Annotated in this window: 49 protein-coding genes and 2 pseudogenes; 25 read left to right on the top strand and 26 right to left on the bottom strand. The window is 68.4% G+C overall.

The annotated features are described in order from the left end of the window. Nucleotides 1–2,019 precede the first annotated feature (2,019 nt). From MKK84_RS20965 to MKK84_RS20930, 8 genes and pseudogenes are all read right to left on the bottom strand, one after another. Nucleotides 2,020–2,379, bottom strand: a pseudogene (locus tag MKK84_RS20965) (sugar transferase); the annotation flags it as partial. Between the two features lie 610 nt (nucleotides 2,380–2,989). Beyond that, on the bottom strand, nucleotides 2,990–4,486 hold the full coding sequence (locus MKK84_RS20960) for a diguanylate cyclase domain-containing protein (protein ID WP_243923155.1): 1,497 nt from the start codon (nucleotides 4,484–4,486) through the stop codon (nucleotides 2,990–2,992). Nucleotides 4,487–4,740: 254 nt separating this feature from the next. Next, a complete protein-coding gene (locus tag MKK84_RS20955) occupies nucleotides 4,741–4,923 on the bottom strand; it encodes a DUF3606 domain-containing protein (protein WP_003600567.1) in 183 nt (60 codons plus the stop codon). Between the two features lie 159 nt (nucleotides 4,924–5,082). Beyond that, the gene (locus MKK84_RS20950; RefSeq protein ID WP_243923147.1) at nucleotides 5,083–5,262 is read right to left on the bottom strand and encodes a hypothetical protein; all 180 of its coding nucleotides are present in this window, start codon (nucleotides 5,260–5,262) and stop codon (nucleotides 5,083–5,085) included. Beyond that, nucleotides 5,259–5,516, bottom strand: coding sequence for an amino acid transporter (locus tag MKK84_RS20945; RefSeq protein WP_243923145.1), 258 nt, complete (start codon nucleotides 5,514–5,516; stop codon nucleotides 5,259–5,261). The genes MKK84_RS20950 and MKK84_RS20945 overlap by 4 nt, the downstream gene beginning before the upstream one ends. A 258-nt stretch (nucleotides 5,517–5,774) precedes the next feature. Continuing rightward, on the bottom strand, nucleotides 5,775–6,026 hold the full coding sequence (locus MKK84_RS20940) for a hypothetical protein (protein WP_243923143.1): 252 nt from the start codon (nucleotides 6,024–6,026) through the stop codon (nucleotides 5,775–5,777). Between the two features lie 129 nt (nucleotides 6,027–6,155). Next, nucleotides 6,156–7,046, bottom strand: coding sequence for an ImmA/IrrE family metallo-endopeptidase (locus MKK84_RS20935; RefSeq protein ID WP_243923140.1), 891 nt, complete (start codon nucleotides 7,044–7,046; stop codon nucleotides 6,156–6,158). A gap of 196 nt (nucleotides 7,047–7,242) precedes the next feature. Beyond that, entirely contained in the window at nucleotides 7,243–7,509 is a 267-nt protein-coding gene (locus tag MKK84_RS20930; protein WP_243923163.1) for a hypothetical protein, read from the bottom strand. Nucleotides 7,510–8,699: 1,190 nt separating this feature from the next. Here MKK84_RS20930 and MKK84_RS20925 point away from each other — a divergent pair. Together MKK84_RS20925 and MKK84_RS20920 are read left to right on the top strand one after the other, a co-directional pair. Beyond that, the gene (locus MKK84_RS20925) at nucleotides 8,700–9,185 is read left to right on the top strand and encodes a hypothetical protein (protein WP_243923138.1); all 486 of its coding nucleotides are present in this window, start codon (nucleotides 8,700–8,702) and stop codon (nucleotides 9,183–9,185) included. A gap of 587 nt (nucleotides 9,186–9,772) precedes the next feature. Next, complete coding sequence (locus tag MKK84_RS20920; RefSeq protein ID WP_243923136.1) at nucleotides 9,773–10,201, top strand: response regulator; 429 nt, start codon at nucleotides 9,773–9,775, stop codon at nucleotides 10,199–10,201. A 258-nt stretch (nucleotides 10,202–10,459) separates the two neighbouring features. Here MKK84_RS20920 and MKK84_RS20915 read toward each other — a convergent pair whose 3' ends face one another. Continuing rightward, the gene (locus MKK84_RS20915; RefSeq protein WP_243923133.1) at nucleotides 10,460–11,071 is read right to left on the bottom strand and encodes a helix-turn-helix domain-containing protein; all 612 of its coding nucleotides are present in this window, start codon (nucleotides 11,069–11,071) and stop codon (nucleotides 10,460–10,462) included. Between the two features lie 172 nt (nucleotides 11,072–11,243). On the opposite strand from MKK84_RS20915, the gene MKK84_RS20910 reads away from it, so the two are divergent. The 4 genes from MKK84_RS20910 to MKK84_RS20895 all read left to right on the top strand — a co-directional run bounded on the left by MKK84_RS20910 (nucleotide 11,244) and on the right by MKK84_RS20895 (nucleotide 14,581). After that, nucleotides 11,244–12,572: an MFS transporter gene (locus tag MKK84_RS20910; protein WP_243923125.1), complete on the top strand. Its 1,329-nt coding sequence runs from the start codon at nucleotides 11,244–11,246 to the stop codon at nucleotides 12,570–12,572. A gap of 98 nt (nucleotides 12,573–12,670) precedes the next feature. After that, on the top strand, nucleotides 12,671–13,063 hold the full coding sequence (locus MKK84_RS20905; protein ID WP_243923123.1) for a Rid family detoxifying hydrolase: 393 nt from the start codon (nucleotides 12,671–12,673) through the stop codon (nucleotides 13,061–13,063). Next, on the top strand, nucleotides 13,060–13,629 hold the full coding sequence (locus tag MKK84_RS20900; RefSeq protein ID WP_243923121.1) for an MOSC domain-containing protein: 570 nt from the start codon (nucleotides 13,060–13,062) through the stop codon (nucleotides 13,627–13,629). Before MKK84_RS20905 ends, MKK84_RS20900 begins: the two co-directional genes overlap by 4 nt. 4 nt (nucleotides 13,630–13,633) lie before the next feature. Beyond that, nucleotides 13,634–14,581 carry a PDR/VanB family oxidoreductase gene (locus tag MKK84_RS20895; RefSeq protein ID WP_243923119.1) on the top strand — a complete coding sequence of 316 codons (948 nt, stop codon included), beginning with the start codon at nucleotides 13,634–13,636 and terminating at the stop codon, nucleotides 14,579–14,581. A 126-nt stretch (nucleotides 14,582–14,707) separates the two neighbouring features. On the opposite strand, the gene MKK84_RS20890 is transcribed toward MKK84_RS20895, so the two are convergent. Then, nucleotides 14,708–15,976 carry a hemolysin family protein gene (locus MKK84_RS20890; RefSeq protein ID WP_279599631.1) on the bottom strand — a complete coding sequence of 423 codons (1,269 nt, stop codon included), beginning with the start codon at nucleotides 15,974–15,976 and terminating at the stop codon, nucleotides 14,708–14,710. Nucleotides 15,977–16,565: 589 nt separating this feature from the next. Here MKK84_RS20890 and MKK84_RS20885 point away from each other — a divergent pair. From MKK84_RS20885 to MKK84_RS20865, 5 genes are all read left to right on the top strand, one after another. After that, nucleotides 16,566–17,297: a histidine phosphatase family protein gene (locus tag MKK84_RS20885; protein ID WP_243923116.1), complete on the top strand. Its 732-nt coding sequence runs from the start codon at nucleotides 16,566–16,568 to the stop codon at nucleotides 17,295–17,297. Continuing rightward, nucleotides 17,294–18,178, top strand: coding sequence for an NAD(P)H-hydrate dehydratase (locus tag MKK84_RS20880; protein WP_243923114.1), 885 nt, complete (start codon nucleotides 17,294–17,296; stop codon nucleotides 18,176–18,178). The genes MKK84_RS20885 and MKK84_RS20880 overlap by 4 nt, the downstream gene beginning before the upstream one ends. A gap of 206 nt (nucleotides 18,179–18,384) precedes the next feature. Continuing rightward, nucleotides 18,385–18,615 (top strand): hypothetical protein, encoded by a 231-nt coding sequence (locus MKK84_RS20875; RefSeq protein ID WP_243923113.1) that lies wholly within the window; start codon nucleotides 18,385–18,387, stop codon nucleotides 18,613–18,615. Continuing rightward, complete coding sequence (locus MKK84_RS20870) at nucleotides 18,609–18,827, top strand: hypothetical protein (RefSeq protein ID WP_243923111.1); 219 nt, start codon at nucleotides 18,609–18,611, stop codon at nucleotides 18,825–18,827. Before MKK84_RS20875 ends, MKK84_RS20870 begins: the two co-directional genes overlap by 7 nt. Next, nucleotides 18,824–19,510, top strand: a complete 687-nt coding sequence (locus MKK84_RS20865) for an SDR family NAD(P)-dependent oxidoreductase (protein ID WP_243923109.1) — start codon at nucleotides 18,824–18,826, stop codon at nucleotides 19,508–19,510. Before MKK84_RS20870 ends, MKK84_RS20865 begins: the two co-directional genes overlap by 4 nt. 57 nt (nucleotides 19,511–19,567) lie before the next feature. Here the strand turns inward: MKK84_RS20865 and MKK84_RS20860 are convergent, their stop codons facing one another. Together MKK84_RS20860 and MKK84_RS20855 are read right to left on the bottom strand one after the other, a co-directional pair. Further along, complete coding sequence (locus tag MKK84_RS20860; RefSeq protein ID WP_243923108.1) at nucleotides 19,568–20,206, bottom strand: class I SAM-dependent methyltransferase; 639 nt, start codon at nucleotides 20,204–20,206, stop codon at nucleotides 19,568–19,570. 225 nt (nucleotides 20,207–20,431) lie between these two features. Next, a complete protein-coding gene (locus MKK84_RS20855) occupies nucleotides 20,432–21,793 on the bottom strand; it encodes a TAXI family TRAP transporter solute-binding subunit (RefSeq protein WP_243923161.1) in 1,362 nt (453 codons plus the stop codon). Between the two features lie 389 nt (nucleotides 21,794–22,182). On the opposite strand from MKK84_RS20855, the gene MKK84_RS20850 reads away from it, so the two are divergent. From MKK84_RS20850 to MKK84_RS20835, 4 genes are all read left to right on the top strand, one after another. Next, the gene (locus MKK84_RS20850; RefSeq protein WP_243923106.1) at nucleotides 22,183–22,767 is read left to right on the top strand and encodes a hypothetical protein; all 585 of its coding nucleotides are present in this window, start codon (nucleotides 22,183–22,185) and stop codon (nucleotides 22,765–22,767) included. 256 nt (nucleotides 22,768–23,023) lie between these two features. Then, nucleotides 23,024–25,222, top strand: a complete 2,199-nt coding sequence (locus MKK84_RS20845; RefSeq protein WP_243923104.1) for a CHASE domain-containing protein — start codon at nucleotides 23,024–23,026, stop codon at nucleotides 25,220–25,222. 68 nt (nucleotides 25,223–25,290) lie between these two features. Continuing rightward, nucleotides 25,291–25,590 (top strand): hypothetical protein, encoded by a 300-nt coding sequence (locus tag MKK84_RS20840; protein ID WP_243923102.1) that lies wholly within the window; start codon nucleotides 25,291–25,293, stop codon nucleotides 25,588–25,590. Then, complete coding sequence (locus tag MKK84_RS20835; RefSeq protein WP_243923100.1) at nucleotides 25,565–25,927, top strand: transposase; 363 nt, start codon at nucleotides 25,565–25,567, stop codon at nucleotides 25,925–25,927. The genes MKK84_RS20840 and MKK84_RS20835 overlap by 26 nt, the downstream gene beginning before the upstream one ends. A gap of 40 nt (nucleotides 25,928–25,967) precedes the next feature. On the opposite strand, the gene MKK84_RS20830 is transcribed toward MKK84_RS20835, so the two are convergent. The 6 genes from MKK84_RS20830 to MKK84_RS20805 are packed head-to-tail and all read right to left on the bottom strand — an operon-like array spanning nucleotide 25,968 to nucleotide 32,313. Further along, a complete protein-coding gene (locus tag MKK84_RS20830; RefSeq protein ID WP_243923099.1) occupies nucleotides 25,968–26,930 on the bottom strand; it encodes an acetamidase/formamidase family protein in 963 nt (320 codons plus the stop codon). A gap of 18 nt (nucleotides 26,931–26,948) precedes the next feature. Then, nucleotides 26,949–27,662, bottom strand: coding sequence for an urea ABC transporter ATP-binding subunit UrtE (urtE, locus tag MKK84_RS20825; protein ID WP_243923097.1), 714 nt, complete (start codon nucleotides 27,660–27,662; stop codon nucleotides 26,949–26,951). Then, on the bottom strand, nucleotides 27,659–28,369 hold the full coding sequence (locus tag MKK84_RS20820; protein WP_243923095.1) for an ATP-binding cassette domain-containing protein: 711 nt from the start codon (nucleotides 28,367–28,369) through the stop codon (nucleotides 27,659–27,661). Before MKK84_RS20820 ends, urtE begins: the two co-directional genes overlap by 4 nt. After that, nucleotides 28,366–29,466 (bottom strand): urea ABC transporter permease subunit UrtC, encoded by a 1,101-nt coding sequence (gene urtC / locus MKK84_RS20815; RefSeq protein WP_243923093.1) that lies wholly within the window; start codon nucleotides 29,464–29,466, stop codon nucleotides 28,366–28,368. Before urtC ends, MKK84_RS20820 begins: the two co-directional genes overlap by 4 nt. Further along, a complete protein-coding gene (urtB, locus tag MKK84_RS20810; protein ID WP_243923091.1) occupies nucleotides 29,463–31,094 on the bottom strand; it encodes an urea ABC transporter permease subunit UrtB in 1,632 nt (543 codons plus the stop codon). Before urtB ends, urtC begins: the two co-directional genes overlap by 4 nt. After that, nucleotides 31,087–32,313, bottom strand: coding sequence for a transporter substrate-binding protein (locus MKK84_RS20805; RefSeq protein WP_243923089.1), 1,227 nt, complete (start codon nucleotides 32,311–32,313; stop codon nucleotides 31,087–31,089). Before MKK84_RS20805 ends, urtB begins: the two co-directional genes overlap by 8 nt. A gap of 632 nt (nucleotides 32,314–32,945) precedes the next feature. On the opposite strand from MKK84_RS20805, the gene MKK84_RS20800 reads away from it, so the two are divergent. The 6 genes from MKK84_RS20800 (at nucleotide 32,946) to MKK84_RS20775 (ending at nucleotide 39,750) form a co-directional block, all read left to right on the top strand. Beyond that, on the top strand, nucleotides 32,946–33,902 hold the full coding sequence (locus tag MKK84_RS20800; RefSeq protein ID WP_243923087.1) for a GlxA family transcriptional regulator: 957 nt from the start codon (nucleotides 32,946–32,948) through the stop codon (nucleotides 33,900–33,902). Between the two features lie 104 nt (nucleotides 33,903–34,006). After that, nucleotides 34,007–34,453: a (2Fe-2S)-binding protein gene (locus MKK84_RS20795; RefSeq protein WP_243923085.1), complete on the top strand. Its 447-nt coding sequence runs from the start codon at nucleotides 34,007–34,009 to the stop codon at nucleotides 34,451–34,453. 10 nt (nucleotides 34,454–34,463) lie between these two features. After that, nucleotides 34,464–36,686, top strand: coding sequence for a xanthine dehydrogenase family protein molybdopterin-binding subunit (locus MKK84_RS20790; protein ID WP_243923083.1), 2,223 nt, complete (start codon nucleotides 34,464–34,466; stop codon nucleotides 36,684–36,686). Nucleotides 36,687–36,699: 13 nt separating this feature from the next. Further along, a complete protein-coding gene (locus MKK84_RS20785; protein ID WP_243923081.1) occupies nucleotides 36,700–36,870 on the top strand; it encodes a hypothetical protein in 171 nt (56 codons plus the stop codon). Between the two features lie 41 nt (nucleotides 36,871–36,911). Next, a complete protein-coding gene (locus MKK84_RS20780; RefSeq protein ID WP_243923079.1) occupies nucleotides 36,912–37,967 on the top strand; it encodes an SLAC1 anion channel family protein in 1,056 nt (351 codons plus the stop codon). Nucleotides 37,968–38,445: 478 nt separating this feature from the next. Continuing rightward, a complete protein-coding gene (locus tag MKK84_RS20775) occupies nucleotides 38,446–39,750 on the top strand; it encodes a glycosyltransferase (RefSeq protein ID WP_243923077.1) in 1,305 nt (434 codons plus the stop codon). 331 nt (nucleotides 39,751–40,081) lie between these two features. Here MKK84_RS20775 and MKK84_RS20770 read toward each other — a convergent pair whose 3' ends face one another. From MKK84_RS20770 to MKK84_RS20760, 3 genes are all read right to left on the bottom strand, one after another. Next, complete coding sequence (locus MKK84_RS20770; RefSeq protein WP_243923076.1) at nucleotides 40,082–40,813, bottom strand: phytochelatin synthase family protein; 732 nt, start codon at nucleotides 40,811–40,813, stop codon at nucleotides 40,082–40,084. 39 nt (nucleotides 40,814–40,852) lie between these two features. Then, nucleotides 40,853–41,779, bottom strand: a complete 927-nt coding sequence (locus MKK84_RS20765; RefSeq protein WP_243923074.1) for an adenylate/guanylate cyclase domain-containing protein — start codon at nucleotides 41,777–41,779, stop codon at nucleotides 40,853–40,855. Between the two features lie 503 nt (nucleotides 41,780–42,282). Beyond that, nucleotides 42,283–43,521, bottom strand: a complete 1,239-nt coding sequence (locus MKK84_RS20760) for a cytochrome P450 (RefSeq protein ID WP_243923072.1) — start codon at nucleotides 43,519–43,521, stop codon at nucleotides 42,283–42,285. Nucleotides 43,522–43,640: 119 nt separating this feature from the next. Here MKK84_RS20760 and MKK84_RS20755 point away from each other — a divergent pair, with 119 nt between their 5' ends. Continuing rightward, nucleotides 43,641–43,985: a hypothetical protein gene (locus tag MKK84_RS20755; protein WP_243923070.1), complete on the top strand. Its 345-nt coding sequence runs from the start codon at nucleotides 43,641–43,643 to the stop codon at nucleotides 43,983–43,985. An 82-nt stretch (nucleotides 43,986–44,067) separates the two neighbouring features. On the opposite strand, the gene MKK84_RS20750 is transcribed toward MKK84_RS20755, so the two are convergent. From MKK84_RS20750 to MKK84_RS20740, 3 genes are read right to left on the bottom strand one after another with little or no spacing between them, the layout of a single operon-like run. Next, a complete protein-coding gene (locus tag MKK84_RS20750) occupies nucleotides 44,068–44,925 on the bottom strand; it encodes an alpha/beta fold hydrolase (RefSeq protein ID WP_243923068.1) in 858 nt (285 codons plus the stop codon). Continuing rightward, on the bottom strand, nucleotides 44,922–46,166 hold the full coding sequence (locus tag MKK84_RS20745; protein WP_243923066.1) for a Bcr/CflA family efflux MFS transporter: 1,245 nt from the start codon (nucleotides 46,164–46,166) through the stop codon (nucleotides 44,922–44,924). Before MKK84_RS20745 ends, MKK84_RS20750 begins: the two co-directional genes overlap by 4 nt. An 11-nt stretch (nucleotides 46,167–46,177) precedes the next feature. Next, the gene (locus MKK84_RS20740) at nucleotides 46,178–47,449 is read right to left on the bottom strand and encodes a glycosyltransferase (RefSeq protein WP_243923064.1); all 1,272 of its coding nucleotides are present in this window, start codon (nucleotides 47,447–47,449) and stop codon (nucleotides 46,178–46,180) included. Between the two features lie 818 nt (nucleotides 47,450–48,267). Here MKK84_RS20740 and MKK84_RS20735 point away from each other — a divergent pair. The 3 genes from MKK84_RS20735 to MKK84_RS20725 are packed head-to-tail and all read left to right on the top strand — an operon-like array spanning nucleotide 48,268 to nucleotide 52,528. Beyond that, nucleotides 48,268–49,029, top strand: coding sequence for a response regulator (locus MKK84_RS20735; RefSeq protein WP_243923062.1), 762 nt, complete (start codon nucleotides 48,268–48,270; stop codon nucleotides 49,027–49,029). Nucleotides 49,030–49,031: 2 nt separating this feature from the next. Further along, entirely contained in the window at nucleotides 49,032–50,042 is a 1,011-nt protein-coding gene (locus MKK84_RS20730; protein ID WP_243923060.1) for a cytochrome-c peroxidase, read from the top strand. Next, entirely contained in the window at nucleotides 50,039–52,528 is a 2,490-nt protein-coding gene (locus tag MKK84_RS20725; RefSeq protein ID WP_243923059.1) for a two-component system VirA-like sensor kinase, read from the top strand. The genes MKK84_RS20730 and MKK84_RS20725 overlap by 4 nt, the downstream gene beginning before the upstream one ends. Nucleotides 52,529–52,574: 46 nt before the next feature. On the opposite strand, the pseudogene MKK84_RS20720 reads toward MKK84_RS20725, so the two are convergent. Continuing rightward, nucleotides 52,575–52,931, bottom strand: a pseudogene (locus tag MKK84_RS20720) (IS3 family transposase); the annotation flags it as partial. A gap of 89 nt (nucleotides 52,932–53,020) precedes the next feature. Continuing rightward, the coding region (locus MKK84_RS35525) for an autotransporter domain-containing protein (protein ID WP_279599627.1) at nucleotides 53,021–56,023 on the bottom strand (3,003 nt) is incomplete at its 5' end.

Below are 56,023 nucleotides of genomic sequence, written 5' to 3'. Positions count from 1 at the left end.
CTTTGCGACCGTCTCCACGACCAACATCCCGCGCAAGCCTCCCGTTCGAGCCGGAAGGCATTGTGGATGACTTGTCCTGGGGGTCCCGTTTGGACGCCGATCACCCCGAGAACGGGGTCCTTATTCCACGCCTAATCACATGATATCCAATGCCGTCGATGGAGAGGCCGATGACCACCATACCGCGGCCGTTTCGATCGATATGGCGGGATCGGACATCAACGCTGACCGGGCTGCTGACCGTGTGGTTCAGCAGCCATCCCCCCGCGGTCACAGTGAGGCGCTTCGCCGAAAAGCGCTCGCGCGGGTCAGGTCGCGCCACATTGCCAAACTGGGCCAAGGCAGTGCATCGCCAGAAGTCGAAGGCCCGTTTGGGCTCCATGTGATGCGTCGTCTCGATGAGACTCGGAACGACTGCGACACTGGACACGTATCCGGCTCCCCCGTACCCGGCGAAACTCAGCGGGGATATAAGCGCGCTTATGATTCGAAATTTTCGGAACTGACAACGCCATACGGTCGATATGAATCACATTGTGAGCGGTCACCGGCGATGAATACCACCGCTGTCCATCCGATGCGGCGACCGGATCCCAACAACCTTTCGCGTGTCCCAATCAGCGAATGCATCACCTCCTCGCATGACTGGACGCGTGATCTCCGCGCTGGTGCGAGGCAGGCGAGACCGCCAGGCCTCGGAACGGTTTTGCGGACCAGACCTCAACGGGGGCCGGCAGGCTTACGGGTGAGCTGACCGTCGTTGCGCAGCACACGGTCCGGCGCTGGCGGCGGACGGGTGACAACAACGTCTCCGTCGCGGAAGGCCTCCTCGACGTTGCGGCGGCCCGCACGTCCTTGGGCACCTCCGGGCTGGGTGATGGCCGAGTCGCCCGACGGTGCAAGGACCGTCTGGGCCTGAGCAGGGACCGCGCTCATGATTAGGAGAGCTGCGGCCGCACCAGCGCGCGTGTTCATGTGAAGGGTCTCCAAACTCGTTGGGGCGGGATCTGCGGCTGCTACCCGGAGGTCGATGTGCCTGCTTGCAATCCTCGATTGGCGATCTGGATCCTGATTGTGGTGCACTTTCGCCGGGTGACCAGAGGGCTGTGGGTCATCGACGGGTTCAGGGCAGAGTGATTTCGACCGCGAACGCTGGTGTTCGCCAAAACGGACGCCGGCGCTGCGATACCACGACTTCTTATCGTCCGATCTCGGGTTCGGAGCGACCGAGGCGACCCCGCCGTCATGGCCGACGACTGCACCGTCCTGCCGTTGGCGCTCGGATGATCCGCCATATTCATCCTGCCGCTGCTGGAATCCGAGGGCCCGCCGCGGGCCATGACGCTCGACGAGTCCGTCCGCATCCCGGGATCTGGTGATCGTGATCGCGCCAGTGGCCGCCTTTGCCGAAATCATCCTCGACACGACGCTGCCAAGGCCGAGCGACCCGCCCGCTGGCCCAGATCGAGCGCGGCCCCCCCGCGGCTGGATTCTAAGAATTGAGATCAACCTCGAGCCCCGCCGGTCCGTGCAGGGCTTCGTCGTCCATTGCGTGACGACGCGGTTCAATCGTGCCAGGGCATCATTGGAGCGTGATGAACCATTTGCAGGAAAAGCGCCAAATCAGCGACCCACGCGATGGCGACGTACTGGGCGGTAGCTACATCCACGACACTGGAACCTTCAGCCCTGCGCACCGGGAGGGCGCAGTCGAACCTTGATGCTCTACGTTAGAACGAGACACCCCAGATTGTCATTCATTCCCCTGATCGCAGCCTGACGATTGAACCGGAATATAACGCATGCCGCTTCACAGGATCGGCCGTTTTCAGCGGGAAAATTCATATCCGGTTGGGGTGTCGTGTTCCAGTCTGTTCCGGCAACCTCATCAACGAGGCTCGGCGCGCGCCGATGATCGAGGACGTGGCGGCTGATGATGCGTCATCGGATCGGCAGGATGCACGCCATTGCGAATTGCCGGCGAGGCCCCGCCGCTAAGCCTTGCGATGACAACCCGGATCAATAGGCATTGGATCGGCTGGGCAGGCTGTGCGGCGCCGTCGCGATCAGGATCTTGAGATCCAGGGCGAAGCTGCGGTTCTCGACATACCAGAGGTCGAGCTCAATCCGGCGCTGCATATCGGCGATCTCAGGCGTGGCGCCGCGCGAACCGTTGATCTGAGCCCAGCCCGTGATGCCCGGCCGCACGGCAAACCGCTGCTGGTAGGTTGCGATGAGCGCGCCATAGTGGCTGTCGTGAGCGAGCGCGTGCGGACGTGGGCCAACGAGGCTCATCTCGCCGCGCAGCACGTTGAGAAGCTGCGGCAGTTCGTCGAGGCTGGTCTTACGCAGACTTGCGCCCAGCCCGGTCAATCGCGCATCGCCGCGCTGGGCCTACCGCACGACAATGCCGTCCTCGTGTCTAACACAGCGTATCCCGGTTTGGGATCTCGCAACACACAACGAGCAAATCCACGCTGGGCAAAGCCTGGACAGCTTTACTAGTACAAATATACTTATTCGGAAGAATAATTGCTCGACTAACAACGTCGGGTTTAGCTTATCAGCGCACAGCTGACCATAAACAAAAAGATATGACGCGAGATGGGCTCATCGGATGAACCGGCGGGATCGCATCGCGAAAGTAAGGGCGCCGAGGCCCGCCTATTGCGAGCGATCACTGAGGCCCTCAAAAGGCCTGTAAGCCTGTTTACGGATCAAATATCTCCACCAATTCACTTTGACGAAACTGCTGTATTATTATACATCTTCCAAACTCTTGAACATTTATCCGATCGCAGATTGCTCATTGCATTCGCGCGGTCGCAGAGTTCAAAGCCGTAGACAGTCAACCGAAGTAAGTGTCTCTCTATAAAAATGTGTCAATACTATAAATCTTACATAGAATATCGATCGTATAAATCCATGTTCGACAGAACTATATACGCCAAAATCTGATCTTGAAGTGAAAGATCAGCTTAAGCGACGTTTAATATTGCTGTGCCCAGGGGCCAACCCGATAGCCGACACCCCGCGAACGCGTTGTCGGCCGATCCGCCTCAGCCGAGTGGCTTCGCGCGGTTCCCTTCTGCGCACGCTTTGCGGCGTAGAGCGCCGCATCAGCGTGGTGCAGAAGCACGTCGCGTATGTGTCCGGCCTCTCGGGACCACGCGAGGCCGATCGTTCCTGTCACGCGCGCGATCTGACCCTGCCCCTCCACGACCATCTCAAGGTCGTGCAACAGGCTCTGCACCATCGCATTCAAGCGCGCGCCGTCGCACCCGACCGAAGCCAGGACCGCGAACTCGTCGCCACCCAGCCGCGCCGGAAAGCACCCGGCGTAGCGGGGTGCGCGCAACCGCTCGGCAACGCGAACCAGAACGTCGTCGCCGGCCGCATGCCCGAGGCGATCGTTCACGTCCTTGAAGCCATCGAGGTCGATCAGGAGGACAGCGACGTCGATGTCGGAAGTCCGCGCCTCATGCAGCCGCGCGTCGAGAACCCGGTTGAACTCGGCTCGATTCGCGAGTTGTGTCAGGTCATCGGTGCAAGCCTGATGGCGAAGACGCTCCTCCAAGCCGTGCCGTTCGGTGATGTCCTGGATCAAGCCGATGAGAGCGACGGGCTTACCCTTGGCCAATTCGATGTCGCAGGAGCACCGCACCCGCCGGGCATTGCCCTGAGCTGTGACGAAGTCGGCGTCCATCTCGAAGGGCTCGCCAGTGTCCAGCACGCGTTCGACTGCCGCACGGAAGCGAGCGCGATCCGCATCGGGAAAGAAGTTCATGATCTCGCCAACCGGCACACCGGCGCTGATGAGCAGTTCATGAATGACGAACACGCCGTCCGACCAAGAGGTTGTCTGCGTTTCGATATCGTAGTGGTATGAGCCCATGTTGGCCATGCGCTCGGCCTGCTTGAACTGGCGGCGCTCACGCTCCAAACCCTCGACGGCCAGACGGCGCTCTTCGGCAGCCTCGGCTGCGCGAAGGGCCACGGCGCGAGCCTCGATCAGGGCTTCTGCGATGCAGGCCAGCTCTGAGAGCACCTCCAAGTCTGTGGGCGTCGGCGTGCGGGGCTGTTCATCAAGGACACAGAGCGTGCCGATCGTGATTTTGTCGCCATCGGCTTGTCGGACGCGAACCGGCACGCCCGCATAGTAGCGGATGTTCGGGGCCTTTGTGACGAAGGGACTGGCTGCGAAGCGAGGGTCGAGCTTGGCATCCGGAACAATCAGCGGAGCCTCAGTCTCGAACACGACGGGGCAGAACGCCTCGGCGCGTGGGGTCTCGGCCGCCAAGAGGCCACAACGCGCCTTGAACCACTGGCGCTCCGGGTCGATCAGCGTGATCGACGACATGCCTGTGCCGAGCATGGATTGTGCGAGCTTGGCGAGCGCGTCGAACTCGCGCTCTGGCGGCGTGTCGAGGAGAGCGATCTCGGTCAGCGCCTGTTGGCGGCGTGCCTCGCGCTGCGTGTTCGACATATTCCCCTGCAGCACGACGCAACCCCCGCGAAAGCCATGAGGCTGTTCCGGGGATACGCCGAGAAAATTTAATCGAGCGTCAGCGCAATCAGGAATAGTGAGATTCTCTGGATCAGGCGATGATGGCGCTGGACGTCGACCGCGTGTGTCGCCGTCGTGGCGCGCCGCGGCGCTGGTTCGAACACGATCAGGGTGCGGCGACCTCACCGTCGACAACGATCCTGATACGCCACCCGTTTAGCGCGAGCGCGCGCCTAACGCTTCTTGCCCAGCTCGGCCGCGATGTCCTTCGTCATGCGCCCGACTTTGCGATGCGCCGCCGTCAGCTGGTCCTGCGTGACACCCCAGCGCTTCATCCAGAACTCGACAGCCTTGCGCTCTGACAGATCGAGGCGGTCCTTATCAATGAAGCCACGCTTGTCCTTGAGGCCGGCCATGGGGGGATCCTGTTTGGTTGGGGGAAGATCGGTTCGCGGGGAAGCTCGAGATGAGGTGTGCTCACGCGCGCGCGATGACGCATGTCGAGCGCTTCGCGTTCGCGAAATCAGGAATGGTTCGATGGTCTGCGACAGCGGCTTATCAAACGAACAGAGCGGCTACTCTCCGGCCGCTTTACGTTCGGCTTGATATTTAAGCCACATCGCGCGCTCGACTTCAGCCCGCTTGAGACGGTCGGTCTCCTTCTCATGCGTCAGCCATAGGACAACGCCGACCATCGTCGCCAGGACGAGCGGGCCGAGAAAAAGAACAATCATCTGTGCGAGCGTCAGGCTCACGCGCGCAGGGCTCCGAGCAGGCGTCTGGCTACCAAATGTAGTATACCTGCCAGGAGACTCCAACCAACCAGAAGAGCGCTTGCCGTCAGCGCGCTGGCGGTGCCCGAGAAGATCGCTACGGACGGCGAGATGCCGCCGACAGCCACGGAGGCGACTGCGACGCCGTTGACCCACATCGCGGTCAGCTTCGCCCGCTCATTGCGGATCAGCTTGGCGTCGTCGGGGCTGAGGGGTGGGGTTTCGGTATCGGCCATTACACAGGGCGGCTCGGGGTAACCGAGGGTTGAACAGGGGGCTCGATCCGTGAGGGGATTTAGAACAAATCAGGAACAAAATCCAGGGCCGATCGCATTTTATCGCCGGTTCGCGCGCGACCATCCCCAAAATATCGGAGCGCGATTATTGGCAGCTTTCGGCGGCCAAGGGGGCTCAAATGACGAGCGTGCTGCGGCTTCATCGATGAGGGTCGGCAGAAACCTCAAGATGACCAATCCGCGTTGAGGCGAGGGCAGCTAGGCCAATCCAAGTTTTCCATGCGCCTCGGCGGGCGTCATCTGCCGGATGGTTTCTTCGGAAAAGCCAAGCGCGCGGAGCGCCGCCCGTTGCCGATTCGTGATCATCAACGACACGGCAGGAGACGTCGCAGGCGCGGTGCCATTGGCGTGCAGCTCGGCGTCCCCGGCATCACCGACACCGTCGAGGACCCCTTCCTCTGCCGCAGCCTGATCGAGGTGTAGCCGACGGTGGTCGTCGATTCCGGCCATTCACGACCCTCATTGCGTCTTTGCCGACCTATGATGCGAACTGGATCAGGACCGGGACGGCCGCAAGGCCCGGTCTGACGAGGCAGCGGCTAAGGCCGTTGGAGCTGTTCCGTCAAAGCAGATTCTTGCTTACCGTCGCCCCGAGTGGAAGCGGTGACGCCAGCCCTCATTGAGCCTGCGCTCCTCCGCGCTCTCCTCAGGCACGGCCTCCAGACGCAGCAGGATCATCGCAAAGCTACTTGGCTGACGATACACCTGCTCGTAGAGGGCCGGTGCGTGGAGGTCCCGGTTCACGTCGATCCAAAGATCGGAACTGCAGGCGGCGATGTCGCTCGCGATGTTCGGCCGATGTGGACTGCCGTGATAGAGCGAACCTGTCGGGACCGGGTCGCCGACCGCCGCGATGATGGCCGGGAAGTTGAGGCTGCGGTAGCACCGCTGCACCCGGCTGTTACCCGCCACGACGATGGCGATCTTCTCCGGATGATATTGCACGTAGGCCCGAGCCGCCGCCTCCTTGCCAACCGCGAAGTCGCGCGCGAGCACGAGAACGTGCTGGAGATCGGGCTCGCGAAAGGCCGCCATGGCGCTCCGCAGCTGGTGCGGGGGCATCAGCATGAGACTGGCGAAGCGGTTGGCCTCGACCTCCCTGCGCTGCCGCTGATCACCCGCCTTCGCTGTGAGCCGAAGCAGGTCAGAGCTCTTGCATAGGAACCGGTCAGGCTGATCCGGAACGTGGCGCACCATCAGGAAGTGGGCGAGTTCGTGCGCGATGGTGAAGCGGCGACGCGGCTCACCCCCGAGCCTGGCGAGGATGGTGCCTTCGGAGCGCCTCGCGTCGGTAACGAGGCCTCCCTCGAATTCGTCGGTGTCGAGGTTCTCGATCCGGAGGATGCCGAGTTGCGCGCACAGGTCTTCGATCGGCACGGGCACCGGAAGGTTCGGCTCGGCCTGCAGGATGCGTTTGACGAGCACCTCCGGCGAGCCCGCGTCAACAAGGTCCCTCCTGCTGATCGGCATCTGCGCAGTCCCTCCCAGAACCGATCCGTCAGGCCGACACGCAGCCGCGATCGCAGGACGGGACTACAGGGACTTCGTGCGGGCGGTAACCCAACTGCGCCATTACGAGCAGAGGCCATGCTGAAGTGGCATCGCGGTCCCTACGATCCCGACGCCATCGGGCGGCGCCGCGCAACGGCGCGACGCCGCCTCCCAATCAGTAGCTGACGTAACCGCCGGCGCCCTGGGCAGGGCGCACCGCGCCAGCGGTGTTCACGGAGGGGGCCTGCTGCCTCTCGGCTTGGCGATTGGCCAGGGCACGCCCAGCAGCACAGCCGCCGACAGCGCCGAGAACGCCGTGTCCCGCATAATGACCGGCGATGCCACCAACGATGGCGCCCTTGATGCAGCCCTTCGCTTCAGCCGCCTGACCGGCGGCCAGAAGGGCACTCGCCGCTACGGCGGCCACTGCGACACGCTTCATCATGGTATTCTTCCCTCCGCGGCATCACCGCCGTGAGGAAGATTTAAGTGCTCGCTGATCACTATGAAGAGGTCGCGACGAAAATTTTCTTGAACGCAAGCGATATAGGCCCCGGATCCCTCGGATGAATGGCCGATTAACGCTCGACCTCGAAACAGGCGCAGGCGAATTATTCTTGAAATGCGTCGGCGTCGGCGTCGGACTGCGTCGAGCGCGCACAACCGATGCGCATCGTCCTGGACGGAGGACGTGATGCCGTCGCTACGCCGACGGATGACGTTCGGGATGTCTCACCTTCGCTCGACGGTACACCCAGGCCGGCGACGCTGCGCAGCGATATGCTTCGCGATCGAGGCGCTTCCCTACTTTGCGCAGGCGCATGGCGACTTCACCCGGTTGGCAGCTAGGTCGCGCTGACCGGACGCATCCGGTCTCACGGGACGGATAGGGCGCCGTCGACGCACTTTGCGTATCCCCCCTCTTCGGCAGGAGAGAGCGCGGGGCCGCATGATTCACGTTCCATGGAACGCTTCTCGCGACATCTCTGTTGGGTGCGTTCCCGGATATACGTGAGTAGCTTAGGCGATGGTGCCAAACGCGAAGGCCCTGGTGGCGTTGGGACTTGCCTTCGCCGCGGGCGTCTCGACCATACCGCTCGTTACCGCAGTTCGGTCCCCCGATGCGGTGCGTTCCGCGACGGGTTCCGGATCTCCCGCAGAACCGGGCCCAGCCTCCCGGGCGTGGGACAACCCCAACACAGCCAGGACCGTCGCAACGAACCCTGCCCAGGTTGTGCAACGCGATGCGCGGCGCCGCTCGGCTGCGGCGGATCCCAGCCGCCCGCTTTCGCCTTCTGCGAGACCGACGGATAATGCGCTCCAGGCCGGGCGCACCACCACGGCTATGCGCCAAGCTCGCCCGTTGGTGGCTTCGGCGCAGGAAAACTTGGCGGATATCCTTCCGCCGCCCGCCCGCCGTCGGACCCTCGCGGAAGTCGCCCCTATCGATGGGTCTGCATCGAAGCACGCCCGTCCCGCCGGCAATGCACCGGTCCAACCACATGTGCAGAAGCTGGCCGGAGACTTTCAGGGCCGGGCGGCGCTCCATCCGGTACTGCGCGGTGACGGTCTTGTGCGGTGGCTCTCCGAGTGACGAAAGGTGGCGGTGCGATGGCCCCTAGGGGACACGCCGTGGCGGGAATGCTTCTCACCGGGACGTTCCTCGGCCTCTTCATGCCCTCGCAGGCGTTGGCCATGTCGGAGGCGCGCATGCGCATCGTGGCCATCGAGGTCACCTATCGCCACCTCGCGACGTGGTCGTCACGCGCTCTCGTCCAAGGTCGAATGCCAGTCGACTACGGCGACACGGTCACGTCATTCGGGCGGGTCTACAGCCGCGACGCGTTGAGCGAAGAGAGGCTGGCCACCGGTCAGAGGTGGCCCGTCAGGAGCTACACACTCCGTCCCGGCACGTTGCGCGTTTCCTGCAACGTCCCGGCCTTCAAGTGTGCCGTGCGCTCGACCGTCGATTACAGGCTGTCGGACCCGGTCAGGCATGTTTCAGAGCGCGGTTCGGCCCGCTTCGACCTCGGCGTTGGTCTTAGCGGCCCGCAGCCCAGCATCCTCTACGAGGACGGCGGCCTCGGCTCCGTCGGTCGCAGTGCCGCGGGACGTTGAGGCGTAAGCGGTCGATCGAACCCGCCTCCGGCGCCGCAAGGGGCCGTCCTGCGTGTTGGACCAGACGCGGCGGGCGATGATTCGAGAACCGCGTCCCTATTCGTACTCCTGCGCCTCGACCTCGCTCACCTGGACGTCGCGGTCCAGCGCCACGAACAAGCGGAACGTTGGGAGCCCCTGACGCGAGGCGCGAACCATCGCGACGGAACGTGCGCTTTGATCGTTCGTCGTCCCAAAAGCAGACCGTCTCAAAACCATCCGAAGCCGTCCTTCCGGCTCCGAGCCCACCCAGCCGTCCAAAGCGCCATGGGCGTTTCCCATAAGCGGTCACTTGCCATGTGTCCTGCAACTTTGGTTCGGGGTGGAAAGTGGCCGTACCTGGATGCGCTCTTAGATGGCGAGCGACTACAACCGAGGGTAATCGCGCTCGGCGAATAAATAGCGCATAAAGGATCATCACTGGCTTCGGGATCGGCCGTCAGTGCCTGCGAGCCGCGAGCGCTCCCGGCCTGATCACACGGAGCACGATTTTGGCTAACAGCAGGCCCTTAGCCATCCTCATCGCAGAGGCTGACGAGGTCGTCCGTATGGTCACAGCCGACATGCTGGAGGATGCTGGCTTCCAGACTGTAGAGGTCCGCACAACCGCCGAGGCGCTGGGGGTTCTCGAAGGACCGATCCCGGTGAGCATGCTGATTACGGGACGCGGTATTGTGGGCGATGGTGTTGCCCTCGCCCATCTCGTTCATCACCGTTGGCCCGCTGTTGGCATCATTGTCACCTCAGGGGCCGGAGCGGATTTCCAGAAGAAATTGCCGCCGGGCGTGCGCCTGCTCAGCAAGCCCTACGACTTTGAAGACCTCATCCACGAAGTGGAAGCTGGCCTCCCACAGGTGCAGGACAAGCCCTCAGGCGCTCCCGTACTCCCGGGCGGTGTACCGCCCCATACGGGAGTGGAGATGGGCACCGGCATGGGAGCTGTCGCCACTCCCACGACAGAGCCGGACAAGACGTAACTCTTGCTTTCACGACGGCTCGATCTGAACTCCATCAGCTTGGCCAAGGCGATGTCCGCTTCTGAGAACTCGCGCTCGATAGCGGACTGTCGCAAAACCACCCAACCCAGTCATGCGGTGGTAACTGTCGCCAAGACTAAAGCCACTCGAAAGCTACCGGTCCGATTTGGAGCGACTGAAACAGCGAAGCGGACACAAACTTCCGTAAGCGGTTTCTGCGATATCGATCGTGGTCTGCTGCAGGTTAGATGTAAGGGTTCACCGTAATCGCGTCGCATCGATAACCAGGAAATACTGGCACGGCTCCGTCCCGAGACTGGTGAAGGCGTGCCCGGCATCGGCTTCGAAATACAGGCTGTCGCCCTCTTCGACCACGAACGCGCGGTCGCCGATCACGGCGCGCAGGCGTCCCTTCAACACGAAGATGTATTCCGACACGCCGCGGCGATGGGCGACGAACTCTCCCGTGGTGGCCCCCGGCGGGAGCGTGTTGAGGACCCAGTCGATCCCGCGCCCGGGTAGAACGGGAGAGAGGCAGCGGCGCAGGAAGCCCGAGGTCTCGTCGCGCAGCACCGGCTGGCGGGAAGCCGGGATCAGCAGCACCTCCAGTTCGGTGGCGGGCGCCATCAGCCGGGAAAAGGTCACGCCCAGCGCTTCGGCGAGGCGCGAGAGCACCGCCGTCGAGGGGACGGCCTCGCCGCGCTCGACCTTCGAGATCATCGAGCGGCTGACCCCCGACAGGGCCGCCAGGGCTTCGAGGGACAGATCGCGCTCCCGCCGCCGGCGCCGGATTTCCTCGGCCAGCACTTGGATCTGCGAGCGCGCCTCGGCCTCGATCTGGACGCGCCGCACCTCTGTCGTGACCGTCATTCCTGTTCCGTCCTGGTCCTCCGGCTGACGCGTCATCCTTGGGCGCCCGGGGCTGATCGGTCGGGTGCTTAGCATAGGTCGCGGGATGGCGCCCGCGTGACCGGCGTCCCGGTTGGCACGCGGCTTGTATAACACTGAGTGGAAATTCATCTCTCAAAATGGATGCCCGCCGATGCTCGACAGCGCCATGCCATCGGATGCGATACGGATCGCCGAGCCGGACGCGGTGACGCTTGCGGACAGGCGCCAGATCGTCTGGTCGAGCGTCATCGGCACCACCGTCGAGTGGTACGACTTCCTGATCTACGGCACCGCCAGCGCCCTCGTTTTCAACAAGCTGTTCTTCCCGAGCATCGACCCGGTGGTCGGTACGATCGCCGCGTTCGGCTCCTACGCCGTCGGGTTCCTCGCCCGGCCGCTGGGCGGGGCGGTCTTCGGTCATTTCGGCGATCGCGTCGGGCGCAAGGCCATGCTGTCGCTGACCCTGATGATCATGGGGCTCGGCACCTTCCTGATCGGATGCCTGCCGACCTACGGGCAGATCGGCATCCTCGCCCCGGTCCTCCTCGTGGCCCTGCGCCTCGTCCAGGGCATCGGCATCGGCGGCGAGTGGGGTGGGGCCGTGCTGATGGTGGTCGAGAGCGTGCCGGCGGAACGGCGCGGCTTCTTCGGGAGCATCGTCCAGCTCGGATACCCGATCGGCGTGATCCTCTCGATCGGCGCGTTCGCGCTGACCGGCCTGATGCCCGAGGCGGCGTTCCTGTCGTGGGGCTGGCGCATCCCGTTCCTAGCGAGCGCGCCGCTGGTCGGCGTCGGCCTGTTCATCCGCCTGCGGCTTCACGAGACTCCGGCGTTCCGGCGGATCAAGGCGCAGGCGGTGACGGCGCGGCTGCCGATCATGGAGATCCTCACCGTGCATCCCGGCATGTTCCTAAAGGCGGTCGGCCTGAAGGTCTCCGAGATCGCCTACGTGAGCATCGTGACCGTGTTCTCGATCTCCTACGTCACCGGCCAGCTCGGCCTGACACGGGGGGTGATCCTGAACGGCATCCTGATCGCCGCAATCATCGAACTTTTCACGATCCCCGTCTTCGGCTGGCTGTCCGACCGCTACGGGCGCAAGACGCTGTTCATCGCCGCCTGCCTGTTCTCGATCGCCTTCGCGTTCCCGATGTTCAAGCTCCTCGACAGCCGCGACCCGACGATCATCACCCTGACCGTCGCGGTGGCCTTGAGTTTCGGGCAGGGCATCATGTTCGGGACCGGGGCCGCGTGGATGTCCGAGCTGTTCGACGCCCGCCTGCGCTACAGCGGCGCCTCACTGGGCTTTCAGGTGGGTGCGGCGCTGAGCGGCGGCTTCACGCCGCTGATTGCCGCGGCCCTGCTCGTCTGGAGCGGCGGGTCGACGTGGCCGATCTCGGTCTACCTCATCGTGCTCGCCTGCGTGACGCTCGCGGCGACCTTCGCGGCGCCGGAGACCGCCCGCCGGCCGATCGACTGACCAGCGCTGCGGCGCGCGAAAACGCAACCCGAACAGTGGACGTGCGTCCACTGGAATGGAATAACGCTGGGGCCCGACAACGGGACGAGGAGACGGACTTGGACCGAACCATCATCGCCACGGAGTTGGCGGCTCCGGCCGTTGGCCCCTACGCCCAGGCGACCCGCGTCGGCGACCTCGTCTTCGCCTCGGGACAACTGCCGATCGACCCGGCGACGGGGGCATTCCCGGAGGGCATCGCGGCGCAGACCCGCCGCTCGCTGGCGAACCTCGCCGCCGTGCTGGAGGCCGGAGGCGCCAGCCTCGCCAGCGTGGCCAAGACCACCGTGTTCCTGAAGGACATGAACGACTTCGCCGCGATGAACGCCGTCTACGCCGAACACTTCCCCGGTGCCGCTCCGGCGCGCTCGACCGTCGAGGTCGCGCGCCTGCCCCGCGACGCGCTGGTCGAGGTCGAGGCGATCGCGCTGGCGACGGGGCCGGCACGATGAGCGCGACATCCGCACCCCGCCACGTCGAGGCCTTCGCGCACGCGGCTGGCTCGGCGGCGGTCGCCGTGCCCGGCGGCGCGACCGGCTGGCGGGGCACGCTGCTCGACATCCACGTCGCGCCCGCGGCGAGCTACGAGATGGAGGCGCTGGCCGAGGCCCGCTGCGTCGCCGGCCGCGGTATCGAGGGCGACCGCTACTTCCTCGGGACGGGGACCTATTCGCCCAAGCCGGACACCCGCGAGGTGACGCTGATCGAGCAGGAAGCGCTCGACGCCCTGGCGCGCAACGACCCGCCGCTCCAGGGCGGGCCGATTCACCTCGCGCCGATCGACCACCGCCGGAACCTCACCGTGCGCGGCGTGCCGCTCAACCACCTCGTCGGCCGACGATTCCAGGTGGGCGAGGTGATCCTGCGCGGCGGGCGCCTGAACTTCCCGTGCAAGTATCTCGAGGAGTTGCTCGGCCTGCCGGTCTACCTGCCGCTCTACAACCGCTCGGGCCTGAACTGCGGGATCGAGCGCGGCGGGATCATCCGGCCGGGCGATGCGATCACACTGGTGGAATGAACCGATGTCCGCCCGCATCGTCATGAAGCTGAAGGTGGTGGAGGCCGTCGCCACCACGCCGGAGGTGCTGCGCCTCACCCTGGTCCATCCGCAGCGTCCCGAGCTTCCTGCGTGGGAGCCCGGCGCGCATGTCGACCTGCGCCTGCCGGATGACCGCACGCGCCAGTACTCGCTCTGCGGCGATCCGGCCGACCGGAGTCGCTACGTCCTGGCGATCAAGCGTGAGGATGCCGGTCGCGGCGGCTCGCTGTGGACCCATGCCAACCTCGCAGCCGGCTCCGTCGCGCACGTCTCGCACCCGCGCAACAATTTCGGACTGGCCGCCGACGCCCGACGCCATGTGCTGATCGGCGGCGGCATCGGTGTGACGCCGCTCGCCGCCATGGCCCGGCACCTGGCGGCGAGCGGCGCCGACTTCACGCTCCACCTGTGCGTACGCTCGGCCGAGCAGGCCCCGCTGCTGCCCGAGTTGCGGGCGATCTGCGGCGACCGGCTTCGCTGCTGGTTCTCCTCGGAAGGCGCGCGCTTCGATCCCGCGGTGGTCGGGACGCCGGACGCGGGCGTCCATGCCTATGCCTGCGGGCCCCAGCGGCTCACCGACGCCGTGCAGGCCGCTCTGACGTCCACCGGATGGCCGGCGGAGCGGGTGCATGTCGAGCACTTCGCGCCGATCGCCGACGAGAACTTCAAACCCGAGCCGTTCGACGCGCTGATCGCCTCGACCGGGGCGGTCGTCCACGTTCCTGCCGACGTCTCGCTCCTTGAGGTTCTGCGCCAGAACGGCTTCGCGATGCCCTCGTCCTGCGAGATCGGCGTGTGCGGCTCCTGCGAGTGCGGCTACCGGGATGGCACCGTGATCCACCGCGACGTCGTGCTGCCGGTCACCAAGCGTCAGGACCGGATGATGCCCTGCGTCTCCCGGGCCCGCGTGACGGTCACGCTCGAACTCTGAGGGTCAACTGCCAACGCTTCCGGGCCCGACGCGGCGCACCCTGACCGCAGGCGCGGCAGCCGACTCGGTGCAGTCTTCGCCTCCCCGACCCATCGCTGAGGCGGATGGGATCGGTACCGGCGCCTGTCACGATGGTGCGCCTGTCCTGATCGCTAGGACCTTGTCGATCCGGCGTCCGTCCATATCGACGACCTCAAAGTGCCACCCATCGGCTTCGAAGGCATCACCTGCGGTCGGTATCCGGCCGAGTTGAAAAATCATGTATCCGGCCAGTGTGTTGAAGTCGTCTGAAGCCGGGTCCTGAGACAAGCCGAGCCGCTCGAACGCTTCGCGTGCTGACATCATGCCGTCGATCAGCAGCGAGCCGTCAGGGCGCTCGACCACGTCAGGTTCCTCACCCGCTTCTGGAATGTCGCCCGCAATGGCCTCCAGCAGGTCGGTCTGGGTGACGATGCCCTCGAGGCTGCCGTACTCGTCGACAACCACGGCCATCCGCATCGGTTGGCTCTGAAACGTTTCCAGCACCGCCAGGATGGTCATGCTCTCGTGCACCACGATGGGCGGCTGAGTGACGGCGGCGATGTCGATGTCCCGCCCATCGAGTACCTGATCCAGCAGGTCCTGCTTGCGCACCACGCCGACAAGCTCGTCGACCTCGCCGCGGCTCACAACGATCTGCGCATGGCCGCAGGCGCGCACAGCCTGGAGCATCTCGTCGCGTGGATCGTCGGAGTCGATCCATTCGACTTCATGGCGCGGGGTCATGATGTCCCGGACCTTGCGTTCGCCGATGGCGAAGATGCGTTCGACCGCTTCCTGCTGCACCTCGCGGATCAGGCCGGCCTCCTGGCTCGCCTGGATGAGCAGGTTGAGTTCGGCCGTGGAGTGAAGCGAGCCCTCGCCGTGCCCGGCCCGTAGGTCAAACAGGCGCAGCACGCCGTTGCCGAGCCCGTTCAGCAACAGGATTGCCGGCCGGAACACGACCAAGAACAACCCCAGCGGTCGAACCACCGCGAGGGCGGTGCGCTCACTCCGCTGCAGGGCGAGGCTCTTCGGCGCGAGTTCGCCGAGCACGATGTGCAGGGACGTGATGATTGAGAAGGCAATCGCGACTGCGACCGTGTGGGATGCAACGGTCCCAAGGCCCAACGGAAGCCAATCCAGCGCCGGCTGGATAAGGTGTGCGAGCGCCGGCTCGCCGATCCAGCCGAGTGCCAGGGAGGACAGGGTGATGCCGAACTGGGTGGCGGCGAGGTAGGCATCGAGCCGGTCCGTCGCCCGTTGGAGGGCTGTGGCGTTCGCCCGCCGCTCTGAAACCAACTCGGCGACGCGGCTACGGCGCACCGAGACCAGCGCAAACTCGGCCGCCACGAAGAACCCGTTGGCGAACACCAGGAACAGGACCGCTATCAGTCCCAGCGCCGTCGACCACGCATCCTCGGAAATGGACGTGCTCCTTTTCGAATAGACGACCCGGCCTACCAGCTTAGGCGGGCCTGAACCAAGCAGGTGCGGCCGTTTCAGGCTCGCCGACCGTCGTTGTCCCGGTCGCAGACGATCATCCGCCGAAGGCCTAAGGGTCCGTTTCGGTTGATCGAGCGGCTACAAGCAGAGCTGCCCAGGGCCTGCCCAGGACGTGCCATGGGTCGGCCGTGGGCGCCGCGGCGATCCCCCTGTTTCTGCAAGGCCGCCCGGAGGCGGACCCGCCAAATCCCACCCATCCGAGACGCGAGACAGGACGCCGGCGCGATCCGTTTATGGGCGAATGCGGCGGCTCCGCTTCGGAGAACGCACCGTGAAAGCGGATGGGCCTGTGCCGAACCGTCCTCGACGCGAAGGGAACGGTAGATGGAGACGGCGTGACAGTCCGCCTCAGCCCAGGAGTTGGGGTGTCGGTGCGAACCGGCAGGCATGGCAAGCGTTGCCAAACACCTGAGGGGGAACGCTTTCCATGCAGCAACGCTGGCCGAGCCGATTATGGATTGTGCGGCACGGCCAAAGCGCCGGCAATGTCGCGGCCGACGCGGCTCACAGCGCGAACTCGGCGCGGATCGACATCGCCGAGCGGGATGTCGATGTTCCCCTCAGCACCCAGGGCACGGACCAGGCCGACGCTGTCGGACGCTGGTTCGCGGAATTGCCAGCGGACACCAAGCCCGAGATCGTGCTGACCTCGCCCTACCTTCGGGCGCGGCAAACCGCCGAGCACATCCGGGCCGCCGGCGGCCTGGCGTCGGACGCGCCGCTCGCGACCGTCGACGAGCGTTTGCGCGAGCGGGAGCTTGGCATCCTCGACCGGCTGACGCGGGCCGGGGTCGAGGAACTGCATCCCGAGCACGCCGCGATGCGACAACGCCTCGGTAAGTTCTATCATCGGCCTCCGTCCGGCGAGAGTTGGTGCGATGTGATCCTGCGCCTCCGCAGTGCCCTCGACACGCTTGCGATCCACCACGCCGAGCGGCGGGTTCTGATCGTCGCGCATCAGGTCGTGGTGCTCTGCCTGCGCTACCTGATCGAGGACATGACCGAGGCGGAGATCCTCGCCATCGATGCCGCGGGCGATGTCGCCAACTGCTCGATCACCGAATACGTCTTCGATCCCTGCGCGGCCGGCATCGGAGCGCTCGCGCTGGAGCGATACAACTTCGTCGCCCCGGTCGCCGAAGCAGGTGCCTCCATCACCTCCGAGCCTGACGCGAACGTGGCCTCCCGATGAATCCCACCTTGCTGACAGCCGCGACGCTCAAGGAACAGTCGCTCCCGACACCTCGGGAGGGCAGCAAGGATGAACGCGGCAGCGCGCTCATCCTCGGAGGCTCAGCTTCAGTCCCGGGTGCAGCCCTGTTGGCTGGCGTGGCGGCTCTGCGCGCCGGGGCCGGCAAGCTGAAGATCGCCACGGTCCAAAGCGCCGCCGTCGGCATGGCGCTGACGGTGCCGGAAGCCATGGTGATCGGTCTTCCGGAGACCTCCGATGGCAGCATCGACGGCGCGCGCGCCTTGGAACGCCTGCGCACGGAGGCGAAGGGCTGCGATGCCCTTCTGGTCGGGCCAGGCCTGCTGGGGAGCAAGCCAACGACGGCGATGGCAGTCGAACTTCTGCAGGCGCTTCCAACAGCCACCTTCATCCTCGATGCGGCCGCAATCTGCGCCCTCGCCGCGCATGCCGATGACGTCCGCCGCCATAAGGGTCGGGTCGTAATCACGCCCCATGCCGGCGAGATGGCGCAGCTGCTGGATCGCAGCCGGGACGCCGTGGAGGCGGATCCACTCGACGCAGCGCTTACAGCCGCCGACCTGCTGCAGGTGGTCGTCGTGATGAAGGGAGCCCAGACCTGGATCGTCGATCCGCAGGGTGCGCGCTGGCTCTACGAAGGCGGCGGGGTCGGGTTGGCGACGTCCGGCTCCGGGGACGCGCTCGCGGGCATCGTCGTCGGTTTGCTCGCTCGCGGCGTGAGCCCGCTGACGGCTGCTCTGTGGGGCGTCTACCTGCACGGAGAGGCCGGACGGCGATTGGCCGCGTCGGTCGGTCCAATCGGCTTCCTCGCCCGGGAATTGTCGGGCGAGGTGCCTCGGCTGATGCACGAGGCGTCCGCTTGAGGTGGGGCCGCATAAGCCGTCTTCGCACGGCGGCGCAACCCAAACCGCATCGCCGACCACGTCACGATCTCGGCAAGCTGACTGTTTTTCGTCAGTGGCCTGCCGATCGTGGCCCGCTTATCCCGGTCCGGTGAGCCTACGCTTGTTCGCGAGAACATCCAGCCTGTCCGCAATGGTGCGGTAGGGCGCAGCGGGATCGACCGACAATGAAGGATTTGGTGGCCCATGGCGCAGCATTCGCCCGCGCGGTTTCTCGCTTCGGCCCGAATCCGCCCGTCGTTCTCTGCCAAGACGAGGCCGACGGCATAGCGGCGGGGCCGATCCTGAGCCGTGCCCTGGAGTGCGCCGGGTATGGCGCCGTGGACGTGCACGTGATCCGCCAGAGCGCCTCGGCCTGGGCGGCGCTGGCGTCCCAGAACCCTGCGGTATCGTGGTGACCGATCTGGGGGTTCAGGCGGGGGACATCGTCCTCCGCCTGCCGACGGTGCTGGTCAATCACCATGTTCCCCGCTCCCTGCCCGGTTCAGCCGGAACGACGATCATCAGCGGTCACGAGGATCTGCCGATCCCGACCTCCAGCCTCCTCGCCCATGCCTGTGCGGCGGCGCTGGGTGAACTTAGTTTTGGACGGGAGGTACAAGCCGCATGAAGCGCCGCGCGTTGATCGTCGGGGCGTCGCGTGGGCTTGGCCTAGGCCTGGTTGCGCGCTTCCTCGAACGCGGGTGGGATGTAACCGCCACCGTCCGCAAGCCGTCGGCTGCCCTCTCGGACCTCGCAGGCCGGGGCACGCTGCACATCGCGACCGGCATCGATATCGACGATGACGACGCCGTCCGTGGGTTTGCGATCGCGTGTGCCGACAAGCCGGCCTTCGACCTCGTTTTCGTCGTCGCAGGTGTCGCGACGCAGGCGGGTATTCCCGCTGGGCAAATACCCCGCGACGTCGCCGCCGCGGTCTTTCAGACGAACGCCTTGAGCCCGATCCGTTTCGCAGAGGCGTTCAACAAGCGCGTGGCCGAGGATGGCCTCATCGTTCTGATGACGTCGAAGCTGGGCTCGGTCTCCCTGAACCGCGGCGGCGGGTGGGGGAGCTACAGGGCAAGCAAGGCAGCCCTGAATACCCTGGCGCGGTCTTTCGCGAGTCAGCATTCCGGGGCGCGGTGGGGCGTCCTCCTCATGCACCCGGGATGGGTGCGGACGGATCTGGGCGGCCGTCGCGCAACCCTCGATGTGGACACCAGCGCCCGCGGAATGGTCGCGGTCGTCGAAGCCCAGATCGGGCAGCGCGGCTGTGCGTTCCTCGATTATACGGGCGCGACGGTGCCGTGGTAGCCGACACCGCGCGCCTGTCTCTCAGCGACGGACGTCATGAGGCCCGACACGAGTTTCTCACGCTGCGGCAGTCCAGCCGATCGCGACAATCATGGGATCGCTGGAACCGCCCTCGGGCTTGAGGACCCGCGCTTCCACGCGCGCGAAACCAGCGCGGCGAAGGTACAAACCGACGAGCTGTGCGTGACCTGCGCCGTCGAGGGCATTCCAGATGGCGACAGCCTTGGTTGGAAAGCGGCGGTTCGAGAAACTGATCACCACAGGCGCGCCGGGGCGCAGCACGCGCGCGATCTCGGACAGGACGGCCACGGGTTGCTGAAGGTACTGCACCGACACGCAGATCAGTACGGCATCGACGGATGCCGTATCGACGGGCAGACGCGGGTCGGCGTTGAGGTCCTGGATGAAATGCCGGGTCAGGCGCGGGTTGGCGGCGAGTTCTGCTGCGTTCAGGCCATGCCCGGTGACGCTGGCATAGGCGACGTCCTCCGGGAGGTGACTGACCCAACTCGACATCAGATCGAGAACGTCGCCGCCCGCCGGGACGATCTCGCGATAGAGGTTGGTCACCGCTGCAATCGCCGCGTCATCGATATGGGTTACGAAGCGAGGATGCGCGTAGAACAGGGGATCGGGATCGCGGTCGTACTTGGCGAATGCGTCCGGTGGAAAGTCCGGCACTTCCTGACTTGTCATCGAGCGTGTCTCCGGGATCGAACAGCGCGCCGACCTCGAGAGCCCGTGCGCGGACAGGTATGATGTCCAAGCTTAGAGAGGGCCGGACCGACGCTGATGGGAGATGTCCTCGTCGCCGCATCGGCACGGCTGGGCGCACAAACGGGTCGTCACGGGGCTGAGCCGGCGCCATTTCCGCGGTCGCAGGGAAGACGAGGATCGTGATCGCCGGCGATGGAGGCCGCTCTAGGATTGATCTGATCCGGCACCCGCCAGGGCGCGCCTGACCGTCGAGCGCGCCGCATCGATGGCGACAGTGGCGGCGCCGAGCGTCCGTGGTTCGGTCGGCCGGTTCAGGGCGTGGTGAGCGATACTGCCCGCAAGGTCGTCCACCTCGCCCGCCATCGTCTCCAGGCGCGCGCGGTCGGTCTCGCGCCGCGCCTCCGAGCGGAGTTCCAGCAGCCGCGCAGTAACCACCTCGATCCTCGCACGGCGAATCCGCCCAAGGCGCTGACGCAGCCAAGCCACCGTCGAGCCCAGGCCGCCGCCCAGGATGGCAATGAGGTAGATCCAGCTCTCGTAGCGCTCGATGAAGGTTTCTTGCTCACGTTCGTAATAGTCGATCGCGCCAGGGTGAATGGGCAGGCGGGCGCTGGTGGCTTCAGCAGTGTCCTCGTAATCCGGTTGAGACACGTCCTCGGCCGCCGGTACCGTCTCGGCCAGGACCGAACGCATCTCGAACAGGTGCTGTGTCACCTCCGCCGCCACGCTGCGCGACAGGCTGGAACGGGCCATCAGGCGATAGGACGAGCCTACGGTCGCGACCTCCTCGGCGGGCAGCCGCGGATCCCCGCCATACAGCCCGGCCGGTATCGTGATCAGCTGCAGGCGCGGCCAGCGTGCCATCACCGCCGCGGTGTCGGAAATCCCGATGAGCGCGACCGCGCCGTCTTCTCCCGCTTCGGCCACGGCCCCGATGACCCGCCGTGCGACCGGGAAGGTGGGTGTGGTGACGAGCGCCATCGCGTCGATGCGGCCGCTCCTCAGCGCGGCGGCGATATCGACCTCCTCGACCGGGACCAATGCAACGGCCTTTTTGCCAAGTGTGCCGGCCGGCGCGTCGTTCAGGAGTTCGAGCCCGTAATGGGCCATGAGGTCGCGCAGGAGCATCCGGTCTGCCGTCCGGCCGGTAAGTAGGCCCAGCCGCTTGCCTGCGAGGTCCGGCATCGTCGCGATGCCGACGGCGCCCGGCGATGCCACGAAGGCCGCAAGCGCCCGCAGCACCGCGAGGGTGAGGCCGTTGCCCGGCAAGGCCACGTCCGGGCGGACCACCGCGAGGTCGGCTTTACCGGTCGCGAGCGCCTCCGCGCTTTCGCGAACCCCGTCGAACGCCACGACTTTGAGCCGGATCCCCTTTTTCCGCCGAGACAGTTCGTCCGCATAGGCGCGCAACAGCGCCGGTTCGGTTCCGCCATTCGGGGCGACCGCGAGGGTCAGGGTCGTGGGTCGCGTCAGGTAGTACGCCGCGACAGCTCCGAGCACGAGCAGGGCCACCAAGCCGAAGGGGAGCAACGCCTCACGGAGGCCGGGCCATGCCACCTTTCGCACCACCCTCCCCCCGTAATCTGCCAAGCTGCGACGATCAGTGACGGACGCCCGGGAGCCTAACGACAGTCGCGGGGAAACGGGTCCAGTGTGCGTGCAAACCCAGCGTTTTCAGGTTTGGCCACCGCGGTCAGCGCCGGCGGGAGGACATTGCCCGAGGAAGCAACGCACACCGGACCCATTATTTGACGGCGTCGTGCCTGAAAGCATTTCTGTAGGTCATCGACGAGACCATCTGTCGTAGCGCCCGCGAAGCGCCGAACCGGCCCGTGCGGCCGGGGTCAGCCGCCACGCGTCTGGAGCCGCCGCAGGTACTTCGTAACCGTCGCGGAACCTCCTCGGAACGGTAAGGCCGAGCTTCGAGTTGAGGGCCGCTGATCCGGGGGCCATTCTTGAGACCGTCACTTCTCGCACTGCTGGGGCTGCTGCTCGTGGCCTGCCCGCACGGCGTCCGAGCGCAAAGCGTCCAAGAGGCCCCCGCCGTGACCGTCGAGGTCGAGGAGCCCCGCCCGGGGCCGCCCCCGCCCCTGCCCGATCTCTCCGACCCAAACAGCAAGGGTGGCGAGGCCCTGAACGAACCCGGCGGGCGTTCCGGCATCCCAAAGGCCTTACGCTCCTCGGGCTCCCGGTCAGGCGGGCCAGCGAACGATCTCAATCCCGGCGGACGGGCCGAGCCGTCGACGCCTCCGAAGGGTGACCTCGGCCGGGTCATCGTCGGCCAGGAACTGTTTCACGGGAACTACTGCGGGAGGGGACAGCGCGGTGAGGGGTTGCCCCCGACCGATGCTCTGGACGCTGCCTGCATGCGTCACGACGCCTGCTACGATGTGGCCGGGTACAGTTCGTGTGCCTGCGACGCGACGCTGAGGCGCGAGGCGTCCGCGGTCTCAGACAGTCCGAACGTGTCTCTTGAGGTGCGGCGCCGGGCCCTCAGCGTGGCAGAAGCCGCAACGGCGATGGATTGCCGCGCGCCCTAGACGCCCGATCCGTCGGAGGAACCGCGGGCGACATCATGCGGTCTGCCGCCCCGCCGTCCATGTGACGCCAACATCGACTTGCAGGCCGACGTAAGTCTGGCAAACGAACAGTCCAACCAGTCGGTCGCGACCCGTGCAACCAGTTTTCCCATCGCATGATCGCGCCGAGACCCCGGCGGCTGCCGGTTCCCGGGCCGCGAGGGCGACCCGCTGGATACCGCCCGCGATCCTGGCTGCAGGACTGCTCGCGACAGGGGTGAGCACGGCCATCACGTGGCGGTCGGCAGAGTTGCGCAACCGCTTAACGTTCGAGCACGCCACCGAGATCGAATTGCGCACGGTGGAGGACCAGTTCCGCACCTACACCGCGCTCCTGCGTGGGGGCGCCGGTCTGTTCGCAGCCAACAAGGACGTCGTCACGCTGGCCGAGTTCCGAGCCTACGTGCAGCGGATCGAGTTCCGGGACCTGTATCCGGGCTTCCTCGGTATCGGCTTCACCCCGACCCTGCCGGCCGCCGACCAAGAGCGGTTCGCCGCGCGCGCCGAGGCGCTCGGCGTCGAGAACTTCCGGGTGCGGCCGCCGACCGACAACCCAATGATCAGCCCAGTCCTGTTCGCGGAGCCGCCGAACCCGCGCAACCAGGCTGCCATCGGGTTCGACGTAATGTCGGATCCAGTCCGGCGCGACATGGTCGAGCGCGCACGCGATACGGGTCGGCCAGCCGCCTCGGCACGCATCCAGCTGGTGCAGGAAATCGACGCGAACAAGCAGGCCGGCTTCCTCGTCGCCATGCCGGTCTATGCCGGCGGTACCGTACCGGCAGATCTCGCTGGGCGGCGGCAGGGGTTTCTCGGATTCATCTTCGGCGCCTTCCGGGCCGACGACCTGTTCGGAAGCATTCTTTCGGCGGAGGCCGAGGAGGACGCCGCCTTTGCGGTCTACGACGGCGCACCGGGCGAGGCGACCCTGCTGCATCGCTCCGCGCGGGCGCCGTCCGCGGTAGCCGGTCGCCTCACACGCGAGGCGCGGCTCGAACTCGGCGGCCGGACCTGGACCGTCCTGTTCGAGCAGCGCATCTCCCCACGGCGTGCGTCGCCGCTTCCGGAGATCTGGCTCGTCTGCGGTGGTGGGCTGTTCGCCACGGCCTTGCTGGCCTTGGCTGCTTATCGGCAACGCCGTACGCAGGATGAGATCGGCCGGCTCAACGCGTCGCTGGAGGCCCGGGTCGAGGCGAGGACGCGCGACCTCCAAGCCGCGGCCGACAGCCTGCGGCAGGCGGGCGAGGAGCGCACGCGCATGGAGGAGGCGCTGCGTCAGTCACAGAAGATGGAGGCGGTGGGCCAGCTAACCGGTGGACTGGCGCATGACTTCAACAACTTGCTCGCAGGCATCTCCGGCTCGCTGGAGATGATCGACACGCGCGTCGGCCAGGGCCGCGCCAAGGACGTGGGGAAGTACATCGCCGCCGCCCAGGGCGCCTCGAAGCGGGCCGCCGCGCTGACCCATCGCCTCCTGGCATTCTCGCGCCGCCAGACGCTGGCGCCCAAGGCCGTCGATGCGAACCAGCTGGTGGACGGGATGCTCGACCTGATCCAGCGGACGGTCGGGCCGAGCGTGGAGATCCGGCACGTCGGCGTGGACGGCCTGTGGCCGGCGCTGGCAGATCCCTCCCAGCTCGAAAACGCGTTGCTGAACCTGTGCATCAACGGGCGGGACGCGATGCCGGGCGGCGGCAGGATCACCGTCGAGACGGACAATCGCTGGATCGACCGCCAGCAGGCCGCGGCGCTCGACATGCCGGAGGGGCAGTATCTGGCGCTCTGCGTGTCCGACACCGGCACCGGCATGACCTCCGAGGTCGTCGCCCGGGCATTCGAACCCTTCTTCACGACGAAGCCGATGGGCGAGGGCACGGGCCTCGGCCTGTCGATGATCTACGGCTTCGCCAAGCAGTCGGGCGGGCAAGTGCGGATCACCTCGGCGGTCGGGGTCGGCACGACAGTGTGCATCTACCTGCCACGACACCAAGGCGCGGCCGACGCGGGCGAGCGAGACCCGGTCAGGCGCCCGATCGTCCGTGCGGAGGCGGGCGAGACCGTACTTGTCGTGGACGACGAGCCGACTGTGCGGATGCTGGTGACGGACGTGCTGAGCGACCTGGGCTACACCGCGGTTCAGGCCGTTGACGGTGCGGGCGGGCTGCGGGTGCTGCAGTCGGAGGCGCGGGTCGATCTGCTGGTGACGGACGTGGGCTTGCCCGGCGGCATGAACGGGCGTCAGTTGGCGGATGCGGCGCGGGTCGGCCGACCGGACCTGAAGGTGCTGTTCATCACCGGCTTTGCGGAGGCTGCAGTGCTCGGCGACGGCCATCTGGAACCCGGCATGGCCGTCATGACAAAGCCGTTCGCGGTCGATGCCCTAGCCACTCGCATCCGCGATATGATCAGCTGCTGAGCTTAGCCGCAGCGCCGTCGCGGACATCGGAGTTCGTGCGGCCAGCAACCATACCATCGACACCTGTCGTGTCTCGGGCCCTCATCGTCGACAATGACGGCCTCATCCGCATGAATGGCGCGGACATCCTGGAGAGTGCTGGTTTCCGCACCTTCGAGGCGAGCGACGGCAACAGGGCGACGGCGCTCTGCGACCGGACGTGCGCCCTCATCGTGCTGCCCTTCACCGGCGTGCAAATGCCGAGCTCGGACAACGGGTTCGCCTTGGTGACCGGACCGGTCCGCTTCTTGCTCACCCTCCCATCGCGGTGTGCACGCAAGCCGCCGAACCGGGAGATCCCGTATGCGTCGATCCCTGCACACGGATGAGGAGATCGCCTTTCTGCTGAACGAGGCCACGGGGGGCATACCGATCGCTGAGATCTGCGCGAGCGCCCATGTCTCCCTCGGCACCTTCTATCGCTGGCGGCGGCGACTCGGCGGGCTGAAGCCGGCCGGCGTGGCTCGACTCGATCAGGTCGAGCGTGAGAACGCCAGCCTCCGCGCAGAAGTGCAACGGCTCCGCGCAGCCTTGCTGGTGCAGCCGCTCCGGCCGAAACCGCAGCGGCCGGTCCCGACGGAGGGCCCAGCCCTGGCTCAGGGTCCGCGCCATCGCGGTGCCCAGGCCTGTGTCGGCCGGTTCGCGTTCGGACGAAGCGCGAACTGAGGCACAGGAGTCGGCGCGTCGAAGGCAGGTGCCTCCGGGCTCAGACCGTCCCGGACGAGGACGACTCGAGGGCCGACTTGGGCATGAGCATGTGCACGCCCTTGTTGCCGTCCACCGTCTGGGTGATCCGCAGATTCCCGGCCAGCGAGCACAGCATGTAGGCCTGGTTGCGGGTGAGGCTGGTGCGCGCGCAGACGAGGCGAACCATCTCGCGCACCGCCTGCCGCATGGCCTCGTCGAGACTCTCGTGCAGGCCGATCGACATCAGGTCGGTGGGCGTCTCGGCGAAGGGCCAGCCACCCGGGAGATCTTTGCGCACCGTGAGCCGGAACGTGCCGGTCAGCCCCGTCTCCAGGGCGGTGATGCACACCTCGCCGTCGCCCTGCACGCCGTGGCCGTCGCCCGCGTAGAAGCCGCCGCCGGCGTTGAACACCGGCAGGTAGAGGCTCGTGCCGATCCGCATCTCCTTGTTGTCCATGTTGCCGCCGAAGGCCCTGGGCACTGGCGTGCCGACCCGGCCCCAGGCGGCCGGCGGGGCGGTACCCAGGATACCGAAGAACGGGTCGAGGGGCAGCTCCGTGCCCCAGGGCAGGCGGCAGACGCCGCGGGCCACGTCGATATCGGCGTGGATCGTCTCGTAGTCGGTGAACTCGTCCGGCAGGGTGCCGAGCAGCGGCAGGATGGCCACAAAGCCCCAGTCGAGGCGGAACTTCAGATCGAGGATGTCGACCTGAAGCATGTCGCCGGGCTCGGCGCCCGCGACATGAACCGGTCCGGTGACAAAGTGCGGGCCGGCGCCGCGCTCCAACGTGTCGAGGGCGTGGAGAAGGTCGGCGGGCACCCGGGCGGGGTCGGGATGAAGCGACTCGCGCCCGCCCGCCGGGTGCGAGTGCAGGGTGACGGTGTCGCCCGATTGCACCGTCAGGACCGGCGCCAGCGCGGCGTCGAAGTAGCCGAGCACCATGGTCTCGGGCGTGGCGGGGATCTCGTGATGCGTGGACATGGCGTCTCCTTTCGGACGTCAGACGGCGATGTGCCGGGTGAGAGAATCGTGGCTCAGCACCCTGGGATCACCGCGCTCGACGACGCTACCGCGCGACAACACCACAACGGCATCGGCAACCCGGAGGGCGAAGTCGAGGTATTGCTCCACGAGCAGCACGGTGATCCGGCCCTTCAGCCCAGCGATCACCGCCTCGATGGCAGCGACGATCGAGGGCTGGATGCCTTCGGTCGGCTCGTCGAGCAGCAGGATACGGGGCCGGGTTGCCAGTGCCCGGGCGATGGCGAGCTGCTGCTGCTGGCCGCCCGACAGGTTGCCCCCCGGGCGGTGCCAGAGCCCGCGGAGAGCCGGGAACAGGGCGACGGCCTCGTCGACCGCGTCGGTCCGCTCCAGCCCGTGGGCCCGGGCCGCCACCCGCAGGTTTTCGGCAACGCTCAGGTCCGGAAAGATCTCGCGCCCCTGCGGCACGTAGGCGAGGCCCGCGCGGGCGCGCCGATCTGAGCCGAGGCGCGTGAGGTCGGTCCCGTCGAGGGCGATCCGGCCGCGGGTTTCCGGGATCAGGCCGGTGAGGCAGCGCAGCAGCGTGGTCTTGCCGGCGCCGTTGCGGCCGAGCACGGCGAGACAGGCCCCCGGCTCGACCGCGAGGCTGACGCCGCGCAGCACCTGCGCGCTGCCGTAATGCTGATCGAGTCCCTCGACGGCGAGGCGGGCCGGTGCCGGTGCATTCGTCATCGGCCGAGGAACACCTCGATCACCCGGGCATCGCCCCGCGCGCCCGCCATGCTGCCCTCATAGAGAGTTCGGCCCTCGTGCAGCACCGTCACCCGGTCGGCAATGGCCTCGACGAAGCCCATGTCGTGCTCGATCACCAGGATGGCGCGGTCAGGCCGGCGCAGGGCGCGGATCAGCGCAGCGGTGTGGGCGGTCTCGGAGTCGGACAGCCCGGCCACGGGCTCGTCGAGGAGGAGAAGCGCCGGTTCGGCGGCGAGCACCATCCCGATCTCGAGCCACTGCTTCTCGCCGTGGGCGAGGCTGCCGGCCAGCACCTCGGTGCGGGGGCCGAGGCCGATCTCGCCGAGGACGGAGGCGATGCGGGCCGGGCGAGCGCGGGCTGGCAGCGCGGGCCCACAGCCGATCTCCAGATTCTCCCGCACGGTGAGAGCCGGGAAGACGCTGGGCTTCTGGAACTTGCGCCGCACGCCGGCCCTGGCGATCTCGGCCTCGGAACGCTGGGTCAGATCGATCCGGTCGCCGAGCATAACCCGGCCGGAGACCGGCTTGGTGATGCCGGAGATCACGTCGAGAAGCGTGGTCTTGCCCGCGCCGTTCGGTCCGATCACGGCTCGCACCTCGCCGGAATCGACCGCCAGGGAAACGGAATCCAGCGCCTTAAAGCGGCCGAAGGCGACCGTCAGGGCATCGACCACGAGGGCGCTCACCGGGCGCCCCGCAGCCAGGTCGAGCGCGGACGCAGGGCCACGAGGTCGAGGAGCCCGTTCGGCAGGACCAGCACCACGAACAGCACGAGCCCCGACAGGATGAAGGGCCACGCCTCAGGCATCGCGGCGCTCAGCCAGAATTTCAGGCCGTTGACGAGGATGGCGCCGATCACTGCACCGCCTAGCCGCCCCAAGCCGCCGATCGCGACCCATACGGCGATCTCGATGGAGAGGTCGGGGGCCAGCACCCGCGGGTTGATGATGCCGACCTGCGGCACGTAGAGAATGCCAGCCAGCGCCGCGATCATCGCCGAGAGGCACCAGATCCCCAGCTTCAGACGGGTGGTGCTATAGCCGAGCGTGCGCAGGCGGGTCTCGTCATCGCGGCAGGCGAGCATCCGGCGCCCCGCCGCGCTACCGATGAGAAGGCGCGTGCCGGCGAGCACGGCCGCCAGCGTCAGCAGGGCGGCGACGGTGAGCCCTGTGACGACGCCGGGCGACCCCATCGGCCAGCCGAACAGCAGCGGGAAGCCGGTCATGCCGTTATTGCCGCCGAGCCCGGTATCGTTGCGGTACATCAGCAGCATCGCGACGTAGACGAGCGCCTGGCTGATGATCGAGAAGTAGACGCCGTTGACCCGCGAGCGGAACGAGGCGAGCCCGAACACGAAGGCAACCAGACCGGCGAGCGCCAGCGCGAGGACGAGGGCGTAAGCGGCATGGTCGAGGCCAACCCAGTAGGCCGGCAGGCTCTTCCACCCCATGAACTGTACGAAGTCCGGCAGCACGCCAGTCGTGGCCACGCCGTGCGCCAGGAGGTGCATGGCGCAGACATACCCGCCGATGGCGAAGAAAAGGCCATGCCCCAGGCTGAGGATCCCGAGATAGCCCCAGACCAGATCGAGGGACACGGCCAGGATCGCGAAGGCCGCGAGCTGGCCAAGCGCATTGACGAGATATGGCGCGGGCGACGCCACCAAGAGCACCGCCGCGGCAGCAAGACAGAGCCCAACGAGACCGGCGACCAGGGGATCGCGAACGGCGCGCCGCGCCGGTCCGGCGGGGGAGGCCAGAGCGGTCTGCACGGCGCCGCTCATCGCCGCCGCCGCACAGCAAACAGCCCCTCGGGCCGGCGCTGCAGGAACAGGATGATGCCCACGAGCACGATGACCTTGGCAGCGACCGCGCCGGAGATCGGCTCGATGAGCACGTTGGCGCCCCCGACCCCGAGAGCGGCCACCAGGGTCCCGAGGAGGCTGCCGACGCCGCCCAGCACCACGACCATGAAGCTATCGACGATAAAGCCCGATCCCATGCCGGGGTTCACGCTGTAGATCGGGCAGAGCGCCACCCCGGCGAGACCCGCGAGGCCCGAGCCCAGCCCGAACGCGAGGCGGTCGACCCGGCGGGTCGGCAGGCCGAGGCAGGCGGCCATGTCGCGATTCTGCGTCACGGCGCGGATATCGAGGCCGAGCGGCGTACGCCGTAGGATCAGAAGTGTCAGCACGACGGTCGCGGCCGCGAAACCGATAGCAAAGAGGCGGTTCCAAGTGACGACGAAGTCGGCGTAGAGCGGCACGCCGCCGCTCACATAGGCGGGCATGATGAATTGCAGGTTCTGCGTTCCGATCGTCACCCGCACCAGATTTACGAGGAACAGGCTCACAGCCCACGTGGCGAGCAGGCTCATGAGCGGCCGCCGGTACAGGTGGCGCAGGATCAGCGCCTCGACCACGATCCCCACCAGGGCGACCGCCAGAAAGGCCACGGGGATCGCCGCGACGAGGTAGAGGTCGAGCAGGCCGGGGGCGAGGCGTCGGAAAGCCTCCTGCACGCCGTAGGTGGCGTAGGCTCCGAGCATGATGAACTCGCCCTGGGCGAGATTGATCACGCCCATCAGCCCGAAGATGATCGCGAGCCCGGCCGCCGCCATGAACAGGATGCTGGCGAAGCTCAGTCCGTTGTAGACCACCGCGAGCCCATCGCCGATCGCGACCGCGCGCGTGACCCGGCTGAGCCCAGCATCGAGGGCCGCCCGGAAGGCCGGATCGGCGGTGTAGGCGGGATCGCTCCTCAGCGCCGTGAGCCGCGCCTCGGCGGCTCCCGACGGGCTCGCCGCCACCGCGGCGATCGCCGCCCGGCGCCGGGCCAGATCGGGTGACGACAGGGCGGCGGCCTGGGCGAGGCTGGCGATCGTCGCTTTGAGCCCCGCATCCGTCTCCGCATCACGCGCCCGGTCGAGCACAGCCGCCGGGACGGTGGCGACGCGCCGTTCCACGACGGACAGCCCGGCGCCGCGGGTTGCGGGATCGGGTCCGGTCAGCAGGGCCACGACGCCGCGCGCGGTCTCGACGGCAGCCCGCTGGCGCAGGCCGAGGACCGGCACGCGCGCCTCTGCAGCTGGGCGCACCGCGCCGGTGAGCGCATCATGCCCTTCGGGCGCACCTGGGCGATCGAGCAAGAGGGCGCCGTCCGCCGGGCAGGTCAGGCGGCGCTCTGCGAGCGCGCCGAGGAGCCGGCCCGCGTAGGCGAGGTCGTCGGCCGGTAGAACCCCACCGGCCTTCACGAGGCCCTCGGCCCCGCGGACCTGCGCGGCGCCGTCGCCGCACAGATCCTGCGCGAATGCCGCGCGATCGAACGCCGCCGCTAAGGTTGGGACAGCCCAGAGCCCGAGCCCGCAGAGCGCCAGGACAGCGCGGAGCAGAGACCGCTTCGGATCAGCCATAGGGGCTGAACGGGACCGGTTTCGGAGCGTTCGGGGATTGCCAGAGCGCGTCGAAGCCGCGCTTCTCGTTGACCGAGCCGATGAACACGCCGCGAGAGACGTAATTGTTCTCCCCCGTCATAGTCAGCGTGTAACCGGACGGATCGTCGAAGCTCAGACCCGCAAAGGCTGTCCGCACCTCCGGTACTGCGAAAGACCCAGCTTTGGCGGCCGCGAGCGCCCAGAGATGGACGCTGTCATAGGCCGAGACCATCGGGTCGATCACCGTGTCGGCGCTGAACGGGACGTTCTTGGCCATCACATAGGCGGCCCAGTCGGCGAGGAACTTCTGGTTCCGTTCGCCCTTGGCGGCCTGGAGATAGGCCCAGCAATTCAAGTGGCCGACGAGCTTTCCGGTGTCGAGCCCTTCGAGGTCGGCCTCCACCATGTCGAGGCCGAGGATCGGCACGTCGGTGGCACTGATGCCCTGGTTGGCGAACTCACGCAGGAAGTCGGGGATCGAGGATCCCACCACGGTGAGCACCACGATCGCCTGGCCCCCAGGCTGGCTGGCGAAGCTGCGCACTTGGTTCACCAGCGTCTGGAAGTTCGAGAAGCCGAAGGGCACGTACTCCTCGCGCCATGCGCTCTCGGGGATGCCCTTGCTCTTCCAGTACCCCTTGAGCTGCTTGTTGATCGTGCGCGGCCAGACGTAATCCGAACCGATCATGAAGAACCGCTTCGCCCCGACGCCGTCGGGGCCCATCAGGTAGTCGACCGCCGGCAGCACCGAACTCGCGGGCGGCGAGTTCACGTAGACGACGTTCTTGGAGTTCTCATCGCCCTCGAAGTGAAGCGGATAGAACAGCAACCCGTCATTCTGTTCGACGACCGGCAGCACCGACTTGCGCGATACGGAGGTCCAGCAGCCGAACAGGGCCGCGACCTTGTCCTGCTGGAGCATCTGCCGTCCGACCTGCGCGTAGAGCGGCCAGTCTGAAGCGGGATCGGAGGTCACCACCTCGATCTGGCGGCCGTTGACGCCGCCGCGCCCGTTCAGCTCATCGGCAGCCATCCGGACCACGTGGTTCAGCCGGCCCTCGAGATTGGCCATCGTGCCGGACGACGAGAACAGACAGCCGAGCTTGACGGTGTCGGCCGCGAATGACGGTCGGATGAGGGCTGGTGCTGCAAGCAGCGCCGCCGTGCCGACGAAGCTGCGCCGCGTGAGATGCGTCATCGACCCCGAAGCTCCCGTGAAGGACGGGCCGATTGTCGACCGACGCATGGGAGACGGGAAGGTTAAAGAGACTGCAGGTCGGGGTGGGCGTTGCGCGTATTGACGGCACTTGTCCGCGCGATGTGCGGTCCGTAGCCGCGAGTGTCAAAATTGACGTTTCGAACAAACACGCCCGGGGGACGCGCCGCATCTCACAGCCTGCACGAGTTGAAGCGGCGGCCGCGGAGCAATCGGATCTCGCGTTCGCGGAAGGCACGCTTCGCGTGACGTGGTCAGCAGCGCAGCGTCGCGCCTGGCACCAGCTGAAGGTTGGCGTGCGGTCGAGAGCGTGAGCTGACGGGTGGCCGGATCTCATCGACCGGCTTGACCTGGTCCCGAGCCACACACCGATCCGAGTCCCTCTACGTCAGGATGCCGACGGCGGTGTCGCCTTCGCGTACGACCGCCCGGTCACCACCTGCGGCCAATTCGAAGATCCGCAGGTCGATCGCGTCGCCGGTGAACGGGATGAACGCCTTCCGGGCGTGCTTGCCGCAGCCGCCGAATGACGTCAGGCCGGTGGAGCGTTGCCGATCGGCCCAAGCCTTGCCGGTCTGCGGCCCGCGATGGGGAGCAGGTGAAAGGTTTCCGCGATGTCTGGCGTCCGCCGCATTGGCCTCGTGCTCTGCCCGGATTTCGACTTCATGGGCTTGGCCGTGACCTCACCGTTTGCCGTCGCCAACCGATACGTCGCCGACACGACCTATGACATCCGCGTCCTGTCGGAGGCAGGCGGACTCCTTCGCTCGGGATGCGGCCCCGCCGTCGCGACCGAGCGGTTGAGCGACCCGTCCGCCTTCGACACGATCATCGTCGCTGCGGGCATCAGCCTGCCCGAGCCGAGCTCGGATTTCGTCGCCTATCTGCGGGAGGCGGCCCGTTCCACGCGCCGCCTGGCGGGCCTGTGCCTCGGCGCCTTCGCGCTGGCCGATGCCGGCCTCTTGAGCGGGCGGCGCGCCACGACCCACTGGCGCTACGCACCGCAGTTCCGCGCGCGCTATCCCGACTGCGACCTCGACATCGACAAGATCTACGTCGCGGACGGCAATCTCTGGACGTCCGCCGGCATGTCGGCGGGCATCGATCTCGCCGTCGGCATGGTCGAGCGCGACCACGGCCGGCCGGTCGCCCGTACCGTTGCGCGGGGCCTGGTCATGGAGCGACGCCGGGCCGGGGGGCAGGCCCAGCATTCGGCCCTGCTCGACTTCGACGCGCCGAGCGACCGGATTCAGAGCGTCCTCGCCCATGCACGGCAGAACCTGCAACGCTCGCTGACGACGGACGACCTCGCGGCGGTCGCCTGCCTCAGCCCGCGCCAGTTCACGCGAGCTTTCCGGGCCGAGACCGGGGTCTCGCCGGCCAAGGCCGTCGAGGCCATGCGCGTCGAGGCCGCCAAGCACATGCTGGAGCAGAGCCGCCTGCCCATAGAGGAAATCGCCGCCGCAGCCGGCTTCGCCAACCGCGAGCGAATGCGCCGGGCGTTCCTGCGCGTCCAGGGCGATGTCCCGCGGGCAATCCGCCGGGCGGCCGGTCCGCTCGCCGTCGTCTGACGCCGCAGCATGTCCGAAAACGAGGCAACTATGACGTAGTGGGTGCCGGGACCGCTGCGTAAGCATGGCCTTGGGGGACTGCTTACGGTCGGGGAGTCGCAGACATGGTGAGCCTGACGATCAATGGTCGCCACTATTCAGTCGATGCTGAGCCCGATACGCCGCTCCTTTTCGTCCTGCGCGACACGCTCGGCCTGACAGGCACGAAATACGGCTGCGGCATCGCCCAGTGCGGGGCCTGCACCGTCCATCTCGACGGGCAGGCGACCCGCTCCTGCCAGGTGCCGCTCGCGAGCGTCGGCACCCAGGCCATCACCACCATCGAGGCGATCGAGCAGGACGACGTCGGCCGGAAGGTCGTGGAGGCCTGGGTCGCGTTGCAGGTTCCGCAATGCGGCTATTGCCAGTCCGGCCAGGTCATGGCTGCAACCGCTTTGCTCAAGCAGACGCCGCACCCGACCGACGGCGACATCGCCGACGCGATGACGAACCTATGCCGCTGCGGAACCTACAACGCCATCGCCGCCGCCGTGCGGCAGGCCGCCGCCTGAGGAGCCCGCCATGCATCCGCTCCCGCCCCCCGTGGCCATCTCCCGCCGCCGCCTCCTCGCCGGTGCCGGCGGCGCCCTCATCCTGAGCGCCCTTCTGCCGGCGCGCCTCGCCCGCGCCGAGGCGCAGGGTCCCGCCGAGGGTGCGGGCGCCCTCGCGCCGAAGCCCGGGTCGCGGGTGGCCGCCTTCCTAGAGATCCACCCGGACGGCACCATCAAGCTACTCAGCCCCTTCGTGGAGGGCGGCCAGGGCATCGCCACCGGCATGGCGCAGATCGTCGGCGAGGAACTCGACGTGCCGCCCTCCCGCTTCGTCGTGGAATGCGCGCCGCCCGGCCCGGACTACGCCGTCGTCAACGGGATCCGCATGACCGGCGGCAGCTTCTCGACCCGATCGAGCTACGAGACCATGCGCCGCCTCGGCGCGACGGCCCGCGACCTGATGATCCGCGCGGCGGCGGCCAAACTCAAGGTGCAGGACAGCGACCTCACCACGCGCGACGGGGTGGTGCTGCACGCGGCCACGAACCGCTCACTCACTTACGGCGGCCTCGCGGCCGACGCCCTGAAGCTCAAGCCGAACGAATCCGTCCCCCTGCGCGATCCGGCGACGTTCCGCTACATCCGCCAACCCGTTCCCCGGATCGACGTGCGCGACAAGTCCACGGGCCGGGCGATCTACGCCATCGATCAGAAGGTCGAGGGCATGCTGTACGCCGCCGTGCAGCACGCGCCGCGCCTCGGCACGGATCCGATGACCCTCGCCAACGAGGCCGAGGTGAAGGCGATGCCGGGCGTCCATTCGGTCCACCGCCTGCCGGGCGCAGTGGCGGTGGCCGCCGACAGCTGGTGGCGGGCGCGCAAGGCCGTCGAGGCGCTGACGGTCGAATGGTCGGCGGGCAAGCCCAGCGGCATCGACACGGTCGCGGCGGATTTCTCGTCCGAGGGGATGCTCGCGGCCCTCAAGACCTCGGCCGAACCGGGCCATGTGGCCGAGGCGGAGGGCGATGTCGCCGCCGCCTTCGCCAAAGCCGCCAAGGTGGTGGAGGCCGATTACGAGGCACCCTACCTCGCCCACGGGCAGCTGGAACCGCCCTCCGCCATCGCGCGCTTCGACAGCGACAGCACCCTCGACGTCTGGCTCCCGAACCAGATGCCGGAGGTGTTCCAGGCGGTCTCGGCGAAGGTGGCCGGGCTGCAGCCGGCCCAGGTCCGCATCCACTCGCCGATGCTCGGCGGCTTCTTCGGCCGCCATTTCACCTACGATGCGGGCAACCCGTTCCCGCAGGCGATCCTGCTCGCCAAGGCCACCGGCCGCCCCGTGAAGGTGCTGTGGTCGCGGGAGGAGGAATTCGCCCGCGACGCCGTGCGCCCGCTGAGCTTCAGCCGCTTCCGCGCCGCCCTCGATCGGGCGGGGCAGCCGACGGCGCTCGAGGTACGGACGGTGGGGGAAGGCCCGATCGGCCGCTACTTCAGCATGATGATGCAGACCCCCGTCGACCCGTCCGCGGTCGAGGGCATCGTCGAAAAGCCCTACGCGGTGCCGAACAGGCGCATGACCTTCACGAAGGTCGCCCACCCGGTGAACATCGCCTTCTGGCGCTCCGTCGGCCACTCGATGAACGACGCGTTCTACGAGAGCTTCCTCGACGAGATCGCCCAGGCCGGCGGGCAGGATCCGTTCGCGCTGCGCATGGCGCTCCTCCAGGGCAGCGCCCGGCACCGCACGCTGCTCTCGGCGGTGGCGGAGCTGTCCGGTGGCTGGCAGCGCGGGCCCTACCGCACGGACGATGGAATGCGCGCCCGGGGTATCGCCATGGCCTCGCCCTTCGGATCGGAGACCGCGACCATCGCGGAGGTCTCGGTGGAGGGCGGCGAGGCCCGCGTCCACAACCTCTGGATCGCGTTCGACCCTGGCAGCATCGTGAACCCGGCCATCGTCAAGGCGCAGGTGGAGTCGGCGGCTGCGCTCGGCCTGTCCTCGGTCCTGTTCGAGCAGATCGTCTACCGCGACGGCGTGCGGCAATCGCGGAACTACGACACCTATCCGATTCTGCGCCGCGAGCACATGCCGAAGGTCCACGTCCGCATCGTCGAGAGCGGCGCGCCGATGGGCGGCGTCGGCGAGCCGGGCCTGCCGGGCGTGCCGCCCGCGGTTCTCAACGCCATCGCGGCGCTCACCGGCCAGCGGATCCGCGCGTTGCCGGTGGCCAACGCGAAACTCTCAGCCGCCTGACGCGGGATCCGCCATGGCAGAGCACACAGGCAGGGCGCTCGCGACGGGCGCCTCCTCGGATAAGATCGTGTCGATCCCGTCGATACCCGAGACCGCATTCGGGCAGGCTAACGAGGGCGCCCGGTTCCACCTCGACCCGAACCCGTCCCGCCGGATGTCGGCCATCCGATACGGTCTCGGCTGACAGTACTGGCCTACGGAGTCTGCGTGGAGGACGAAGGATCGATGCTGCAGGTCGTCGCGGAAGAGCAAGGCACGTCGGCCTCCGAAGCCACCCTGACCGCCCATCGCCCGCCGGAGCGATCGAAGGGTCCGGGCGGCTGGCGGCAGGTCGAGGCCCTGCCCGTCGGCCTGTTCGCGGCGGTGATGGGCTTGACCGGCCTGAGCATCGCCTGGACGCTGGCGCACGCCCGGTACGGTGTCCCCCTCTGGCTCGGCGGGGCCATCGGGCTGATCGCCTGCGCCACCTTCGTCGCCGTGGCGACGGGCTACGCCGCCAAGGCCGTCATCGCCGGCCCGGCGGTGCGGGCCGAGTTCCGCCATCCCATCGCCGGCAACCTGTTCGGCACGCCGCTGATCAGCCTGCTCCTCCTGCCGATCCCCGTGGCGCCCCTGAGCCTCACCCTTGCGCGCCTGCTCTGGATCGCCGGCGCCCTCGGCATGACGGTGTTCGCGTGGTGGGTCGTGACCCGATGGCTCAGCGACCGGCAGCAGGCCGCGCATGCCACGCCGGCCTGGATCGTGCCGGTGGTCGGCCTCCTCGACGTGCCTCTTGCCGTTCCGGTGCTCGGCCTGCCGCCGATGCAGGGCGAGATGGTCTTCGCGCTGGCCGTGGGGCTGTTCTTCGCCGTGCCCCTGACCACGATGATCCTGTCGCGCCTGCTGTTCGAGACGCCGCTTCCCCCCGCCCTGCAGCCGTCGCTTCTGATCCTCGTCGCGCCCTCCGCCGTCGGCTGCTCGGCCTATCTCGCCACGACGGGCACGGTGGATCTCTTCGCGGTGGCCCTGTTCTCGATCGCACTGTTCCTCCTCGCCGTGCTGCTGCCGAAGCTCGCTCGGCTCGGTTGGAGCTGCCCGTTCCGCGTATCGTGGTGGGGCGTGAGCTTCCCACTCGCCGCAGCAGCGGTCGCAGCCTTGCGGATCGCGACGGCGCAACCGGGGCTGGGGATCGACAGCCTCGCCCTCGCCCTGCTTGCGCTCGCAACCGCGGTGATCGCATGGCTGCTCGCCCGAACCCTGCTCGGCTTCATTCGAGGGGAATTGCGCACGCTGGCGCAGTGATATGCAATGGCCACAGGCTGTCCCTGATCCACGACGAAAGATTTAAACGTCCGCTTTCGAGAAGCTGCCAGAACTGACGATGCCGCCGCGAAGGGCGTAGACCCGAACGACAGGTTTTGCACCCGCCGGCGATCCGGCATCGCGTAGTTCGACCGTGCGTGACCTGTCCGCTTCGGAGCAGGAGCGCTGAAAAGCTGACGGCCCAACCTCAACGTCATGCGATTACGACGCGTCGTCTCGCGAGATTGGGTGGCGGACGCCTCTGGGAGGAACACCAGATCCGCTGCAAGGCAACGGCGCAGGCCCGGTCGTCCGAGGTTACGCCTGTAACCCTATCGCCGATCGGCGAAACGCTGCGGTCATACGCCGGGCGCAGACCCCCCGGCAGGAGCAGAGATCGTCGTTCACCGCCCCGGCACGGAACCGTGCAGCGCGCGCGACCGAACAGAATCTGCTCTGTCGCCGTCACGGGTCCCGCATGAAAATCCTCTTTGCCGCTACGCCGGCCGCCGGCCACCTGAATCCGCTGCTGGCTATCGCGCGCATGGCCCTGGCGCGCGGCGACGAGGCGCTGGTGGCCACGGCCGGATACCTCCGTCCGTCCGTCGAAAGGTCCGGCGCACGCTTCCTGCCGCTTGCCGCCGGCGCCGACATCGACTTCACGCGGATCGAGGACGTGTTGCCCGAGCGCGCAAGTCTCCCCCCAGGCCCGGAGCAGCTCCGCTACAATTTCGAGCGGATCTTCCTCGACCCGATGCCGCCGCAGGCCGAAACGCTGCGCAGGATCATCGCGTCCGAACGTCCCGACATCATCGTCGTCGACGATCTGTTCTTCGGCGCGACGGCCGTGTTCCTGGACGAGGGGACGCCCCGGCCACCGATCGTCGCCTGCAGCATCACCATCATGGTGGCCGACAGGCCGGACGGGGCTCCCACCATGATCGGGTTGCCGCCGGCCCGCGACGCGGCGGCGCGTGCGGCATACGCGGCCATCGCGATCGAAGCCGAACGTGTCTTCGGTGCGCCGGTCCGCGCTTACGCGGATGCCAAGCTCGCCGGGATGGGCCTGCCGCCGTTGCCGTGCGCGGTGCTGCATTCGCGCCATCTCATGGCCGACGCCTTCCTTCAGACGACCGTACCGGCGTTCGAGTACGATTTCGGGGGCCTGCCCGATCACGTCCGGTTCGTCGGCGCTTTGCCCCCTCCCCCGCAGCGGGACGCTGCCTTGCCGGACTGGTGGGGCGAACTCGACGGGTCCAAGCCGGTCGTGCTCGTGACCCAGGGGACGGTCGCCAACGCCGATTTCGGCGAACTGATCGAGCCGACTCTATCGGCGCTCGGCACGCGCGACGACCTCCTGGTGCTCGTCACCACCGGCTTCCGGCCGATCGGAAACGTGCGCGGACCGATCCCGAGGAACGCCCGGCTTGCGGAGTTCCTCGATTTCGCGGTGCTCCTGCCGAAGGTCGACGTGCTGGTCACCAATGGCGGTTACGGGACTGTGCAGCTGGCGCTTCAAGCCGGCGTCCCGATCGTGGCGGCGGGGCGCACCGAGGACAAGGCCGAGGTCGGTGCCCGGGTGGCGTGGTCGGGCGTCGGCATCGAGATCCCGTCGCAGCGGCCAGAGGCTCGAGACCTGCGCGCGGCGGTCGATCGGGTTCTGGCCGAGCCGTCCTTCGCCGAGCGCGCGCGGGCGATCGCGGCGGATATGGCGGCGATCGATACGCCGGCGGTGATCCTCGGAACGCTGGACCGCCTCGTCGCCGGATCCAACGCGGCCTGATCCGTTCCGGGACTGCTGGCACCACGAGACATCGTCTCACCGCCTGACGGGGGCCGCCGGCCACGCCGAAGCGGCGATCGTAGGGCCGATGAGCCCGCCAGAGCCGGAATGTCGCCCGTTCGGGACCCGGCATCCCGGCGCGCGGCCTGCCCCAGGGACCGATGGTGCAGCGGTTGCATGCGCGACGACGGGCCGTCCCGTTTCCCCGGCGGCTGACCGGAAGCGCCCAGCGGCGACCGCGCGGCACCCGTCGGCACTCCCCCGTCGATCATCCTCCCGCGCGTTGTCGGCGACGGCTTCCACGCCGGCCCTCGGCCGGTGCATCTCGGCCTCAACGCCGGGTCGTATGGACGATCAGCAACCCGCGCGTCTTGCCCGAGGTGCCGTCGCGCGTCGCGACGGCGCGCCACAGGCGCTCGGTGCCGACCAGGAACGGCCGGTAGTCGCCATTGACGTCGCCGACGAAGACGAGGTCCGCGTCCGGCAGATATCCGAGGATCGGCGAGAAATGTCCGGCGCCACGGCCGAAGAGGGGACCGCGATGGAAGTTGACGATCAGCCGCGTGTCGGGGTCGTTGCCGCTCTTCATCAGATCGCGGAACGCCGGCAACGTGAGATCGCGCACGACATCGACCGGGTGGTCGAGCCGCCTTCGGATCAGGTCGCCCAGCTCGTCCAGGGTCAGCCCGTTCACGAGCACGCCGAACCAGGGCTGGAACGCCGTCCCCCGGAGCACGTCGGCTTGCGAAAAGTCGACACCGAGGGAGCGGAGCAGGTTCGCGACCGTCGCCGGACCGCAGAAGCTCGGATTGCTCTGGTACTCGTAAGGTCGTCTCCGGTACGCCGCCGCCACTGGTAGCGCCCAGGCCCGCGCCAGCAGCGCAGGGTCATGGAAGTCCGGTCGCGTCTCGATCGACGTGACGGACGCATAGGCGTTCGGCCGCAGGAGACGCGGACCGACGCTGGCTGCGCCAGCCAATCCGGCCAGAAGAACGGCCGATCCGAGGAAGGCGGCCAGACGGCGCTTCCAGACCCGGCCTCGACGAACCTGTTCGGCCATCATGCGGAAGAATCCCGGTCCCGGTGAGAATGCGCCCGGCCGCTACGGGGCCAACGCGATGGCGAACAGGCGCAGGACGACACGGGCGCCGCGCACGGGCTGAACGGCGACGATCCGCGCCTCGCCGGACGTCACCGACCGCACCACGGCTTCCGAGGCGATGCAGTCGCAGGCCGTCGTGCGGGTCATCTGCTCCAGGCGGCGGGCCACGTTGACGGTGTCGCCCACCGCGGTGAACTCGACGCGCTCCGCCCCGATTGTGCCGACGAAAACCGGGCCGCGGTGAAGGCCGACCCCGATGCGCACCGGCGGCAGACCCGCCTGCGCCCGCTCACGACTCCAGGCCAGCATCGTGGCTGTCAGCGCGCGGGCCGCCGCGACGGCGCAATCCGTATCGTCGGGGGCCGGGCGCGGCACGCCGAAGACGGCCATGACCTCGTCGCCGACGAATTTGTCGACGAGGCCGCCCGCCGCCTCGATCGCCCGCGCAGCGCGCTGGCGGAATTCGGCGAGGAACGCCGCGACTTCGCCCGGCGAAAGGGTTTCACAGAGTCCGGTGAAGTCGCGGATGTCGGCGAACAGCACCGTCGCCTCCTGCTCCCAGCCGACGCGCAGGGTGACGGCGTCGGTTTCGGCCACCAACCGGGCGACCGCCGGCGCCGCCAGACGCGCGAGGTTGTCCCGGTGTCGGGTCACGATCCGCGCGGCGGAGCGCAGGTGCCGCACCTGCAGCGCGAGCGACGTGAGGGCGAGCCCGGCGAGGCCGAGGGTGATGGGTTCCGACCCGGTCGCGGTTGCGAATCCCATCAGCAACGGCGCGGGCGCCGCGGCGAGGAGCGCGTTGCCACACGCTGCGGCTGCGCGGCGGCGGACAGCCTGGGCCAGCTCGGCCGCACGGTGCGGCCGGCCGAGCCAGGACGCCAGGTCCGCCCCCGCGGCGCTGACGTCGGGGAGGCGTATCGCCGACATCAGCAGCCCGAGCAGATGCGGTTGATGATGCGTTGCGCCCGGAGGTGCTCGCGCTCGACCGTGGGTGAGCGGAGGTCCCGGATCGTCCGGTACGGGGGCGGGAGCGACCGTGCGGTGGGGCTCGGCACGTCTGATTGTGCGAAGCGCGGGACCGGTTGCGACCGAACGGCGGTCGGGACCACGAGGGTCAGGAGAAATGCTCCCGCCGCGCCTGCGAGAGTTCTTGTCGGGCCTGAAATCATCATCGTCTGCTCCGGTGCGTGGAGCTTCAGGATTAAGGTTCGGGGATTGCGCCGTGATTTCGGAAAATCGGAAAGCTATGACAGCGGACATCTCGATGCGTAATCCGATTGCCTGTGGCGTCAGCCGGAAAATCTGACTTTCGGTCGAAGACAACCTGCTTATCTTCGAGCACCACCCGGCCCAGCAGGCCGGGTGCCGTTGGGCGCGCTGTGGAACGGCGGCCTGTTCCGCGGCAACTCCTGGGTTGATCCGATGCCCGATCAGGCGGCGACCTGCAGCGGACCGATGCGCCGGATGCCGCTGTGGCCGTGGAGGACCGGCATCGCGCCCGCCAGGCGCAGGTTTGGCGCGAGGCGCATCAGGGCGGCCAGTCCTTCCTCCAGCTCGATGCGGGCCAGGGCCTCGCCGATGCACCGGTGTGCGCCGCCGCCGAAGATCGGATGCAGGCGCGGAAGGTCGGTCCGGCGGATGTCGAACGTGTCCGGGTCCTGAAAGGCCGCCGCGTCCCGCAGTGCCGACAGCGTCGAGAGCATGATCAGGCTTCCGGCCGGCACGACCGATCCGTCGAGGTCGATCGCCTCCCGGGCGACCCGCCCCGCGGAGCCGACGCTCGGCTCGTAGCGGAGCGATTCCGCCACGGCGGCCGGGATGAGAGCCGGATCGCGGCGCACCGCCGCCCATTGCTCCGAATGCTGCAGCAGCAGCGCCGCCTGCATGGCGCCGGCGACCCGGGTCGTGTCGGTGCCGCCGATGATCATCTGAACGAGCTGGACGACCACCTCCTCGGGGGTGAGATCGCCCGCCGCCTCGGCCTCCGCGAGGAAGCGCGAGAGGAAATCGTCCTGCGGTGCCGACCGGCGCGCCTCAAGGATCGCGCGCACGTAATCCTGGAGCGCGACCGCCGCCGCTTCGAGGTCGGGGATGTCGTCCGGTCCGAAGGTGAAGCTCAGCACCCGGGAGACTTCGTACGCCAAGTGCGTGAAGCGGGGGATGTCCTCATGCGGCAGACCGAGGACGTCGGCGATGGTCCGGGCCGGAATCTGCGCGGTGTAACGCGCCACGAGGTCCACCTCCCCGTCCGGTAGCCAGTCCCGGACGAGGCTCTCCGCTGCCGCGCGGATCCGGAGGCGCAGGCCTTCGATCATCCGGGCTCCGAAGGTCCGGGTGAAGGGCGAGCGGCGCCGACGATGGGCGGCGCCATTGGCAGTCAGCATCCCGTGCGCGAAGATGTCGAAGAGCCTGCCCTCAGGGATTCCGCGCGTCTCGGGGTAGAGCGTCTCGGTCGCCTGCACGCGCGGATCGCGCATCAGCCGATCGACGTCCCCGGCCCGGAGGATGACGAAGCCCGCGACCTCGTGGCCGACCACCGGCAGCCGGGGGCGCCAGGTGCGGAACACCCCGTGTGGATCGGCCTCCAGTTCGGCGACCGTCAGCGTCGGGATGGGTCCGGGCGGCTCCAGCGAGCCGGCCTGCCGCGTCCAAACTTCGGTTCCATCCATCGCCATAGCCTCGCTGCTGCTGTGCGCGAGGAGCCTCGAAGGCCGGAGCTACACGATCATGTCGGACGTGGCGCCGACGGTTACCGTTATAACATGCGGCCCGCCGGGGCGTCCGCTGCGTGCGCAACGACACGTCCGGCGCGCAGCCGATGCGCGCGTCGAAGGTCCTGAAATCGCACAGTAACCTGTCCGATCGAAAACGACTCCGCTTCACGGGAGAGATCCTCATGCGGACAGAGCAGGCGGACCACGACATCTTCGAGACGTTGCTGAGGCGCACGATCACCGAGTCCGTGATCAAGGGGCTCGATCACGGGATCTCCGGCGCGACGGATCTCGCCACGCGCCTGCGGCACTACGCGTGGCGGGCACGCCAGGAGCAGCTGAGCCCACAGACCCTCCAGGTCATCGCGTCGGCGCGGCGCCTCCTGGGGGACCGGCCAAGGACACGGCTCGCTTCGTGACACGGCCTCGTGCTGCCGGGCGGCATCTGTCCCGGACGCCGCCACGAACATACGCATCACGCCGCGGGACGGCGTGCGCCGCTTATTCGGCCCTTGCCTTCAAGCCCACGGCCAGGAACCGCTCGATCATCGCGTTGACCTGATCGGCCACCTCGAGCGTGTTGAAATGTCCCGCGAGCAGCGTCTTGGCGGTGACGAGGTGCGGGCAGAGCTCGCGCAGCCGGTCGAGATTCCGCGCCGCCTCGACCAGGGCTACGTCCGCCGCGATGTACGCCATGGGGATCCGGCAGGCGCGCGCGGCCGGGACGGGGTCGTGGTGCAGCACCATGCTCCGCAGCGCCGCGTAGGCCACGTGCTGCGGCGTCCGCTCGGCCGGGCCGCGGATGAACGTGTCGAAGAGCGCCTGCCGCCGCGCCGGATCGTCGTAGTCGCAGCCGATCGCCCAGGCCATGTCGCGCACGACACGCCGGTAGTCCGGGCCGCCCACGCCTGCCAGCAGACCTTCGATCTCGGCGCTGCCCGCACCGCCGGGCGACGGCAGGACGATCGTGTCGATCATCACGAGGCCGGCGGCGAGGTCGGGATGGCGGCCGCACAGCTCCAGGGCCACCGCGCCGCCGAGGCTGTGACCGATGACGAGTGGCTTGGCCAGGTCCAGGGTCCGGCACTGCCACGCGATGTCGTCGGCGAAGCCCTCCATCGTGTAGTCCCCCGCGGGCGCGTCGCTGGCGCCGTGGCCGCGCAGGTCGACCGCCACCACGCGGCGCGTCCGCGCGAAATGCGCGATCTGCGGGGTGAAGATGCCGTGATCGCCGGTCCAGCCGTTGATCAGGAGCAGCGGATGCCCCTGAGGCGTGATGGGTCCGGCCTCGATATGGGCGAGCCGGGTGCCGTCGCGGGTCAGGTGGACGGGCTGCCACGGGGGTGGGTCGAAGATCATACGGGTTCTCCATGTCGCTGGGAGGGGAAGGGGGACGCGGACGGACGGGCGGCGAGGCGCACGAGGCCAGCGAAGGCCGCGATCGCCGCGAGGCAGCCGCCAAGCATCACGACGGCCATCGACAGGGCGGAGCGCCCGTCGAAAAACCGGGCGACGAGGTCGCTGGCGACGGCCGCCCCGACCATCTGCAGGCAGATCGCGATGGCGCCGGCGGTGCCGGCGGCCTCGGGGGCCGTCTCCGTCGCGCCGTGGATGGCGTTCGGCGAGACGAGGCCGAAGGCCAGACCCATGCCGGCCATCGCGGTGATCACCGGCACCGCTGAGGGCGTGAGGACCAGCGCATCGACGAGGAGCATCGCCGCCAGGAGTGTCGCCCCGACGAGCCCGGCGCCGATCACCCGGTGGGAAGTGATGCCCCGGGCGACGAGGCGGCTGTTCAGGGCGGCCCCGGCCATCACCGACAGGGAACTCGACCCGAAGATGAGCCCGTAGGCCGACGGGCTGAACCCAAGGGCGCCGATGAACACAAGCGCGGAGCCCGTGATGTAGGCGAAGACCGCACCCGCCGCCGCGGCGTTGCAGAGGGCGTGGCCGAGGAAGCCCCGGTTCGCCAGGATCTCGACATAGCCGCCCAGGATCCCGGCCGGCGGCGGACCGGGAGAACGGCGCAGGGTCTCGTCGATCTGCGGGATCGCCGCTAGGGTCACCAGGGCGGCGGCGGCTGGCGCGGCGTGGATCAGGCGCCAGCCGCCGACATCCATCAGGCCGGCCCCCAGCGTCGGGGCGACCATCGGCACCACGTTGACGGTCAGGACGACGAACGACATCCGGGCGCGCGCCGCCTCACCGGTGAACAGATCGCGCACCATCGCGAAAACCGCCATGCCGGGACCGGCCGCGCCGATTCCCTGGACGGCCCGGAACAGCAGGAAATACGGCAGCGTCCGTGAAGCGGCGCAGCCGAGGCTGCCTCCGATCAGCAGGAGGCAGCCGCATACGATCGCCGGCCGGCGGCCGAGCCGGTCCGAGACCGGCCCGTAGACCGGGAGCGCGGCCCCGAGCCCGAGCAGGTAGACGGCCATGGCCGCGCCCATCGCGGCGGTCGGGACGTGCAGCGCCGCCGCCGTCTCCGACAGGCTCGGCAGGATCATGTCGATCCCGAAGGTCGGGAGCGCCGCGAGCAGACCGAGCAGCGCCGAGAAGGCCCGTGAATCGGGGTGTATGCGGAGCCACGCCGGCATGGCGATCCCCCTCACGCCCAAAGCCGAGCTCCGCCTCGGGATGCGGCATCCCGGTGCGCGGCGACCATCGCGGCGATCTCGCGGACGAGCCCGCCCGCGTTGAGATCGGCCTGAACGGCGGCACCGAGGGTCCCGGCGGACGTGCGGAAGCCCGGTTCCACCAGGAGCCGGCGGGCCGCCGCCGCGATCGCGTCCGTGCTCGCCGTCGCGGGCAGGCGCAGGCCGGCGCCGCGCAGCGCGATCCGGGCGGCGTTGTCGGCTTGGTCCCGGGCGAGCGGGATCACCAGCAGCGGCACGCCGTGCAGCAGCGCGCGGCTGACGGTCCCGTGGCCACCCTGGCAGATCACCAGGTCGGCCTCGGTCATGAGGGCGTCGTGGGAGGCGGTCGCCACGACGCGGAGGGTGTCGGGGGCGTCCAGGTCCCCGGCCTCGACGTTCGGGCCGGTGGTCACGATGGTCTCGGCCTCGAGTGTCCCGACGGCGCAAACGATCCGCCGGAGGAGTTCGGTCTGGTTCTGGGCACCGGTGCTGCCGGCGACGAGGATGCGCGGCCGGCCCGCCCCGGACCACAGGGTCCGGGCGCCCCGCGACCAGACCGGCTCGTCGAGCAGGGGGCCGATGTAGCGGTAATTGGCGGGGAGCGTCGCCCCGTCGAAGTCGAAGGCTCGGCTGACCGCCAACAGGACCCGCTCGGCCCGATCGTAATGCGCGAAGGCGCTGGCGACCGGCGGAAGCCCGAAAGCACGCCGTGCGGCGTTGAGCGCCGGCCGGCTGCACTCCATCGCCAGAACGATCGCGTCGGTTGCCCCATCGACTGCGGCCCGCTCCGCTTCGGTCCGCGGCGGCGTCAGGCCGCTCGCCGCGGGGGGCATGCCGGGGAGCGGGCGAATGCTGATATGCGGCGACAGGACGGCGTGCGGGATGCCGGCCGCCTCGGCGGCCAGGGCGCAGCCGACCAGCAGGTCGATGCTGAGGACCGCGTCGGTCGGGAGGCGACGGATCTCGTCGAGCGTGTCCGCGGCGTAGGCGCCTGCCGGGGCGAACATCGCTTGGCGCAGCCAATCGGCCAGATCCGAGAAATCGACCGGATCGGCCTTCTGTCCGGTCGGGGCCCGGCGCCACCCGATGAACGGGAAGCCCGCCGCATCGACCTCGGCGCTCATGGCCGGATCGGCCATGATGTGCGGTCGGTGCCCGGCCCGGTGCAATTGCCGGGCTGCCGTGAGCACAGGGCTGAGATTGCCCGTGGTTCCCCACGAGATGCACAGGACGTCGAGCGACATGGTGGGTTTCCCAGTCTGATCGCGCGAGAGCGCAGTATTCAGGTGTGATGAGGGCTTTGCCGGCCTACGGGCGCGGCTGTGCGGCTTCAGAGGGCGAAACGCCTGCAGCGTACCGGCTCGAACAGAGCGTTGGCCGGATGGATGGCGATCGCCGCCAGTCTAATGCTGATTTTTTCGGTTCGGGTCGTGCAGAAAGTCGATGTAATCTGGGTGGATATTGTGGAGACAGCCGCCGTAGGCGAAGCTGACCACAAAAACCTCAAGCCATCGGCCGACGAGACCGTTGCGGGCTGGTCGGCATGCTGGGGACGAAGCTGGGTCCGTCGGCGGTCGCCCTCGAGCGGGCGTCCCAGCAGGTTCATGGGGAGACACGCAGCGCCCATATCTGAACAGTCGAAACCGTCTGCGGCGGAGCGTTCGTCGCTCGGCAATTGCGGCACCCGTCATGTTTACCTCTCGCATTGAGCAGTATGACTGTGATGCTCCCTAATTACGCTGCCATGTCGTCCTGTATGACTTTCTGTTACAATCGTAATGCGACCCTATTGAGCTTGCATGTTGAAGCCATGTCTTGCGCGAATGCTCACGCTGTGCCGCCCCGCACAATGTGGAGGGCGCAATCCTTTGGGGGGCATGATACCAATCCAGCCGTGCAAGGCCCGACGTCCGGACACGCCCTGATAGGCATCCGGGGCGAGCCGACGACGGACGCGCGGGTCTGCCGGGGAATGATCTCCCTGCTTCGAGCACGCCCCCTTCCTGAGTCGGCGCGTCGAGATCGTGCCATCGCGGCCGGCGGCCGCGGGATGGAGTTTGCGATGTTCGAACCCAGTCTGGGCCGGGGCCAGAGTCGAGGCGCGCGGGCCGGTACGACGCGCATCCTGCTGATCGAGGATGATGCGGGCATGCAGCGCATCGTGTCGGACCATTTCGCCGACCACGACGTCGACGTCACCCCGGCGACCGACCGGCGGGAGGCGGAGCAACGGCTCGCGGAGGACGCGTTCGACCTCGTGGTGCTGGACCTGCGCCTGGGGTCTGAGAACGGCCTCGACCTGCTGCGCGACCTGCGCGCCAAGAGCGACCTGCCGGTGATCATCACCACCGGCCATCGTCGGGACGAGATCGACCGGGTGATCGGCCTGGAACTCGGTGCGGACGATTACATCGTCAAACCCTACGGCCTGCGCGAGCTGCTGGCGCGGGTCCGGGTCATCCTGCGGCGGGCCGAGGTCGCGCCTGCTCCGGCGCGGGTTCAGGACTCACATCGCAGTGGCTTCGACGGCTGGGTGCTCGACCGGCGCCGCCGGCGCCTGACCGACCCCGCGGGCGCGGACGTCGCCCTCAGCAAGGGCGAGTACGCGCTGCTGGTCGCCTTCCTCGATGCCCCCCAGCGCCCGCTGAGCCGCGAGCAGCTCCTGCAGGCCACGCGCGTCCACGAGGACGTGTTCGATCGCAGCATCGACGTCCAGATCCTGCGGCTGCGCCGGAAGCTGGAGGCGGATCCGAGTGCGCCGCGCCTGATCGTGACCGAGCGCGGTATCGGCTACGTCTTCGCCGTGCCCGTCGAGAAGCTGTGACCGTGGCGCCGCCGCGCGTGTCACGGGTCTCCTTAGCCCAGTCCCGCTGGGCAGCCCTCTCGGCCGCTTTCATCGGCAGCGCCCTGGCCGTCCTGCCGCCGGCCGCCGGGGAAGGGCCGCCGGGCCGCCCTCCCCTGCCGGCCGAAGCCGTGGATGCCCAGGACGTCATCACGCCAATCCCGGGCAGCCTCGGTGCGGATCCGGACCGGGTCGCCCTCGGCCGGATGCTGTTTTCCGACACGCGGCTGTCGCGCGGGGGCGACCGGGCCTGCATCACCTGCCACGACATCCGCACGAATGGCGCCAGCGCGGTCGCCCGGAATCTCACCGCCGACGGCACACCGGTGCCGCGCAATACGCCGACAGCCTTCAACGCGGCGCTGAGCTTTCGCCTGGGCTGGGCGGGCGACATTCCCGGTCTGCCGGACCAGGCCGAGATCGCCCTGACGCAATCGGAATTCCTGGGCGGATCCTGGCCGCGCATCCTCGCGGTGGTCCGGGGCGATCCGGCGCTTGCCGGCCCGTTCCAGGCAGCCTACGGGCGGGAGGCCGACCGGGCGGCGGTCATCGACGCGATCAACAGCTTCGAGCGCAGCCTGCTCACCCCGGACAGCCGCTTCGACCGGTGGCTGCGCGGCGACGCCCACGCGCTCACCGAGGCCGAGCGGGCCGGCTACGCCCTGTTCCAGGGCATCGGCTGCGCGGCCTGCCATCAGGGCATCAACGTCGGCAGCAACCTGTTCGAGAAGGTCGGGATCTTCGTCACGATCCCCAATAAGACCGCCGAGGTGCTGCGGGTGCCGAGCCTGCGCAACGTCGCGGTCACGGCACCCTATTTCGACGATGGCGGCGTCGCCACGCTCCCCGAGGCGGTGCGGCTCATGGCCCAGGCGCAGCTCGGACGGGAGCTGACGCCCGCGCAAGCCGCCTCGATCGTGGCGTTCCTCGGCACCCTGACCGGCTCCTACGAGGGCCGCCCCCTGACGGCGCCCGCTGCCGCGCCGCAGCCATGAGGTTGACCGTACAGGCCGCCATCCTCGGCGCGCTGCTGGCCGCGCTGCTCACGTGGCTGATGATCAACGGCAAGGGCGAGATGGATGCCGCCTACGCGCAAACCCACCGCACCGTCGACGCCATCGCCCTCGCCGAATCCCGGATGCAGCACGACGTGCTCCGGGCGCGGACCGGGCTCCTGCGCAACTACGATCCGATCGTCGCCCACCTCCGGGAGATACAGGCGGCGCTGACCGGTTTGCAGGCGGCCAGCGGCCCGGACGACCGCGAGATGCGCACCCTGACCGAGGCGATCGCCCGGGAGGCGCGGATGGTCGAGCGCTTCAAGACCGGCAATGCCCTCGTCCAGAACTCGATCGCCTATTTCGACTCCCTCAGCGACCGCCTGTCCGAACCCGATATCGATCCCAACCTCGCCCGCGCGATCGCGGCGCTGCAGATCCGGGTCTCGAAACTCGCCCGGGACGCGAGCCCCAAGCACCTGGACGACATCCGCGCCCGGCTCGATGCCCTGGCGGCGGGCGCGCCCTCGAACCGGGGCGCCGATATCGCCGCCATCGTCCTGCACGGGCGCCAGCTCCTGGAACTGCTGCCGCAGGTCGACACGCTCACCCGCTCGCTGCCGGACGCATCGAGCGAGGCGGCGCGCCAAGCCCTGCTGGAGGCCCGCCGCGCCCTTCGAGACCAGCGGCAGACCCGCGCGGACGGATTCCGCCTCGCGCTTTACGCGGCTGCGCTGGCCCTTGTGGCCCTGGTGGTGCGGGTCGGGCTGCTGATGCGGGCGGGGACCCTCATCCTGCGCCGGACGATCGCCTTCCAATCGGTCGCGGCCCAGGCTGCCAACCTCTTCTCAGCGAGCCAGCCCGACGAGATCGCGTCGCGCATCGTCGACGTCATGGCGATGGTGGGCGTGGGGGCCTGCACCGACCATTGCTACATCCTGATGCTCGATGGTTCCGACACGGTGCATCTATGGAATCGATCGGGGCTGCTGGAGCCCTGCGGTTGGCCGCACGCGCAACGCGCCATGGTGCCCGACATCATCGCGGCGGCGGAGGACTACATCTTCGTCGAGACGGCGGACTCCATCGGCCCCCCGGCCCTGGTTCGCCCCCTGGCAGAGCGGGGCGTCGCGACGCTCACCTGCGCGCGGCTGCGGCGCGGGGGACGCATTGTCGGCGTGTTGTGTTTCGAGCGCACCGTCAGCGTCCTGCCGCCCTGGATGCGGCACTCGCGCGGGCTGCTGCACGTCGTTGCCGAGAGCTTCGGCGCGGCGCTGGAGCGCCAGCACGTCTGGGCGGAGCGCCGCGAGATCGAGGCGACCCTCCGACGCGCGCAGCGGCTCGAAGCGATCGGAATCTTCGCCAGCGGCGTGGCCCACAACATCAACAACGTGCTCAACGTCATGCTCGGCCACGCCGAGATCGCCGCGGATGCCCTACCAACCGATCCGGGACGAGCGGCCGAGCACATCGGATTGCTGGTCCAGGCGGGCGGCCGGGCCCACGAGATCGCGGGGCAGATCCTCGATTACGGGCGGCGGGGCTGCGCAACGCAGGCCACGAGCGCCGTCGATGCGATCGTGGCCGAGACGGTCGACCTGATCCGCACATCGACCGCCGATCCCACCGTGATCCGCCTGACCGGGACCGCCGACGGCGCGATCGTCGATGGCGAGCCGGCGCAGCTTCAGCAGGTGATCCACAACCTGATCCGCAACGCCATCCAGGCCTCCGAGCCGGGTGCAGCGGTCGACGTGCAGCTCGAACGCGTCCGTTTGCCGGGACGGCGGGTTCTCTCCCACGGCGAGCTGCCGTCCGGCGCCTACGTCCGCATCCGGGTGTCCGATACGGGGCGCGGGATGGACGAGGCCACGCGCGCCCGGATCTTCGAGCCGTTCTTCACCACCCGTCCGGCCGGGACCGGCCTCGGCCTCGCCACGGCCTTCGAGTTCGTCCAGGAACAGGCCGGCGCCTTCGACGTCCGGAGCGCATCGGGCGTCGGCAGCACCTTCGCGGTGTGGCTGCCCGCACGCCCGGAAGCCGACGCTGGCGTCTCTGCCGCTGGCGGCACCGTGATGATCGTGGGCGCCGCCCGCTCCGCATTGCAGGACGATGAGGAGACCCTCGCGGCCCTGGGTTACGAGCCGATCGGCTACACCGACCCGGACGCGGCCCTGACCGCCCTGCGGGCAGAGCCGGGGCGCTTCGACCTGCTGATCGTCGAGAACCGGCCGGCGGGTTCCCTCGGCCTCGCCTTCGCCCGCCGCGCCGCGCGGATCGTGGATCGTCCCATCGTGCTCTCGCTCTCGGCCGCCGACACGGTGCGACCGGAGGTTCTCTCGGCGATCCCGATCGTCGATGTCGCGCACCGGCCCTGGCGTTCGAACGCGCTCGCACTCACGCTGCGACGCCACCTGGGATCGGAAGCCCGGAGCGCGCCGCCTCGGCGCAGGGACATCGCGGAACGGGCGGCGGCGCAGTAGCAAGTCATCACTCAACCCCAGCACGCAGCGGTCGCACCAGCGCCTAGATCACGCCGAGACTGTTACTGCGCCGCGCCACCTTCAGCGCGAGACAAACCCGACCGTACGCGTCGATGCGCGTCAGGATACGCAGGCTGCGGCCGTCGTGGGTCTCGCGTTGGAGAGTCGAAGCGCCCGACTTGAACGCGGTGGAGCGGCCGGAGCTGCAAGCAGGAGCCACCCGACAACCAGAGCTGGCTACGCAGCCGGTGGTTCTGTGGAGCTTCGAGTCCTTCGCGACGCCAGATGCGTTGAATCCGGTCCTTGCCCGCCTGCCACCCGGCCGCCGGGAGCGACGCGGTGCGTCCATACTCGGATGCGGGGCGATGATGGCCCAGATCAGCGCATCCTCGTCGGCCAGGATACACGCTGTTCGGCAATCCCCACATCGGCTTATGCGCGACAGATGACGAGGGCGTTGCGATAGAACACCGCGTGATCTCCGCTACACGCTCAGAACTTGTACACCAAGGTCCCCTTCGCAGCGTGATCCTGGGCGCGTGCACCGATCTGTCCGGTGTAAGACAGCCCGGCGCTCAGGCCTGGCGCCAGCATCAGCCCGAGCCCGACCTCGCTCACTAGCGTGTCCCGGTCGAGCGGCAGACCCCGGCTCGCGAACCGTGCCCCGGTCCCGCGGAATGCCAACGGCACACTCGATACCAGGTCGCCGAACGACCGCCGGTAGGCGACCATCCCGTGCACGAATGCCGGCGCAGGCACGTCGCGATCCAGTTGCGCCTGCATCCGCAAGCCCATCGTCGCGCTCGGCACCGCGTGGTCATACCCGAAGCCAGTTAGGGCCGCCGCGCCGCCGCGCTCTTCGAAGCGCTCCCGCGTGACCGACACCACTGCCCCGCCCGCGAACGGCTCCAGTGCCACCGCTTCGCTCAGTCCGATCCGATAGCCCGCCTCTCCGAAGCCCTGCACGCTGTGTCCACCCAGCCGCGCGGTGGCGTTGTCCGACAGACCCGGGAACGCGACCACGCGCCGGAGCTGGGCTGGATCGTCCGCCGCCAGCGCCCCGAACCGCAGCACGGCTGATCCCGCCTCCAGGCTGCCGTAGACGCCTCCGAACGTGCTCGTCAGCGCACCAGTCTGGATCTGGGCCGGGCTGGCGAAACCCGACTCAAGGTTGCCGCCGACTGCGCCCATGCGCAGGCCGCCCAGCGGCGTGTCGACACGCGCGTCCAGGCCCATCAGGAAACCCGCGCTGTGGCGCGACAGCCCGGCGGCGTTGCCGTCCGTGCGCACGTGCCCGACGCTGCCGAGCCCCTGACCCCACAGGCTCACGGCCGGCTCCGGCCCATCACCCGGCCGCGCCGCTGCGGCCATGTCCCAGCGCAGGTGGTCGAGTACCGCCTCGCGCACGAGGCCGGCATTGGCGAACACGGTCGAGGCGAGGGTGGCATGCCCGTCCCCCGACAGCGCTGCGTAGGCCGCCCGCGCTTGGGGCGCCGACAGCATCGCCACCGCGTCGTAGAGCGGCGAGCCGACTGCCCCCGCCTGTGCGGCCGCAGCGGATGCGCGCTGGTTGCGCGTCTGCGCCACGGTGGAGAAGTCGAGGTCGTTGCGCGCCAGGGTCAGCGTGACCGTCTCGGGGGCATAGCCAAGGAACGGCGTCAGGAAGGCGAAGTTGCTGCTTACCCCGGCAAACCGCCCCTGTACGCCACCCGCCGCACTCAGGATCGTGTAGCGGGTGCGCGGGGCATATTGGCCGGTGCCGGCGACCGCCTGGATGGTGGCGCCCGCCACGGTGGCACTGCCGCCGACATCGACCCGGTCGGCGCGGCCATCCGCGGTGGCGTCGACCCGGTAGAGCGCTCCGGGCGCCAGGACGAGGTTGCCGGCCACACTGATCCGGCCCAGCGCCCCCGCGCCGATGCCCGGTGCGAGCGTCGCGCCGGGGCCGACGTTGAGGCTGCCAAGCCGGGCCTCGCCGGTGAGCGCGCTGCCGGGCCCGATCGCGAGGGCGGCGTTGGGCAGGCCGCCGGTGACGGCAAGTTCGCCGCCGAGCACACGAACCGGCCCGGACAGGGGGCTGAGCCCCGACAGGGCCAGGGTTCCGAGGCCGACCTTGGTCAGGCTGGTCCGCGTGGTGCCGTCGACGATCCGGCCGGCATAGAGGGTGGAGGCGCCGTCGCTTCCGACGGTGAGCTGACCGTTGCCCAGCGCGGACTCCGACGCTGCGCCGGCCAGCGAGCCCACTGCGAGGTCGGTGCGGCCGAGGTCGAAGCTGCCGTCGTTGATGAGTCGGCCGATGCCGGTGGTCGGTCCGGTGAGCGCGATCGTGGCGCCGCCGGCGTTGCTCACCGCGCCGGCGAGCACGCCCGAAACCTGAGCGAGGCCGGTATTGGCCAGCCCGCCCGTGAGGGTGCCCGAGCTGATCAGGGATCCGGCATTGGCGAAGGGCGCGGAGACTGTGGTGAAGGTGCCGGTGTTGACGAGCATGGCGCCGGTGGCATTGACGGCGTCGGCGGTATAGCTGCCGGCGTTGACGAGACGGCCGGTGTTGAGCAGGTCGTCGATGACGCTGGCATTCCGCGTCACGGTGAGCAGGCCGGCGTTGGCGACGCCGCCAGCCAGGAGCCGGCCGCCACCTGTGACAGCGACGGTGCCGGTGTTGGTAAGCGTCCCGCCGAGGCTGTAGGCGCCGGTGATGGAGAGCGTCGCGCCAACGGCGTTGGCGACACTGTTGTCGCTGGCGACCGCCCCGGTGACGGCGAGGGTGCCGGCGTCGTTGCGGATAGCGCCGTCGATCAGGCCGGCGCTGGCCGTCACGGTTCCGGTGTTGGTCAACCCACCCGCGATCGTGCCGCTGGTGAACAGGCTGCCGGTGTTGCCCGCGCCGCCGGTGATCGTGCCACTGTTGGCCGCTTGGCCGGCATTGGCGAGGCTGCCGGCGATGGTTCCGCTGGTCGTGAGCGTACCGGTGTTTGCGACCGCGCCGGAGATCGTCCCGTCGTTCGCGAGGCCGCCGGCATTGCCGAGGCCGGCGGGCGTCGTGAGGCTGGCGGTTCGGGCAACCGTGACGGTGCCGGCATTGGTCAGCGGCCCGGTGAGGCTGTAGGCGCCGGTGACCGCGAGTGTCGCGCCGGCGGCGTTGGCGAGGGTGCCGTCGCTGGCGACTGTGCCGGTGACGGCGAAGGTCCCGGCGTCATTGCGGATGGCGCCATCGATCCGGCCGGCACTGGCCAGTACTGTGCCAGTGTTGGTTAGCCCGCCCGTGATGGTGCCGCTGTTGGCCGCCTCACCGGCATTGGCGAGGCGGCCGTCGATCGTTCCGTCGTTCGTGAGGCTGCCGAGGTTGCCGAGACCGGCAGGCGTCGTGAGGCTGGCGGTTCTCGCAACCGTGACGCTGCCGGCGTTGGTCAGCGGCCCGGTGAGGCTGTAGGCCCCTGTGACCGCGAGGGTGGCGCCGGCGGCGTTGGCGAGGGTGCCGGCGCTGGCGACGGTTCC

The organism is Methylobacterium sp. E-065, from assembly GCF_022829605.1.
GTDB lineage: Bacteria > Pseudomonadota > Alphaproteobacteria > Rhizobiales > Beijerinckiaceae > Methylobacterium.
The sequence above is the reverse complement of the archived record's forward strand: the minus strand, read 5'-3'. Positions and strand labels throughout refer to the sequence as shown.

Excerpts from the sequence above, each read along its gene's own strand:
- MKK84_RS20960 (WP_243923155.1), bottom strand. The coding sequence starts at position 4,486 with ATGTCGAACACGCAGCGCGAGGCACGCCGCCAACAGGCGCTGACCGAG.
- MKK84_RS20955 (WP_003600567.1), bottom strand. The coding sequence starts at position 4,923 with ATGGCCGGCCTCAAGGACAAGCGTGGCTTCATTGATAAGGACCGCCTC.
- MKK84_RS20945 (WP_243923145.1), bottom strand. The coding sequence starts at position 5,516 with ATGGCCGATACCGAAACCCCACCCCTCAGCCCCGACGACGCCAAGCTG.
- MKK84_RS20940 (WP_243923143.1), bottom strand. The coding sequence starts at position 6,026 with ATGGCCGGAATCGACGACCACCGTCGGCTACACCTCGATCAGGCTGCG.
- MKK84_RS20935 (WP_243923140.1), bottom strand. The coding sequence starts at position 7,046 with ATGCCGATCAGCAGGAGGGACCTTGTTGACGCGGGCTCGCCGGAGGTG.
- MKK84_RS20930 (WP_243923163.1), bottom strand. The coding sequence starts at position 7,509 with ATGAAGCGTGTCGCAGTGGCCGCCGTAGCGGCGAGTGCCCTTCTGGCC.
- MKK84_RS20920 (WP_243923136.1), top strand. The coding sequence starts at position 9,773 with ATGGTCACAGCCGACATGCTGGAGGATGCTGGCTTCCAGACTGTAGAG.
- MKK84_RS20915 (WP_243923133.1), bottom strand. The coding sequence starts at position 11,071 with ATGACGGTCACGACAGAGGTGCGGCGCGTCCAGATCGAGGCCGAGGCG.
- MKK84_RS20910 (WP_243923125.1), top strand. The coding sequence starts at position 11,244 with ATGCTCGACAGCGCCATGCCATCGGATGCGATACGGATCGCCGAGCCG.
- MKK84_RS20900 (WP_243923121.1), top strand. The coding sequence starts at position 13,060 with ATGAGCGCGACATCCGCACCCCGCCACGTCGAGGCCTTCGCGCACGCG.
- MKK84_RS20895 (WP_243923119.1), top strand. The coding sequence starts at position 13,634 with ATGTCCGCCCGCATCGTCATGAAGCTGAAGGTGGTGGAGGCCGTCGCC.
- MKK84_RS20880 (WP_243923114.1), top strand. The coding sequence starts at position 17,294 with ATGAATCCCACCTTGCTGACAGCCGCGACGCTCAAGGAACAGTCGCTC.
- MKK84_RS20875 (WP_243923113.1), top strand. The coding sequence starts at position 18,385 with ATGAAGGATTTGGTGGCCCATGGCGCAGCATTCGCCCGCGCGGTTTCT.
- MKK84_RS20865 (WP_243923109.1), top strand. The coding sequence starts at position 18,824 with ATGAAGCGCCGCGCGTTGATCGTCGGGGCGTCGCGTGGGCTTGGCCTA.
- MKK84_RS20860 (WP_243923108.1), bottom strand. The coding sequence starts at position 20,206 with ATGACAAGTCAGGAAGTGCCGGACTTTCCACCGGACGCATTCGCCAAG.
- MKK84_RS20835 (WP_243923100.1), top strand. The coding sequence starts at position 25,565 with ATGCGTCGATCCCTGCACACGGATGAGGAGATCGCCTTTCTGCTGAAC.
- MKK84_RS20830 (WP_243923099.1), bottom strand. The coding sequence starts at position 26,930 with ATGTCCACGCATCACGAGATCCCCGCCACGCCCGAGACCATGGTGCTC.
- urtE (WP_243923097.1), bottom strand. The coding sequence starts at position 27,662 with ATGACGAATGCACCGGCACCGGCCCGCCTCGCCGTCGAGGGACTCGAT.
- urtC (WP_243923093.1), bottom strand. The coding sequence starts at position 29,466 with ATGAGCGGCGCCGTGCAGACCGCTCTGGCCTCCCCCGCCGGACCGGCG.
- urtB (WP_243923091.1), bottom strand. The coding sequence starts at position 31,094 with ATGGCTGATCCGAAGCGGTCTCTGCTCCGCGCTGTCCTGGCGCTCTGC.
- MKK84_RS20805 (WP_243923089.1), bottom strand. The coding sequence starts at position 32,313 with ATGACGCATCTCACGCGGCGCAGCTTCGTCGGCACGGCGGCGCTGCTT.
- MKK84_RS20800 (WP_243923087.1), top strand. The coding sequence starts at position 32,946 with ATGTCTGGCGTCCGCCGCATTGGCCTCGTGCTCTGCCCGGATTTCGAC.
- MKK84_RS20795 (WP_243923085.1), top strand. The coding sequence starts at position 34,007 with ATGGTGAGCCTGACGATCAATGGTCGCCACTATTCAGTCGATGCTGAG.
- MKK84_RS20790 (WP_243923083.1), top strand. The coding sequence starts at position 34,464 with ATGCATCCGCTCCCGCCCCCCGTGGCCATCTCCCGCCGCCGCCTCCTC.
- MKK84_RS20785 (WP_243923081.1), top strand. The coding sequence starts at position 36,700 with ATGGCAGAGCACACAGGCAGGGCGCTCGCGACGGGCGCCTCCTCGGAT.
- MKK84_RS20780 (WP_243923079.1), top strand. The coding sequence starts at position 36,912 with ATGCTGCAGGTCGTCGCGGAAGAGCAAGGCACGTCGGCCTCCGAAGCC.
- MKK84_RS20775 (WP_243923077.1), top strand. The coding sequence starts at position 38,446 with ATGAAAATCCTCTTTGCCGCTACGCCGGCCGCCGGCCACCTGAATCCG.
- MKK84_RS20770 (WP_243923076.1), bottom strand. The coding sequence starts at position 40,813 with ATGATGGCCGAACAGGTTCGTCGAGGCCGGGTCTGGAAGCGCCGTCTG.
- MKK84_RS20765 (WP_243923074.1), bottom strand. The coding sequence starts at position 41,779 with ATGTCGGCGATACGCCTCCCCGACGTCAGCGCCGCGGGGGCGGACCTG.
- MKK84_RS20760 (WP_243923072.1), bottom strand. The coding sequence starts at position 43,521 with ATGGATGGAACCGAAGTTTGGACGCGGCAGGCCGGCTCGCTGGAGCCG.
- MKK84_RS20750 (WP_243923068.1), bottom strand. The coding sequence starts at position 44,925 with ATGATCTTCGACCCACCCCCGTGGCAGCCCGTCCACCTGACCCGCGAC.
- MKK84_RS20745 (WP_243923066.1), bottom strand. The coding sequence starts at position 46,166 with ATGCCGGCGTGGCTCCGCATACACCCCGATTCACGGGCCTTCTCGGCG.
- MKK84_RS20740 (WP_243923064.1), bottom strand. The coding sequence starts at position 47,449 with ATGTCGCTCGACGTCCTGTGCATCTCGTGGGGAACCACGGGCAATCTC.
- MKK84_RS20735 (WP_243923062.1), top strand. The coding sequence starts at position 48,268 with ATGTTCGAACCCAGTCTGGGCCGGGGCCAGAGTCGAGGCGCGCGGGCC.
- MKK84_RS20725 (WP_243923059.1), top strand. The coding sequence starts at position 50,039 with ATGAGGTTGACCGTACAGGCCGCCATCCTCGGCGCGCTGCTGGCCGCG.